The following is a 57,671-nucleotide window of genomic DNA, read 5'->3' as shown; positions in this document are numbered from 1 at the left end:
GTTAAGCTGGTTCTTTTTTAGCATCGGAATCGTTTTTTGGATAATTCTACTCACCGTATTGTTCTATCGCCTGTTTTTCCATGACCAACTTCCGCCAAAACTGTATCCAATGCTGTTTATCCTTTTAGCGCCGCCATCTATCGGTTTTATCTCTTATACACACATCATCGGTGGCATTGATAATTTCGCACGGATACTCTACTACACCGCCATATTTTTAAGCATTTTGCTTTCTATTAATATCATTAAATTTGCTCGTTTACCGTTCTACTTAACCTCTTGGGCGTATTCATTTCCAAGCGCGGCACTGGCTACGGCAACCGTTAAAATGGCGCATTTGATAAACAGCGATATATTAGCGATATTGGGTCAGTTGTTAACATTAGGCACAACGGTATTAATTACTTGGTTAGTAATCAACACGATAAAACTAGCCAAAACGGGCGGCATTTTCGTATCAGAATAAAAGTCTAAAAAAGGAATCAAAATTATGGCTAAAAGCTACAAAGAACTCAATCAATCGCTGCGCGAGCAGGGGATGGAATACAAAAATTCCAGTCCAGCGACACTCAATGCCTTTGTTGCATTGCGCAAAGCGGTCATGGTCAAAGGCGAGGTGAGCATTAAGAATAAAGAATTGATCGCCACAGGCATCGCCATTGCCGCCCGTTGTGATGGTTGTATTGCTTCGCATGTGTCCGCAGCGTTAAAGGCAGGAGCTACACGTCAAGAATTAGTCGAAACCATTGATGTCGCTGTATTAATGGGAGGCGGCCCCTCAGTTACATACGGAATCCAGGCACTTGCGGCTGTTGATGAATTGTCAGCATAGCTTGAATCACAATAGCGATAAATGATATAGCTATGATTTAACTACCTGACACTTCTTTATATCGCAAAATCTAGAGATGTGTTATCACTACGTTTATTAACATTATTAATGTTAATAAACGCGTTTTTCAAACATTCTCAAATGTAATATAGCGCTTCCTCTCAACTTCTAAATTCTTGCCTTACATAGTCCTGCATATATACTAAAAGGATATGTTTTTATTTAGTGTGTAATTTATGAATTTTAGATATGACATTAATGGGTTGAGAGCAATAGCTGTTATTGCTGTTGTTATTTTTCACTTTAATCCAACGTGGGTTCCTGGAGGCTTTGCTGGTGTAGATGTCTTCTTTGTTATTTCCGGTTTTTTAATGACTGGAATAATTTTTAAAGGACTAGAAAATAACGATTTCAAATTGTTTAACTTCTATACCGCTAGAGCTAACCGGATCATCCCAGCTCTTGCTGTTCTATGTTTAGTCCTTTTAACGGTTGGTTGGTTTTTCCTAACACCAATTGACTACAAACCGCTGATTAAACACGTTGCAAGCAGTATCAGTTTTGTATCTAATTTCATTTATTGGAAAGAAGCTGGGTACTTTGATGTATCATCTCACGAAAAATGGTTACTACACACTTGGTCACTTTCTGTAGAGTGGCAATTTTATATCCTATATCCAATAGTCCTATTAGTATTAAAGTCATTTTTATCAATTAGTAACCTAAAGCGCCTAGTCGTTATTGGTACAGTATTTGGTTTCATTGTAAGTGTTTACGCTACAACCAAATGGCCAACTGGAGCTTATTATTTATTTCCAACAAGAGCTTGGGAAATGATGTTGGGTGGCGTTGCTTTTCTTTACCCTTGGCATATCACTGACTCAAAACGAAAAATCACAGAATGGTTAGGGCTCGCTTTAATTATTTCAGCATATGCACTTATCTCTGGCGGAAATGCTTGGCCCGGTTATCTAGCTGCTATACCGGTAATTGGCGCATATTTGATGATTTCTGCAAATCAACAAAGCAGCATCGTTACTAACAACATCATATTTCAATATATAGGTAAATGGTCATACTCAATATATTTATGGCATTGGCCAGTAGTCGTTTTAGAACATTATCTAGGGTTTGAAAATTGGATTGTCTACGGAATATTTATATCCATTACACTTGGGTTTTTGAGTTTTAAGTTTATAGAGTCATTTAAATTTTCGAGTTTAAAGAAGCCGACTTTGATTATATTTATGATCTCTAAACCAATGATCATATTCTACTGTGTGTTTTTAACCTCTTTGGTACTCCAGTCCACATCAACGCAAAAATTAATGCCCACATATGGTAGTGAGGCACATTTATATATGGACAGATATCGCTCGGAAGAAGTTGAAACCTTAAGACATTCGTATGAATATTTTGCCGACGAATGTAACTTTTTTGATTATTTCTCCGGTACGTTTGAAGTAGTAAGAGATAGTGTCTCACCTAGGTGCTTAAATTTCGACCATAATAAACCCAATGTATTTATTTGGGGAGATTCACACGCGCAAGCTATTGGTCAAGCAATTAAAGAAGATGATTCATTAAATGTATCTCAAGTGGCATCTTCGAGTTGTAAAGCTGAATTTGGACATGAATACAACAAAGTATTACGAGGTGTAAGAGGTGAAGCATGTAAGGTCTCAAATAAATATGTTTTATCCAAATTAAAATTGATAAAGCCTGATATTGTGATAGTTGCTCAGCACGATAAACATGAAAAAAGCGATTTTGAACAACTTGCTATCAACCTAAAACAACTTGGGGTTGGCGCATTATTTGTTGTTGGACCAACACCTCAGTGGAGTGATTTACCTGTCGTAATATCGCGCACTTATATGGATAAGGCAATCACTATGCTACCAAAGAAAGGGATGGCACAATCAATTCTCGCTACAGATAAAATCATGTTATCTAAAGCACACAAAAATTATACATATGTATCTATTCTGGATAGGCTATGCAATAGCGACAAATGTTTAGGCAAAATTGATGATCAAAACTCAGCGTTGCTTTTTGATGATGGCCATCTAACGAAAGAAGGCTCTTATTACTTATATAACTTATTCTTAAAAGAAGAACTATATAAACTCATCGAAGAAAATCATTAGACAAAACTCTCACTCAATCGAATTTAATATCGTTAAGTGCGTATTGGATTCGATTGAGTAAAAACTTACAAATATAGGCTTCGAAGTTGATAAAAAAGTTCTAATCATGATGAGTCTTCAGATAGGGGAAATATTTTAGTTTACATAAACACTATTTAACATAACGTACATAATGCGTAATTTACAAATCGCTAATTTGACGTGTAATTCGATAGAAGATTTCCAAATTGTAGTTGATCGTGCTCTGAACTCTGCATTTATATTTCAGGCCATTACTCTAGATAAACGTCACCTATTAAGCTTATGCAATTAACAACTGCTTAACAATTTTCTTAATTAGAGCTAGACTGATATTCCTCATTAAGCTCATGACTAAGGATGGAATTATGATATCTAATCCCGTTGGATGGTTTGAAATTTATGTTGATGATATGCCTAGAGCTCGTAAATTTTACGAATCGGTATTAAATGTAAAATTGGAAAAATTAGAAAGTCCTGCAATGATAGAAATCGAGATGTGGTGTTTCCCAAGCAATATGGAACAGTATGGTGCGAGTGGCGCATTAGCCTATATGAGCAATGTTAAAGCCGGTGGTAATAGCACCCTAGTCTACTTTTCATGTGACGATTGTGCTGTCGAAGAATCTCGTGTGTTATCGAGCGGTGGTGAAATACTCGTTCCCAAAATGCAAATCGGTGAACATGGGTTTATTAGTGTGTTATGTGATACCGAGGGCAATACCATAGGCCTGCACTCAATGAAGTAACCAACTAAGACCTAATCAAAGCAAATTGGCTGCATCACTATCTTTCACTATGGCATTAGGTGATCAGCCATTCTACTTTTTACTCTTATTCTCGATATTAAACATTGCCACCTACTGCTAACTTACAATCAATTAAAGGTGTCATAAATTTTTCTCTCTGCTTAATTGCACTACTTAGCGCTCTTAATTTGACTCAATATCACCATTCAATAAACCGCTAAAAGAAATTTCTCACATAACTATACTTTTCTTTCAGCATTTACAGTTCCCCTTAAAAAAACGTATATCTCGTCCAATAAAACCGTAATTGTATTAGTCCTCCTGCCACAATACATTTAGTTATAGTGCTTTAGACAATACGATCTTATATTAGATTTTTTGACTATATTACATAGATTGTTAGATATGGGTTACAGTGTTTTATACTGCCAATAGATCCTAAATAGATCTAAATTCTTTACTTATTTCACGACAAACATTAAGCTGATGAGTGAATGTTTACTTACGCCAGAACTCCTAGTATTTCAGGCATAAAAATGCCCGCATATGCGGGCATTAAAATAAATTAGGCACTTTAGAAGTTAAAACGTACTTAAGAAATTGATATAAGCTCCTTTAGAATCAGGACCGGAGTAGCTCACCGCCAAATCAAGCTCCACTAAACCCAAGGGCGAAATTCCTACACCCGCTGTCCACGTCGGATCTGTACTATCATAAGCAAGGTTCTTGTTGTAGCCAGCTCTAAGCTTTAACTGGCGCAGCAAGTCAATCTCTCCTCCTACTCTGATCATCTGTGTATTATCATCAAACCCAACGTAGTGAGACTCTTCTTTTAGATCATAATCCACACTGAGTGTTGCATAGTCAGCCACTAACCCAAACCCGACAGTATATTGAGGTTCCAGGCTATAATAGTATTGGTTACCATTAACGGACTGAGTTTCTATATCCTTAGAAATTAAATTCATCGCCGATAAACCAACACGTAGAGGCCCATAAAACCATACCGCCCCCGCATCCACGTTAATCATCGACTCTTTTGTTGAGTTATCTCCGACATCCAGGATCGAGTAATCATCAAAGCTAGCGTTATAGACAAAGGTATAAATACGTTGAACTTTAGGCGTTATTCCAAGTGCAATATGCTGTCCAAGATAGTGAGAATACTTTGCTAGTGTCAAACCTGCTTCTGCAATCCCAACAGACACTGCATTTATAGAACTATTTTGAGCGTTATTAATGGTGTTTGAATCTGACGTATCAATATCCGAAGTGACATAAGTTTCTGCATATACTTTTCCATATGCCGTCATAGAGACAAATGAATTTGGAATCCCAATCGCGACTACTGCGCCTAATTCAGACTTAAGTTGCTTACCTTGCATATTTTCCAAGGCAGTTTCAAGCTCGCTTTCCAATGCTAAGCTGGGACTAGATTCCGCTTCTTCAATTAAATCGGCCAAATTTTCTATCGCATCAACGAATTGATCGGGATCTTCATAACTTCCACCGATACTCGGTAGGATCATACCAGCATCATCGTTACGTCGATAAATAGCCGTTAAAGCGGGATTATAAAATGGGGCTGTTAGATAGCTAGCTGATACGACCCCAACTCCGCCCATCGCATCACCGCGAGCTTCTATCGCATACGAGGCAGAGTGAGATGACATTGATACAAATGCCGTAGCTAAAGCCAAAGTTTTAAGTCGCAGTGCCATATTAGATAAATTCCTCTGTGGGTTTTTACCTATAACGGCAGGATGAACGGTTTCTTTACTGTTTTTTAATCGTCGGTAACATCATAAGTTTTACTAATTACTTGAGATTGCTCGATTAGAATCGGGCCTTGCCATCGTTGATAATTCATAGAAACCGCTAAAATATATCGGCTTGGCGCATTTACGTTACGCGGTAATGATAATGGGTAATCAGATTCATAAGCTTTATGCCAGATTTCAACGTACTTACCTTCATCAAAACTGTAGAGAGAAACATTCAGTTTCGGTAACGGACAATAGGAGTTCGGCAACGCTGATTTTACGACTTTCCATTCATCTTGGGACACCCAATGAACCGAATGATTTGCTTCTGGTTCTTCCAAAATGATCCACTGACTCCATTCTGATCCGTCGAGCCTAACAGCACTGACACGGTATAAACCAGGAGTAAGTTTCTGTGGTATATTGTAGCGGCGGATATAGTTTGTTACATCGTCACTTTGAATTTTTGATAACGTGCTTTCACCCGATGGCGCTTTATCTACCCAACGTCGAATATACACTTCTTGTATTTCTTCTGTTGATGAAACATCGAGGATAAATTGATAGGCGTCGCGACCAGGGCTTTGAATCTCAATTCGTCGAAGCGTTACCGACTTAATCCACTTCGGTAACGGTTGTGTGGTAAATCCCTTACCACAATCTAATTCCAATCCCTGTAAGGCTAATGCATTTAAATGCTCAGATACATCAGTCGAGTCTGCGTTCTGCCATACTTCAACCATAGAATCAAACATCCCCGATAATTCACCGGTTAATAGATGTTGATGAGCTTGGGCTAAAGGTGTCGTTCTCGCAAACCAATCATTTTCAGCATAAACCGTGGGTACCATCATAAGCGCACCCAACATAACAGCAATTTTGTTCATCAATTAAGCTTTCATTTTGTAACCAACGCCACGGAGAGTCTCAATTTCGAGTCCAGGCAATTTTTGACGTAGTTGCAATACATGAGTATCGACAGTACGGGTTGTTGGAAAATGATTATATCCCCACACATGATCTAGTAATTCATCTCGCGTAAATACTCGGCCTAAATTACTTGCTAAAAAGAGCAATAGATCAAATTCTGTTCGAGTTAAGGTAACAGCTTGGCCATCAAACAGCACCTCACGGGTAGCTTTATCAATCACTAAGTTTTCCGTAACCACTTGATTATCAGACATACCACTTTCTGGTGTACGCAACTGAGCACGGATACGCGCAAATAATTCAGCTTCGGCGAACGGCTTAGTTAAATAATCATCAGCTCCTGAATCCAAACCGGCGACTTTATCTTTCACCGTAACTAAAGCGGTTAACAAAATAACCGGCACATCTTTAATTCTTTTCCAATCAGGTAAATGCGAAACTGAATCACCATCTGGTAACTGACGATCTAGAATCACCAAATCCGCTTTATCCCAATGTTGTTTCACCTCTGAAATGCGTTCTGCATGTAATACGGTATAATCAGCTTGTTCTAAACTTACCAATAATCCATCCGCTAGGTTTTTATCGTCTTCAACTAGAAGCAACGTCTGTTTCACAGGGTATCTCCAAAATAAATGTTGAAGGCGGGCCGATTAGAGACATACTGCCACCCATTCTTCCCACCATCGATTCAACAATTGTCAATCCAAGTCCTAAGCCACTTTCACTCACGAATGCTTTACGCAATTTTCGCCAATGTTTTCGATTTAGACATCCTTGGTCAATAACTTTAAATATGACCGAGTCTCTTGAAGTAATGACTTCCAATTTTACGGGTGCAACGCCATATTTAAAAGCGTTGCGTAATAAGTTATCAATACACGTCCATAACCAATATACGTTCAGTTTTGCTGCAATATCTTGGTTAATAACAAGTTCAATATCTTCTTTAAATTCTTCAGCTACTTTAAATTCTAGCCATTCTTGAATAGACGGAACCCAATCAGCCGCAAGTGATTGATTATCTGACTGTAAATAATCTTTGCTCGCTTCAGCCAATTGGCGCAACCGCCTTGAATCTTCACATAATCGACGAAATTCTTCATACAACGATTCAGGAAGAACCTCGAACTCACGACGAAAACCTTCGACAGTTAAAGATAAACTAGCAATAGGGGTACGCAGCTCATGAGTCAATATTTGTAAGACCAACATACGACTCTTAAGTTCCTTACGCTTAGAATTCCCTCGATAGATGAACCAACTTATAATTAATAAGAAATTCACTACAACCAGCCCCACCATAATGTAGCGAAGTAGCTCTGATTGATCTTTTAAATTCCAACACAAGTTCCCACGTTGAACAAAGCAAGTCGTGTGATCTTTAGCAAACGAGTATGATAGACCAACGCTATCTGCCTTGTCGGTCCATAACTTTTCGTTAAAAATAAAATATCTATCGCCTTTTCTTAGCCAAAATTCATTGTTGGAGCTAAACATCGTCGCTCCGCCCAATAAAGCATTGATAGCGGTATATTCCATCCTCTGAAGTCGTCCTAAAAGTGTTGTAACAGGACGAGTTGGACGTTCTTGAATGTGTGTGTATTTTAATAGCTGTTCACGTGTATCTGGGTGAACGGCAATATAGCGCTCTGCGTATGAGCCTCCACCAGGGTGAATCATAGAGCTTCTCGCAAACCAACGCGCTGTAAGTTTTGTCCCATTACACATTGCCCGTGTAAAAACGAGAGGTTCGGTGATCAATGGGCTTAATGGAATTGAACCAGTACAGTTAACCGCCAGTTTATACAACTGTTGAATATCTTTAATTGGATAATTAGCCGTTTGCGGTAAGAGAGATTCTGGTGTTAAAAGACGTGTTGGATAATCGGCTTCGATTGTCCGAATATCATAAGTTACTGTAGCATTTTGATAGTCAAATAAACGAACAAATTCATCGATTCGTTCAGGCAAAGATTCTGCAAATACATTAGCCGATATAAACATCAGAAAAATCAGTCTTAACTTCATTCTATCGCTAACTCTGCCTTTATACTTCACCATTTCACTTCTAGCCATTATGTCGAGAAGTGCGTCCTAGATGTTATATTGTTGTCAAGAATAGGCTTAATGTACAACAAAATAGCCAGCGAGAATATCGCTGGCTAATTGTCTACTGATCTATCATTAAAAATCTATAACGCTTTTACAATATCATCAACGCTAGATTTTGCATCACCAAATAACATTTGAGTGTTTTCTTTAAAGAATAAAGGATTTTGAACTCCGGCATAACCAGTACTCATGGAACGCTTAAATACAATCACGTGTTGTGCATTCCATACTTCAAGTACAGGCATTCCAGCAATTGGACTATTTGGATCATCTAGTGCCGCTGGGTTAACCGTGTCATTCGCTCCAATTACTAATACTGTGTCAGTATCAGAGAAATCATCGTTGATTTCATCCATCTCTAATACAATATCATAAGGAACTTTCGCTTCAGCCAATAACACATTCATATGACCTGGCAAACGCCCAGCAACTGGGTGAATACCAAAGCGAACCGTTATTCCCATTGAACGTAGCTTTTCAGTCAGTTCATAAACAGGGTACTGAGCTTGCGCTACTGCCATACCGTATCCGGGAGTGATAATAACCGATCTAGAGTTTTTCAAAGTATCCGCGACTTCATCAACAAACACTTCTCGGTGTTCACCCTGCTCTTCATCACCTGAAATAACAACTTCTTGGCCAAATCCGCCGGCGATCACACTTACGAAAGAACGGTTCATTGCTTTACACATGATGTAAGACAAAATCGCTCCTGATGAACCAACCAATGCACCTGTTACAATCAGCAAGTCATTTGCCAACATAAAACCAGCAGCAGCAGCGGCCCAACCAGAGTATGAGTTAAGCATAGACACGACAACTGGCATATCTGCACCACCAATAGATGCAACCAAGTGGTAACCGAATGCAAATGCTATTAACGTCATCACGATCAGAGCAAATAGACTTCCATCTACATTCACAAAGTAAATTAATAGCAATGTAGATACGACTATCGCCGCCAAATTCATTTTGTGTTTATGTGGAAGGTTCAGTGCAGAAGAATTAATCACACCTCGTAATTTCCCAAAGGCGACTATCGAACCAGTAAAGGTTACCGCGCCAATGAAGATACCCAAGTATACTTCGACTAAATGAATTACGTGTTCAGCATGAGTCGCCATTTCGGGCGCTTCGATATAACTATTGTAACCAACTAAAACCGCCGCCATACCCACAAAGCTATGGAGTACAGCTACCAATTCTGGCATTTCAGTCATTTCGACTTTTTTCGCCAAATGCATACCGATTGCACCACCAATAACCATCGCAAGGATAATCCATGTAATCCCCGAAGTGCTTTGGCTAAATATGGTAGCGATCAACGCAATCGTCATCCCTGTAATACCGTAATAGTTACCTGCTTTTGCAGATTCCTGTTTCGATAACCCAGCGAGACTCATAATAAAAAATAAAGCAGCAACAATGTACGCTGCTTGTACTAATCCTGCAGACATTCGCTACTCCCTTAGTTCTTACGGAACATTTCAAGCATACGCTTGGTAACGGTGAAACCACCAAATATATTGATACTCGCAATTAATATCGCGATGAAAGACAAGAACGTGACAACGCCACTTCCTTGACCGATCTGCAACAATGCACCAATAACGATAATGCCTGAAATTGCGTTCGTTACTGACATTAAAGGCGTATGAAGAGAATGGCTCACATTCCACACCACGTAATATCCGACCACACATGCTAAAACAAATACGGTAAAATGACTTAAGAAGGCGGCTGGTGCTACGGAAGCTATCCACGCAAACACACCTAACCCAACGATTAACCCGCCAATTTTCTTCGCGGGTGAAACTGGCGCTTCTTCTTTAGGTTCGGCTTTAACAGGTTCTGGTTTCGCTTGAGGTTGAGCAGAAACTTGTATTGGTGGAGCAGGCCAAGTCACTTCGCCTTCTTTAACCACGGTGACACCACGAAGAACAACATCATCAAAATTGATATCGATATTACCGTCTTTTTCTTTACAAAGAAGTTTGGTTAAGTTGACAAGGTTAGTAGCGTAAAGTTGCGAAGATTGCGTTGGTAATCGCCCTACCATATCGGTATAGCCAATAACCTTAACACCGTTATCCGTAACCACCACTTCATCGGCAACTGTATATTCACAGTTACCACCATTGGCTGCTGCCAAATCGACAATTACACTGCCCGCCTTCATGTTATCAACCATTTCTTTGGTAATAAGCTTCGGAGCTGGACGACCTGGAATCAATGCCGTGGTAATAATGATATCAACATCTTGTGCTTGCGCTGCGTAGAGTTCTGCGGCTTTTTGGTTGAACTCGTCGGACATTTCTTTTGCGTAACCATCTCCCGATCCCGCAGCCTCTTCAAATTCAACTTCTAGAAACTCAGCACCCATTGACTGAACTTGTTCTTTTACTTCAGGACGAACATCAAAAGCTCTAACGATTGCCCCAAGGCTGCCAGCGGCACCAATAGCGGCTAACCCAGCAACGCCTGCTCCTGCAATAAAGACCTTAGCAGGTGGAACTTTACCTGCCGCAGTAATTTGCCCAGTAAAAAACCGACCAAACTCATGTGCTGCTTCTACAACTGCACGGTATCCGGCAATGTTTGCCATAGATGATAATGCATCTAATGCTTGAGCACGTGAAATACGAGGAACACAGTCCATCGCCATAACATTAATGTTTTTAGACGACAGCTTCTCCATTAATTCTGAATGTTGAGCTGGCCAAATGAAACTGACTAACGAAGCACCATCTTTAAGGTAAGAAATTTCGTCGTCCGAAGGGGCATTTACCTTAAAAATAATGTCTGCATTCCACGCTTCTGATGTAGACACCACTTTCGCCCCTGAGGCTTCGTATGCTGAATCATCAAAACTCGCTTTATCTCCTGAGGTAGATTCAATAATTACATCAAATCCAAGTTTAATTAACTGCTGTACCGAACTCGGTGATGCAGCCACTCGCGACTCTCCCGCTAGTGTTTCTTTAGGTACTCCAATCTGCATTTCAAATCCTTGACTATGGGCCCAAATAGATTATTTATTTATAATATAACGACATGGATAAGTATGATTTATTATAAATAATTTGACATTGTTCTTCGAAAAAACAACGATTTATAACGAATCAATTCTAAGATGTTACCTTGCCGGTCGCACATTAAATACTAGTTATACGCTTGTGTAAATATTCTATAAAAATAAAGCCACAAGTTTAGCTACTTGTGGCTTCTATCAATATGATATCTATCAATGATTTTGCTTTACTGGAAGATATTCTCGCCCATTTGATCAATAAATACTTTGGCTTTATTTATCATCAAATCATTTGCATCACCTTGTGACGCTAAAACATCGGAGCGAACGAATCTGTGAGATAGTAATTCGTTATCAACCATTTTCTCGATTTTCCCGGCAACTCGATATTGACTACCTTCCTTTATCGAACTGGCATATATCGAAAAACCATTGTGTTCCACCGGTTCAACTTTAGCGTACTCATCTTTCGGCGCCTGATCATCAGAGCCACCAAACAAACGGGATAAAAAGCCCACTTAACTCCCCTTACCTACTATTAGTTAATTTTATTCACGATCGGTTTTTCATACCATTCAAGTTCTAGATCTTCGCTGCGCTGGCTTGTAATAACAACCGGAATATCGGTATCTCTGCGTTTTCTTTGGTCATTAATAATCATTGATTCAGCAGCCAAGACGGCATCATTTGCATATTGCTTTAAAGTATCCATTTTCCCCAACGGGAGAGCCGCTAAAAAGTCGATATCGTGACGAATATACACAGGTCGCAATTGACTTAAGGCCAAACACGCCAGATCTGCCAATTGTTCGTCATTGTACTTATCAACGTAACTTGAACCGGCTAACAGCTGCCCAACAAGAACTTCCATATAATTATGAACATCTACACTGATTTGCATTGAATCTCCTAACTTTACAATTATGCTTATTGATTAAGAATAATACGTCAATCAACAAATTGACCATTTCTTTTACAAAAATTATTCAACTTAGTGCTCTAAATCGCAAAATCAAAGACTTAGACTAAACATAAAAATTAATTTTTCCCAAAAAACTTGGAAATTTGATAATTCAAAGTATGCTTAATAAATACTATCATCTAATTAGCACGTGTTCAGCGAATTATTAACTTATGTCTAGCTTACTGCTTAGCACACCTTGGGTTCGGTTTACTTTACCACTTCTGCTCGTAGTAGCGGGGTTGTATAGTAGTCAGCATCACCTGTTAGTTGATGCTAACAATCAAGATCTGATCCAACACCTACCCTATATTTTGTTTGTTATCTCGATTTTTGTCGCCCAGATCTTCAAGCAAAGTCGCATGGGTATGTTGTCGTCGGTCATGCTAGTCAGTTACTATATTATCCAAACACGTCTTCAAGTACCTCTGTCGTCGGGAACGACCTTGCTAGAGTTAACATTACTCAGCTTACTTTTACCGATTTCTATTATTCTGACGTATCTTTTCAAAAATACCGATTTGCTAAATAAAAGCTATTTCTTCTATTTACTATCCCTTGGTGCTTTTGTCCTTTGGGCAAAATTAATCGTGAGTTATGCAAAAGATACGAATTTTCTCGTCGAGCAAAGTACGCTGTTAACCGCGATACCTTCAATATCACATTTACCATTTCTATTAACTCTTTTTCTAGTCGCAATCATTGGCATTACAGCAATCTATGTATTAAACAAAAATCGAATTATCGATAGCTGTGTGTACACGACAATTCTTTTATCAAGTAGCACGTTTATTCTTTTCCATATTGATTTTATCTCTTCTATTTTGTTTAGCTTGGCTGGCGTTATGTCAATTATTTACCTCATTGTCGCAGGGCAGCAAATGGCCTTTAATGACCGTTTGACCAACCTTCCCGGTCGCCGAGCATTAGAAATAGACATGAAAAACCTTGGTCGTAACTTCTCTATCGCCATGTTAGATGTCGACCATTTTAAAAAGTTTAATGATACTTATGGTCATGATACGGGGGATGATGTACTCAAGTTAGTAGCAAGCCGAATTCAATCCGTACGAGGAAAAGCAAAAGCGTATCGTTATGGTGGAGAAGAGTTTACGATTATATTTAAAGGTAAAGATGCACAGTCCGCACAGCCCTTTCTAAATGATTTGCGTCAAGATATCGCTGACTATGAAATGGTATTACGTAATGAGGCATCTCGTCCTAAAAACGATAAAGTTGGTGCTCTTAAGCGTCGACGCAAAAATGAAGTTGAAAAAGTGAATGTAACGATAAGCATTGGGGTTAGCGACAATCAAACCAGTGGCAAGCCAAATGAAGTGTTAAAATTTGCCGACAACGCATTATATAAAGCCAAACAAGCTGGCCGTAATCGCGTTGAAATCAACCAAATCATCGCTTAATTATTTTTTGCTATTAGAGATTCGTTTTTCACATCTCTTGTAAGTTTTAACATCCAAAACTCACAGCCAGCCCGCATTGGTGTTGTCGGGTTTCCCCAAGCACCGCATATAGAAACGGGCTTATCCTTTGCCCGTTCAAATTGACGACAATTGCCACATACCATTTTCATATCTCTAATTCCTCATCATTACAATTAAGCGTCTTTCTCACGCTTATGTTTCGGAACATAATTAAGAATCGAAATAGGTACTTCTTTCCTTGGTTCAAAACCTTCAATAACTCGCCTCTCCAACAGGTGACCTAACCGACTTTCTATCATGCATAAGTTTTTGAAGTTATCTTTCGAAACTAAGGAGATTGCTTCACCCGAGTTACCAGCACGTCCAGTTCGACCGATACGGTGAATATATTCGTCGGCAGGATAAGGCAAATCGTAGTTAATAACACAAGGTAAGGACTCAATATCAATTCCTCGAGCCGCAACACCTGTTGCAATCAAATACTTAACCTTCCCTTGCTTAAATTCTTCCAATACACGTGTTCGTGACGCTTGATTACGTCCACTGTGTATAGCTTCCGATGTAATACCACGTTTTTCCAATTGTTGAACGAGTTTTGCAGCACCATGTTTGGTTTCAATGAAAATCAATGCTTGTGACCACTCTCCTTCATCCAATAAGTGGGCAAGCAGCGCTGATTTCTTATCTTTATCAACCGTGACCAACCACTGATTAATGGCCTCTTTAGATGCATCAAATTTCGCAAGGACTATTTCGTGAGCTTGAGATATGGCAGATTTGGCTAAATCTCGGATAGGATTAGAGAGGGTTGCTGAAAAGAGTAAAAATTGAATCTGTTCAGGTAATCGGTCAAGTACCTTATTGATATCTTCAATAAATCCCATATCGAGCATACGGTCAGCTTCATCGAGGACAAGGACTTCTACTTCTTCAAAATGAATAGCATGCTGACCATATAAATCGATTAAGCGTCCTGGAGTTGCCACCACAATGTCGACACCATCGATCAACGCTTGTTTCTGCTCTTTATAGTCAACACCACCATAGATGGCAAACGACTTCAAGTTACCGCCTTCTCCGTAATTCGAAATACTACGATTCACTTGAATCGCTAGCTCACGAGTAGGCGTAAGAATAATAGCTCTAACTCGCTTTTTACGTTGGGTTTCCGCGTGAGATAGTCTTTCCAAAATAGGTAAGACGAAACTGGCGGTTTTACCTGTCCCGGTTTGCGCAGCCGCGATTAGATTTTCACCTTTCAGAGCTATCGGAATCGCTTTTTCCTGAATTGGCGTCGGCTTACTATAGCCTTGCTTTTCCAATGCTAATACTAAATGCGTTGATAATTCCAATGATTTGAATGACATGTGATCTCTAACTTTTTGTTCAGGTAAATTCGCTACGCAGTGTACTCTTTTTATAACTTTACGCCTACGTAAAGATGACAGCGACGATAAACTCGTGGTAGTTTAGTGCTCACGGTTTCATAATTTTGAAATCGGTTTTTAAAAAAACTGGAATATCGGTATCCCACAGATATAATGTTGGTAACTAAAGTTATGAGTAAAGAGTGATGGAAAAATCAACCCAACCTGAAGCTGTCTCGTCAGTATTAAAAGTGTTCAATATTCTCCAAGCACTCGGCGAGCAAAAAGAGATCGGGGTTTCGGAATTATCGCAACGTCTGATGATGTCTAAGGCCACGACTTACCGCTTTTTGCAAACCATGAAATCACTTGGTTACATCGCTCAAGAAGGCGAAGCCGATAAGTATTCATTAACTCTGAAACTCTTTGAACTCGGTTCTAAATCCCTAGAATATGTCGATCTTATTGCCATTGCTCACAAAGAAATGAACCTCATCTCTGAACAGACGATGGAAGCTCTTCACTTGGGCACTCTCGATGAAAATGCGATTATCTATATTCATAAGATCGATTCAAAATATAACCTATGTATGCAATCTAGAATCGGGAGACGCAACCCACTCTACAGTACTGCCATAGGAAAAGTATTGTTAGCAGAAAAGGATGAACCATTCATTCGAGATACCTTAAAAGATATTGAATTTATTCAGCATACCGAGCGAACCATCAAAGATATCGACCAGTTACTCATAGAATTAAAGACCGTTAAGGGTAACCATTTCGCTCAAGACAATGAAGAACAAGAATCTGGCATTCGTTGTGTTGCTGCGCCAGTATATGATCGCTTTGGAACAGTGATTGCTGGTCTATCAATCTCTCTCCCGACCCTTAGGTTTAATGACGATAACTTGAGTCATTATGTCAATCTACTTCACAATGCATGCCGAAATATTTCACTGCAAATGGGATTTGATAACTATCCCGTTTAAGTGAACCTATGTCTTATCGGTCGTAATAACATTTTGTTTTTTACCTGGGAATTTAACTAATGGATATGTGGTTTGCGCAAGCCTTGGGGTTTGTGAGTTATGGCCTTGGAATGTGGGCTTTCTACCAAAAAGATGACCGCCGCCTAAAGATGATTATGTGTGCGTTTAACCTTAACCATATGATTCATTACTTGTTACTTGGTTCGACGGTATCAGCGCTTGCCTCCTTCATTTCTGCGTTAAGAACAGGAACTTCTATTTATACAAGCTCTAAATATATTGCCATCTTTTTCATCATTGTGACATTGTCACTTGGCCTATATCTGACTGAATCGTGGTGGCAAATATGGTCGGTTATGGGCGCGACAATTGGAACATTCACTGTCTTTATGTTGAAAGGGATTGCAATGAGAGTCGGATTTCTTCTCGCTTCATTTTGCTGGTTAACTAACAATATCTTAGTGGGATCGATTGGCGGAACACTGCTAGAAGCGACATTAACGGCGATGAATTTATTCACAATATACCGTTTATATCAGCAAAATAAATTATTGGCAGAAAACGCTACGATATAAAGCGTGATTAGAAAGCCTCCTAGCGACTTCTACACTCATTATTTTTCGTAATCCACTAACATCCTCTCTTTGATTCAGTTATTTCGTAAAGATTTTCATCTTTAAAGTTACAACGTCACCATGGCAATTGTATTGTTTACATACAATAATGGATTAAAGTAACCATTTGATTAAACGAATAAAATTAAAATGAAGTATGAATCTAATTATTAGAGGGAGAAGATTTCCAGCGGAGAATGAAGATAAACCTAACTGCAGTCAAACAATAACAAACAGTACTGTCTAACCACAGATAGGTTTTGATCGAATTACTTCTCTAGTTTAGTGAAGTAATCGAAAATTACAGGTACGTCATTTTGGCCAAGACCAGCATCAACACCAGCTTGTAGCGCTTTAGAAGTACCTTCAGCAATTGGAGACTCAGAACCTAAGTCTGAAACCATTTGCAGGAAGTAACCTAAATCTTTGTTTGCGTTTGCTACAGAGAAACCTAACTTCTCTTCACCATCTACAGCGTAGAATTTAGTGAACTGCATGAATGGTGAGTTAGATGGACCAGCAGACATGATGTCAAATAATTGCTGACCGTCAACACCAGCTGCTTTAGCAACTGCGAATGCTTGAGACATAGCAGTAACAGTTGTCATACCAATGAAGTTATTGATCAACTTAGTTGTATGACCAGCACCTAGTGCACCAAGATGGAATACGTTTTCACCTTGCTCTTCTAGAAGTGGTTTAACTTTATTGAAAGTTTCAATTTCACCGGCAGCCATGATGTTCAATAGACCATCTTTAGCGTGTGCAGGAGTACGACCTAGAGGAGCATCGATCATACCACAGCCTTTTTCGGCAAGAGCAGCACCAATTTTTTGAGTAGAAGCAGGGATAGAAGTACCAAAGTCGATTAAAGTTGAACCTTCTTTAATACCGGCTAGAACACCTTCTTCACCGTAAACAATCTTTTCAACAACAGCAGAAGTTGTAAGACAGAATTCAACAACGTCACTCGCTGCTGCTAATTCTTTAGCTGAAGTAAATTGAGTGGCATTCCCACGAGCAAGAACAGCATCAACTGCATCTTGGCTAAGGTCCATTACGTTTACTTGGTAGCCGCGTTTCTGTAGGTTTTCAACCATATTGCCGCCCATAAGGCCAAGGCCGATGAAACCGATGACTGGTTTAGTCATGTTTAACTCCTAAATGTATTATTATATGTCCAAAGTACCCGAGTAGAATATACCTGAACACAGGTTTTCGCAATCATTGAGTGCCCTAAAATGGCACTTACGTGTGCATTATGTGACTTGATCACAAATTAATATGCGTATTTATCATGCAAATACACCTCACTATATGCGCTTCGACCCATTTAAAGTGATAAAACATTGAAAATCGGGCTAGTCATAAACTTACTAAGCGAAAGTGTTCAAGCTGGAACGACAAACAATGTTTAATGATGCTATGAGACTTTACACTTATGTATTGTATTATAATAGAAGAGTAAGTCATGCTCAGACTTGACGCTTTCCATTTATCAAATATCGACGAATAGTCGTTGCTTTTAGAACACTTATACGACTCTATATATTCAAATTTAAGCCAAAAAAAAGACGCTTCATCGCACGATGATTTTCATGCGAGAAACGCCTAGTTTTTTCAGATCAAAAGTTAGCTTACGCTATCTGCTCTGGTTTTGTTTCGGCTTCGTCAGAGTCAGAATCAGAAAGAACTTCAGCAAGTGTACTTCTGTCCAATTCACCTTTCAGATTACCGTCTTCATCAACCACGGGTAATGAATAATCGCATTCTAGCGTATCAGAAATAACACTTTCCAATAATGCATCAGGTGCAATCGTCGATACTTCTTCATAAATATCATTATCAAACGCATCAGAGCCGACTTGACGTGAGGCTTCTTCTAGCGCCTCTTGTGTAATCAGACCTTGGAAACCGGCTTTCGTTACGTGGTAACCGTAGTCATCTTTAACACGTTTCATCTGCGCTAGAGCTTCATCAATACTGTCAGTTGTGATACGAAGTGCAGGTGGCTTCATCACAGTTTCAACTGTCAATGCACGAGCTCGGTTCACATCCTTAACAAACGCTTCTACATAATCATCTGCAGGGTTAAGCAATATGTCATCAGGTGTGCCCTGCTGAACCATTTCTCCATCTTTCAGAATCGCAATTCGATCACCTAGTCGCAGTGCTTCATCGAGATCATGTGTAATGAATATAATGGTTTTATGTAGTTTCTGCTGCAATTCAATTAGCTGATCTTGCATTTCAGAGCGAATCAATGGATCCAATGCTGAGAAAGCTTCATCCATCAAAAGGATTTCAGCATCAGTACACAAAGCTCGAGCTAAACCGACACGTTGTTGCTGGCCACCGGAAAGTTGAGCTGGAAACTGCTTACCATATCCACCTAAACCTACAGTTTCTAACCACTCATTGGCTTTCTCAAGACGTTGAGACTTAGGTATGCCTTGTACTGCAAAACCATAAGCAACGTTTTCAATAACATTGCGATGAGGTAATAATCCAAAACGTTGGAATACCATCGACATTTTTTTACGTCGAAAAGTTTCTAGTTCTTTTTCATTGAGCTTCATTACATCGGTGTCTTCAACCAGAATCACACCTTCTGTTGGATCAATTAGGCGATTGAAGTGACGAATCAGCGTTGATTTACCAGAGCCAGAAAGCCCCATAATGACAAAGATTTCGCCTTTATTGATATCTAAGTTGATATCTTTCAATCCCAATGTATGACCAGTCTTTGCTAGAATATCATCCTTGCTCATACCTTCATGAACCAACGGCATATATTTCCGAGGGTTACTTCCAAACAGCTTATAAAGCCCTTTAATTTGAATAAGTGGCTTAGTCATGTTGGTTTCCTCCCAAATGAGCTTGGGTACGTTTAGCATACGCTTGTGACGTTCGATCAAAAATAATAGCTAAAACCACAATAGCCAAACCATTTAAAAGTCCGAGAGTAAAGTATTGGTTAGTAATAGACTTCAGAACGGGTTGCCCTAACCCTTTGACTCCGATCATCGAAGCAATAACGACCATAGACAAAGCCATCATAATCGTTTGGTTGATACCCGCCATGATATTTGGCATTGCTAGAGGCAATTGAACGCCAAGTAGTCTTTGTGTCGGACTCGCACCAAATGCTGTAGCCGCTTCCAATACCTCTCGGTCTACAAGTCGAATACCAAGGTTAGTCAAACGAATTACAGGTGGTATGGCATAAATAACTACCGCAATTAAACCAGGGATTTTACCGATTCCAAGCAACATTACGACCGGGATAAGGTAAACAAAGGCTGGCATCGTTTGCATTAAATCAAGAACAGGTGTGATTAACGAACGCATTCTGTCAGAACGAGCCATCACAATACCAATAGGAATACCAAAAACGATCGCCATCAAAGTACTGACGGTAATAATACTCATGGTTCTCATCGTGTCTTCCCACATACCGAAGTAACCTATCAGCATTAAGGAAACCACCACACCCACACATAATTTCCATGAGCGACTTGCCAAATATACAAGACCGGTGACACAAGCAATGACTAACCACCAAGGTGAACTAAGCAACAGTTTCTCGAACCAAATCAAAAAACTTAACATAGGGTCAAAAATTGATTCAATCGCTTCTCCATACTCTCTAGAAAAGCTACGATAAGCTCCATCTAGAGTCTTACGGATTGTGATCAAATCAGAGCGATCCATCTCCGGAATCTGACTTAACCAGGACGCATCCGCCATAATAAATTACCTCTTTTAATTTACTTTATGATCATCGTTTTATAACCAAAACAATGATTTTTCAGAACTTTTATGTAGCTAGAATAATTAACTTAAGATCTTCACTGTTTAATACAATGAATAACTCAATAAAAATCAAATCGAATAAACTAAGAAATTGATGACAGCAATGAAATAGGCCAGCAAATGCTGGCCATTCTTATCATCTATAGCGCTGCTGCGACTTTATCAGCAACTTCTGGTGCCAACCATGGGCGCCAGATTTCTGGGAATTCAGAAAGGAAGTGTTCCATTGCTACTTCGCCATCAGCTTGGTTGTCTTCCATCCAAGCTAAAAGACTGTTCATTTGTGGGTTTGTAAATGAACGCTTATTTAGGTAATCCATAATCATTGGATCTCTAACAGCAAATGACTCAGTTACAACAGTGCTAACGATCGAAGGTGGGTACATCGTCACTTTAGGTGACTCACAATCTATGCTTGATGTACAAGTAAGGAATTCTTCCTTATCAACACCCGTGCCGAAATCGACTTTAACCATTTCATACTTACCAAGGATCGCTGTTGGTGCCCAGTAGTAACCAAACCAACCTTGGCCACGTTCGTAAGCTTTAGCGATAGCACCAGCAAGACCAGCACCTGAACCTGGATCAAGAAGTTCAAAACCGGCTTCTTCCAATTTCAGCGCACCGAATAAGTTTTCTGATGAAATTTGACAGTTCCAACCAGCAGGGCAACCATAAAATGCAGAAAGCTCTGGATCTTCTGGGTGTTTAAATAGGTCGGCGTGTTTGATAACACCTTCGATAGTGCTCATCTCTGGGTATTTATCGACAAGATATTTAGGAACCCAAAAACCTTCTTCACCACCATCGCTCAGAGACTGACCAGCAAAGCGGATACGTTTATCAGCAACGCCTTGATTAAGTAAATCTGTAACCGCATTTGCCCACATTTCTGGAACTAAATCTGGTTCATTTTTTTCGATCATAGAAGTACTAGTTGGCATTGTGTCACCAGGAACCAGTTCAGCGTCGCAACCAAAGCCATTTTCTAGAATGAAGAGGTCGACATTTGCGATAAGTGTTGCAGACGTCCAGTTCATGTCTGCGATAGTCACTTTTCCACATTCCTCAGCGGCATAGGCCGACTGACTGGCTACAGCAAGTAGCGCTAAAAACTTCAATTTCATTTTCGTCTCCGTTTCTCTCATTAGATATCAAACGGAATGATCATTTGAAAACACAATTAACATCGACAAGCTACAACGGTCGCACAACAAAACCGACTGCCTATAGTTTACCTTCGTTGTTAACCCACTGACGCGAATTAACGACAAAACCTGTCCAAACCACCTACTAAGTGACTTTTATGGCTTTGACTTTTCTGTTCAAACCTAATTGAACACATTGCGTTTGTTCGCAACTATCCCGACAAGTCAAAGCGATGAAAATCTCTGTTTAGTTCAAATAATTACTCCATAGCACTTATTTTTAACTTTATTGAATCACTTACCTTACGTGAAATAACGAATAAGGTCAAATTCCTCGTCCCTTGTCCAATAAAAGTAAAAACATTTAAGTAACTGAAATTTAAATAAAATAACTAAAATAAAGAGCCAAATAGCTATCGTCCTAGAATATCTAAATTTAAATTATGTATCCAAATATTGCCGTAGCTTATGATCAATAGTCCTTTGCAATGGATATGGATTAATCATTTAAACAAATAGAATGCTTCCAAATACCAATATCAAAGAACTCTTGAGTAAATTAATAATGCAAACAGTGGCAATAAAACTGCCTACACTATCGTATTTCACCATTCATGTTATTCGTTCAAAATGAAGATCCGATACTATATATGAAACAATAACATGATTAATTAGCCCAATTTGGATTACACCCAAAAATGTAGGGAGTTCGCTGACATTCATCATTTCAATTATATTAGTTGCAATGATGATACTTAATCGAAACTGAAGATCGTAATCCAATAAAGTAATTAATGATTAATTGAACCAAATCGTAATTTTGCGGCATCTTGTAAATCGGCGATAATTCTAAATGCGTCTTTTAAGTGTTGTCGCTCAAAACTGCCAAAGGTATTTGGATCAATATAATTATTTGCAATCTCTCCCTGTTTCAACTGTTCTACTTGTTGGCTATAGCGAAATTGTGCAATAAATTGATATGCCCCAATAATATTTTTATAAGCATCATTACTTAAAATCCCAGCATCCATTGCTGAATGGAAACGCTCTTGAGTACTTGACGATGGACATTCAATTGCCAAGCCGTAAATACGGGCTAGATCAATAATTAAATTAATCGCATATTTTTTAATATTAAGTACTTTGCTTTGCTCGCCATTTTTTTCCAAAACAAAGCTATTAAATATTCCAAGTGGTGGGTGTGTATTTACTGCATCACGAACTAACGCAGGTAAGAAGCTTTCATTTAGTTTAATATTTTGGTGAAGTTCATCACGCAATATCACAGTATATTCAGAGTTACCATATACCGACCTTATTTCTAAAAAGACACTTATATTTAGTAGGCACTCATATTCTGGGTTATTCACCCACTTTTTATAATACTCTTTCCAAACGGAAACGGTCTGACACCATTTAGGTGTTGCCGCCATATATTTACCACTACACAGTGGATAACCACATTGGTCAAGTCCATTAGAAACATAAGATGCTAATTGACCAAAATATACTTTATCACCTTTTGTCGCATCATCGGATAATACTAAAGCGGTGTCCTGATCCGACGTAATATTCAACTCATTCCGAGCATGAGATCCTGCTGTAATCCAGTTAAAATCGCAAGGTGGCTCACCAAAGCGGTCAATCGCCATCTGAATTAATCGACGCGTGTAAGCATCCATAATCATAGACATGACTTTACCAATAATATCCGGTGCGACTTTCCCCTCAACTAAAGCCTCAAAGATAACTTGGCGCTCAGAAGTTAATTCCGCTAATTCTGCAACACTATCGGTATACTTAATTTTTTCGATCAAGAAAATGGCCTGCATTCTGTGATTTTGCACAAGATGCGATGTTGTTAGTAATCCAATAGCATGCCCGTCTTTTACCACCGGAATATTACGAATATTGTGCTCCATCATCATAGAAGCCGCTTCCAAGATTAATGCGTCTGGACTTACAATAAATGGATTTGGAGTCATCACTGAACTAATAGGGTCAGAAAACGGTGCCTCATTGGCAATCACTCGTTTTGTCATATCTCTATCTGTAATCAAGCCGACAATTTGGTTATTTTCATAAATAACGGCGCACGATGAGCGCTTAACGACTCGCATTTCATGAGCGACATCTTTTATCGACATATCTGAGGTAACCACCGCGATAACACTACTGGCTACTTCCCCCACTCGCTTTATAAATAAGCCTTTCTCTTTATTCGACCACACAACGTCATAGGCTGTTTTCAAACGGATTTGTGCTCTAGAGGCAAAGAATTCTGCATACTCGGGTTTACGTTCAAATAATAGAACTAAAGCAGTTTGAGGAATCAGATACAGTAGGGTGTTTTCGATTGCAATCGCAGTATAACGTCGATCTTCCGTCGTATCTCCATCTAAGAATGTGAACCCAAAGATATCATCTCGACCCAACCTTGCACGCAATTGCCCATCTAATTTTCGCTGCTCCATTGCGCCGGTTCTGACAATGTATAAATACATCTCTGAATCATCGCAAGGATCAATAATTTCACCACGGCGAAGGTAGGTGATTTTAACAATAGCGGCTAATTCCTTGATTACTTCTGGCGGTAAATTATTAAATGGCTCAACAGCAGAGATATACTGTTCGATATTGACAAGCAATGAGTCGTCCATAAACCCTCATAAATAATATTGTAATATGATAGCCAGTATATCGTAATTAATGTTTAGGGCAAAAAAAAAGCAGCTGAGTCAAACTCAACTGCTGAATATTACAAAATTTGAATTCGCGCGATATTAGCTTAGAGGAGGAAGACGATGCTTCACTTCTTGTAAATGACTTGCAGAACATTCACGTGCTTTATCAGAATTACCAGCCATGATTGCTTCATAGATATCACGATGTTCTTGTAAACATAGGCCACCATCTTGTGATGAATGAACAATGAAATTTTTGTACATCGTCATTAAAATATTACCAAAAGGAAGGTAGAAATCATTGCCAGTTGAGTTAAAGATCAAGTTATGGAATTTCATATCAACAGAAGTCCACTCATCTTGGTCAAAGCCATTAATTTTAGAATCTTCGGCAACTTCACACATTTTGTGGAAGGTTTCCGTTAGTTCAATACGTTGCTCTACAGTCGCCGATTTTGCCGCCAATGCGCAAGCTTCTGGTTCAATAGCTCGACGTAACCCTAAGAATTGATGGTAAAATTCGGCACTATCAATAATACCGTCCATCCACTCGATTAATTGTGGGTCTAAGAAATTCCAGTTAGAGCGGTGAACCACACGGGTTCCGATCTTTGGTCGAGACTCAAGCAAACATTTTGAAGTAAGCAGTTTTACTGCTTCACGTAGTGCGGTACGACTTACTCCAAACTGCTCACATAATGCCATTTCACATGGGATAATAGACCCTTGAGGCAATTTCCCAGATAAGATGCCACGTGCAATCTCGCGTGCAACTTGCACATGCAAACTTCGTTTCGAACCGCCGATTAAATTAAATTCACTGTCTTTCATAAGGTTATTATTCTTCAAATTTGATTTTTGTAATATTTAACTACATTGTACCATTATTATGCCAATCCTCCACTTATTTCGGATTAACAACTATTTATATAGGAGAAAGGCATTATCCTCGCTATATTTATTGGTAATAAATGCAGCGCTCTTACTTAGATTAGAGGTCGATCACATAATTATAGATTCTTATCAATTCACATCACTCCTTTGATTGACGAATATAGGTATTATTGTATTATTTACCTACATTTATAATTCTATTTAACATTAAATAATTATAATTTTAGTTATTTATCTCACCCTTGTGTTAATACCACGATATGCATGATACCTGTCAAGCTTTTATATATCTATATCGAGTAATTACACAATATGAGATGTTTTTGCCAGTCATTTAACGGCCTTCTTATGAGTACATAACAATGAGCGACGATACATTCTCTTTTACTCCGATGACCTATAGGCTCAATGTCTATATCGCCCAGCAAATCGCCACTCAAATTATCAATGGGCAGTTACCAGTTGGCTCTAAACTTCCCAATGAACTCGAGCTTTGTAAAACATTTGGTGTCAGTCGCACTGCGCTAAGGGAATCAATCAAGCTACTGGCTTCTAAAGGCCTCATTAGCTCCAAGCCTAAAGTTGGCACCTTTATTCAGCCTCGTAAACATTGGCAGTTTTTGGATAGGCAGTTACTTGAATGGCTAAAAGATGGTGAAGATCCACAACACTTTTTGGAACAATTTTTAGGGTTACGTAAATCAATAGAACCTGAAGCATGCGCATTTAGTGCATTGCATGCATCCGAAGAGCAACGCGAACGTTTAACGCTTCACTTTAACAGTATGGAGAGTGCAAGCAAAACTCAAGATGCGGATGCATGGACCGACGCTGACCTTAACTTTCATTGCCTCATTTTCCAATCAACGGCTAATGATTTCTTTACCCCTTTTGGTAACGTGCTCACTACGGTTTACCGTAGTTTCTTCGATCATACCTCTGTTCGTGGTCACTTCTGCATAAAAGAACATCGCGCTGTATATCAAGCAATCATGAATAAAGATGCGGATGCAGCCCGATTAGCCTCAAATATCTTATTGAAAAATAACCACGAGTTATTATCTCTCAATCCTGCTTAATGCTATATATTTTCTCGTAATAAAGTTTAAATATATCCAGATAAATTAGGAGCCTATTTCGCTTATCGAAAAATAGACTCCTAATTTATGTTATCGTAATCATGTTAATATCATCAATAAATAATTTTCTAAATAAATTGATTGATAAATAAAAGCCGAATTACTAAATTAGTAACTCGGCTTTTTATATGAAATCAATTTACAAACAATTGCTAGTTAAATTATAACTGTGCCGTTGCGCCTATCCATTGGTATTTAACACCGTCAAATTCAACACAATGTTCACCTACTGGGTTATTCTGATTCGAAATACCAAATACATATTTTTTACCCGATATTAATGATATTTCAACCACACTACCAACGTTATTGTGGCCGATAACACTAACACTTGTTACCAACCCACGAGCATCAAGCGAAGCTTCAATAGATTCATTAAAGTAACCATGAGTTTCCAATACCGATGCGAACACATGATCTTTCGCATTCTGACGCAATATCAGAGCAGGTTCACTTCGTAGATTAAAATCAGGATCGTTTGCGCCAGTACGAGTAAAAATAACTTCGCCAGATGAGTTAGCAGGTACACTTGATACCAATGTGTAATAGCTGGAATCATGAAGCCATGTCACGAGAGAGCTATTCTCAACCGTGGCGGAACCCAAATTCCACAGATGTTGGTAACCGTTACCCTCACCGAGTGGGCGTAGCTTACTTTCCACTTTATAATCAAAGTCGGTACGAATAATTTGCCCTTTATAGTGATAAGGCAAATCGTATTGATGTTCAGCATCTGCGGTAATTCGATAGACATCTATAACCAACGGTTTTTCAAACTCAGCTAATTCAACCAATAAAACACTTCGTTGCATATCGATGCCATCGTAGTATTCCGAAACCGTACCACTCATCGCCTGAAGCGATGGGTCATCGGTCAAGAAGAAATGTTTCTGACCAAATTTCGACTCTGCCAATGCAGTATTGAAATTGTTCTGAGTTTTCTGATCAACCACCACAGTGTTGTGGGCAACGGTCTGCTTACAGTAGGACTTGTTTTCAGGAATATAACGGCCACCAAATTTTGGCTCAACGTTAACCCAACGACCATATCCATAATCATGCAGCACTTCGTGACCACGGTTAAATACACTAAGATGTAGACCGTCATAATGACCATGATCCAAAGCAGAGTGATATTGATGATCCGATCCATGCTGACCAAACCAAATCAATGCCATCGTGTCATCATCTTTTGCATCACGGTGACGCAGAATACTCACCCCACCCTTTTCACCTTGTGGACCGTCTGTCATGAACAGACTGCCCCAACTAAATGGCTTAATTTCATCTGCTTCTTCGACGGCTTTAGACAAAGTTAAGCCTGCAGTATGCACCCATACATTCTGTTGGTGATTAGCCATACCTAATAAAGTTTCAGACTGTTCATAACGGTGATAACACACCGACGTTGCCATGATGACACCTTCATCATTAATGCTGATGGTTTTCGATGAATCATTCAACGCTGGCAAGGTGCCGTCTGGGAAAGCAGTTTTGAACACAGCGTAAGAAGTTGTCTTGATCACTGAATCGTTAAATTCATAAATCTTAAGCTCTGGCTGACGACGCTCAATGGATTCTGCAAACAGGTAGATCGGGCGTAACGAAAAACGGTGATAATACGGACCTTCCATATAGTAACCGTCAGGCGAGAATAACTGATCGAGCTGCGCAAGGAAGCCACCGCTCACTTTATCCATTTTCAGCCCATATAATGCTTTATCTACCGACTCTTGGTCGTTGATAGCGTAACCACAGATACCTACTGCAGCAACAGCCCAAAGTCCATGGTTATGAACGATGTCAAAATCGTGACCATACGTAACGACAAACATTTCGATCATATGTTTGAAGAGATCATCTTCAATCTGGCGTTTTTGGGATTCCTCAAGCGTATGGTAAATACAACTATACGCACACGAAGAGTACAACATCCACATGTTCTCGTTCAGTGTTTGGTGAAAGAGTTTTCCTGGAGGGTTAGTATCACGACTCACATTGCTTTCAAGCGTTGGATAAACGGTTGCGTATGCCGTCAACATATCAACGATATAATCACGATACTTCTGCTCACCAGTCACCAAGAACAAACGTCCTGCGAGATCCATATGAATATAGTTTTGCTTATGGCGGTTGTGTTCATAACCACCACCTTCGCCGTGCCCAGGTACTTCAATACCGACTTGAGTCATGTATGAATCGGTAGCCAAAATATCACGCGCGAGTGCTTTACCAAGTAGGCTATCTTTTCCCAATTCCTTGGCCAGCTCAGCGGCTTCATCAAAGTTCATTAACAGTGGTTGGTAACTCATTATTTATTTCTCCTGATAGCCTTAACTTATTTTGCCTGAACGTCTAGCGAATATACGCCTGTCCACTGATAATCTTTGCCGTTTGCTTTTACTAGGTGATTCGTACTTTCGACGACACCTTCCTGGTTACTCACCATGAACGTCACTGTCGAATCTAGAGTCTCTATCTCTACTACTGAACCCGCCTCAGAGTGAGCAATAACACGAATATCTTGAACTTTGCCACGCGCATTCACAGATTGCTCAAACTCTTCATTGAAATAACCGTGAGTCTCAAGTGCAGAAGCAAACAAAGTAGATTGGCCTTTAGCTCGTAAAATAAACGACGTTTGACTGCGTAAGTTAAAGCTAGGATCGTTCGCCCCAGTACGAGTGAAGAAAAGTTCACTCTCTGTATTTGAGTTTGTACCAAGCCACGTGTAGTAACTGTTGTTTTGTAACCAACTCACCAATGCAGAACCCGATACTTTGCCGCTCGCTTCATTCCAAAGGTGTTCGTAGCCGTAGTCATCACCTAATGTGTCTAGTTCCTGATGCGCACTATATTCAAAATTTGTGCGAATCACTTGACCATCGAACTGATGTGAATAATCAAATTGGTGCTCGTTATCGTCTTCGACATTTAAACGATAGAGATCAAGCAGTAATGGTGCTTCTAGTTCGGCTAGCTTGAGCATAAAGACACTGCGTTGCATGCCTAAGTCATCATAATGACCATTTGCAAAAGCACTCATTCCATTAACCGTAGCATCCTTCACTTCAAAGAAATGTGGGATTCCATGAACACTATCGGCACGCTCAACACTAAAGTAATTTTGACAGGTTTCATCAACGGTTATCGCATTGTGAGCAATGGTCTGGCGAGCATAGGATTTGTTTTCATCTAAATAGCGGCCACCAAATTTAGGTTCAACGTTCACCCAGCGACCGAATCCGTATTCACGTAATACTTCTTGTCCACGGTTAAAATAGCTAATACCTAGGGTGTCAAAGTGACCGTGTCCCATACCATGCTGACCGTAATTCATCACTAATTGGAAAACATCTTTGCTGTCGTCTTGCATGCGGACAAAGCCTTGAGCGCCTTTATCACCTTCTGGGCCTTCATTTAGCTCAACGCTTGGCCAAAATGGCATACCGATCGCTTCACCACGATCGTTTTCGGCTTGTTCCAATGCGCTAGACAGTTCCAATCCACAAGCGTGCATCCAAACACGATTTTGAATCTTAGCCATCCCAAGAAGATTGTCATCAAGACCGTAATGTTTGCTGTATAAGCTTACTGCTACCTGAACACCCATATCGGTGATACCCATAGTGTGAGAAGCGTCGTTTAACGCAGGAAATTCTCCATTTGGATAGGCGGTAGCCAATAATGCTTGGACGGTATTGCCAATGACTTTATCTTTAAAGTTGTAGATATCTAACTCAGGCATGTGACGATGCAAAACTTCGGCAAACACACACAATGGTCGAATAGCAAAACGGTGGTAGTAAGGACCTTCAATATAATAGCCAGATGGAGCAAACAGTTTTGAAATTTGTGCTAAGAAACCACCTACACCCATTTCTTTTTTGCCAGCACGGTAATTATCTAGACCGAATACTGACATTTCTAAATATTCACGCTTTCCAATAGCTAAACCACACACACCAACTGCGGCAACTGCCCAGATCCCGTGATTATGAATACGATCAAAGTCATGACCATATTTTTCAGTAAACATATCCAACATTGGTTGGAAAAGGTTATTGACCACGTGTTCACGTTCGGTCACTGACATAAATGATTCTACACATGAATACGCCAAGCTTGCGTATAACAACCACATATGTTCATTTAAAATTTGGTGAAATAGACGCCCTGTCGGGTTGGTGTTTTTTTGAACATGAAAATCGAACTGAAGATATTTATCAGCATACATGGCTAATAATTCTGCGACAAAACGAGCATATTTTTTATCGTTCGTCACCAAGTACATCCGACCAGCAAGATTCATATAATTATAATTTTGCTTATGACGGTTATGCTCATAGCCTCCCGCTTCACCATGACCAGGTACGTCGTACTCTAAAGCCATAAACGCATCAACATCTTTCTTAATAGCCGCAATGGTTTTACCCATTAAGCTGTCACGCCCTACTTCTTTTTGCAGTTGAGCGATCTCTGCTCCATTCAGTAAAATAGCGGATATTTCATTCTTCATCTAACAAACCTCAGCGACAAAACAAATTTCAACTGAGTATAAAGTAATACAATATGGCTTGAGTTTCATCCTTCTTATGACCAAACGCAGAACTAAATCACATAAAAGATTGTTCAATAAAGCAATCAAACGCACTGAACCATGACAAAATTCGCAGTAGACGCTCCATTTTTAATCACTTTGAGTAAGATTATTTTTGACTTACATCACGAACAATTGGAACTATTGTATTACAAAATGAATTTTCAGTTATTATTGTGATAGAATCAGGGTTATCGCATGGAGCGACTGTGATTGAGTAAGATATGTTCATCACTGTCCCTATATTTTTTAAAACTATGCCCTATCAATTAGGTGATCAAATGACGACATTTAACATTGCAGTGATTGGCGAATGCATGATTGAGCTTCAACAATCTGGCGACTTTCTAACCCAGCGCTTCGGTGGTGATACTCTCAATACTGCATTGTATCTTTCCCGACTAACACAAAACACCGCAATCAAGACCAATTACATCACCGCTCTTGGTCAAGATGGTTTTAGTCAAAACATGCTCGATGCATGGTCAAAAGAAGGCATTAACACCCAACATATTTTACGCTTAGATAACAAGCAACCAGGAATGTACTACATTGAAACCGATGACACCGGAGAGCGCTGTTTCTATTATTGGAGAAACGACGCCGCTGCGAAATATCTGTTTGATCAAGATGAAAGTACAAAATTAATCGAAACATTATCAGGCTTTGATGCTGTATACCTAAGCGGTATTACCCTTGCTATTCTTACTGAAAATGGCCGAAAGCAACTGTTTTCCGTATTAGAAAAAATTAAAGCTAACGGTGGCAAAGTTATTTTTGATAATAATTACCGCCCTAAGTTATGGACTTCACTTGAAGAAGCTCAGAAAACTTACTTGCAGGCGTTATCCTTGACCGATATTGCACTACTCACGTTTGACGATGAGCAAGATCTTTACGGTGACGACAATATCGAACAATGTATTGAACGCACTCAAGGACAAGGTGTGCAAGAAATTGCCATCAAACGTGGCAGTAAAGAATGTGTAATTATTGAAGCCGACAATATTCAATACGTCCCGACTAAAGCAGTTGAAAATGTAGTCGATACAACAGCAGCTGGTGATTCATTTAGCGCGGGCTATTTAGCTCGCCGCTTAAACGGATACAGTGCGAAAGATTCTGCATTATCGGGACACATAGTCGCAGGCACAGTGATTCAATATCAAGGTGCAATTATTCCAACTGAAGCGATGCCAGACATCGGATTATAATTTTTTAAGGACTAAATATGTCAACACTAGATCAACAACTTGCTGACTTAAAGGTAATCCCAGTAATTGCTCTCAACAAACTTGAGCATGCTCTTCCACTAGCAAAAGCGCTGATGGACAATGGCATGCCGTGTGCTGAAGTAACTTTTCGTACTGAAGCTGCAGTAGGTGCAATTAAAATTATGCGTGAAGCATACCCAGATATGCTAATCGGCGCGGGTACTGTTTTAACGCCTGAGCAAGTTGATCAAGCTATCGACGCTGGCGTTGATTTCATTGTGAGCCCTGGGCTTAATCCAACAACGGTTAAATACTGTCAGCAAAAAGATATGCCAATTGTACCTGGCGTAAATAACCCTAGCCTTGTTGAACAAGCAATGGAACTTGGTCTTAAAACCGTTAAATTCTTCCCTGCGGAACCATCAGGTGGCGTAGGTATGTTGAAAGCTCTTACCGCTGTTTATCCAGTGAAATTTATGCCTACTGGTGGTGTAAGTCTTTCAAACATCGACAACTACCTTTCTATCCCTGCTGTCTTAGCTTGTGGTGGTACTTGGATGGTACCAACCAATCTTATTGATAATGAACAGTGGGAAGAGCTTGGCGTATTGATCAAAGATGCAGTTGCGAAAGTAAGCTAATTTTCATTCTACGCTCTCCAGCTTAATAGCCCCGACATTCGTGTTGGGGCTTTTTTGTTAAACTGAAAACACTTTTCTCATGCAGTATGAGAATCTTATGCACCGCACATAAAAAAACCACCTAGCTCTATTTGGGGGAAATATGCGAACTAAGTGGCTTTGTTTTGCAAAAAATTGTTAATTCAGTTCAAACTAAAGGGATTAGATACCCAATGCTTGACCACCACCAATTTGAAGTGTTTCAGCAGTGATGAATGAAGCATCTTTACTTACTAGGAATGAGATAACAGAAGCGACCTCTTCTGGCTCGCCAAGACGACCTAACATAATGCTGTCTTTCCAAGAAGCAAAGACTTCTGGTTTAGTCGCTTTAATTTGAGCGTGGAAAGGCGTATCGATTGTACCAGGAGAAACTGCATTTACGCGAATACCAGCTGGTGCCAACTCTTTTGCTAAAGCGCGAGTTAGAGTATGGACTGCACCTTTAGAAACACCGTAAATACCAGCGCCAGGGCCACCCGCATTCCAACCTGCGTTAGACGTAAAGTTAACGATTGAGCCACCTTCCGCTTTTTTCAAGAATGGAATTGCAGCACGTGATACGAAGAATGCGCTGTCTAAATTTAGCGCCATGACAAAACGGTAGAACTCAGTCGTCATCTCTTCCATTGGGCTACGACCACCAAGACCACCAGCGTTGTTTACCACAACATCAATTTTTCCGTATTTTTCGCCGATAGCATTAATGTTTTCGGTCACAGCTTTATCGTCAGTTACATCGAAACCGTAGTATTCCGCTTCAATTCCTTCAGCACTAAGCTCAGCAATACGCTCTGCGCCTTTTTCATCTTCAATTCCGTTTAATACGACTGTGTAACCGTCTTGGCCAAGGCGCTTAGCGACTTGGAAGCCAATTCCACCAGTAGCACCAGAAATAAATGCAACTTTATTACTCATTTTCTTACTCTCTTTTGGTTAGTTAGCCTCTACTAAGAAGTAAAAGCGATACTCTTAGCTCTCACATCTAATAGTATTGTATTATAATAGCATAATAAATAAAACCATTTAGCATTTGCCAACAAGTTAAAATGAGATCTGTAACTCATTACATATATATTCAATCACGCACTTATCGATTTTCTCTCCATAACAATCTTAGATTTCTTCATAACCTATTGAAATGATCATCAACAATAATTTCACCACATTGATGTGTTTATACTTCAAGTTGCACATGTTAAATCGTAAAATCGTTAAATTCCACACAGTTATCAACAAATTTATTGGCATAAGCAAATAAATAAAGTGCATCTACCAAAATAGGGTCTATATTTAGCATATAATGATATACAGCTAAAAAACCTTCAATAGAGCAAGTCAGCGAGAAGGCATTCAATATAGGAAGTCAAAGATGGCTATTTCGAGAAGAACCATACTAAAAGCAGGTCTTGGTATAGGAGCATTGGGCGCATCCGGAATTGGTTATTCACATATAAGTAAAATACCGACCAAAGCAAATATTGTCATTACCGGTGGTGGGGCTGGTGGTATTGGACTGGCGAACATGCTAATGCGTCATCTCGACGGGGCAAAAATTACCATCGTTGAGCCTAGAGATTTCCATTGGTACCAGCCTGGTCAAACTCTTCTGCTTGCTGGCTCATACCAACAACGCTCCGATGTTATCAGCCCTATCGAAAAATACCTTGATGCTAACATCATCCATAAAAAAGCGACTGTCGAAGAGTTTTTACCCGATACGAATACGGTGATAACTAGTAAAGGTGAGCGTCTGCATTACGATTACCTAATCGTGTCGACAGGAATCGAATTGCGCTATGACATGATAGAAGGTATGGATACAAATCTAATTGGCAAACAAGGTGTTACGAGTATCTATCACAGCCCTGAAGCGGGTATGGCAAGCTATCAACAGGCGCACCAATTTCTTAGCCAGCCCGGCGAAAAACGGGCAGTATTTACTCGACCGCAAGGCGCGATGAAATGTGCGGGTGCACCGATGAAAGCAACAAACTTAGTTGAGTATTTCGCTAGAGAATCCGGACGACGAGGTGACGTTACATTCGATTACTATACATCGGAAGAGAAGCTATTCGCGGTAAAATCATTCGACCAAAAATTAAAAGATGTCTGGCAACGTCGCAATATTACGCCAAATTATGAGCAAACCTTAAGTTCGATTGATATCGCTAGAAATGAAGCAACGTTCACATTGTCAGATGGAAGCAGTAACACCGTTGGTTGGGATTTTATTCACGTAGTTCCTCCAATGACCCCACCAAAGGTTATCAGCGAATCAAGCTTAGCAGACAAAGAGAAGTACAAAGGCTATTTAGAAGTAGACAAATACACTATGCAACATAGACGCTACAATAATGTATTTGGCTTGGGAGATTGTGTTGGCACACCGATAGGTAAAACGGCCGCATCTGTGAAATCCCAACTTCCGGTAATTACCAGCAACCTCCGTTCGATTATTGAAGGTAAAGAGCCAGTGGCGAAATGGGATGGCTATACTTCTTGCCCAATGATTCTTGATGTCGGTCATGCGATGTTATGGGAGTTCAACTATTCACTTGAACCTGTTACTGCGCTACCGTTCCAAGTTGTTGATCCATTATCAGAAAGTGCATTAGCGTGGACCATGGAAGAGACCTTCTTACGGCCAGTTTATGACGTCATGCTCAATGGGTATACGCCTATCTAATCGATTGATTCAATTCATTTTGCGCCCGACTACATATTTGATTATTGCTAGGGCGTTTGCTTCACTACTTACAAGTTACATCTTCTCAAGCGGTGAGTTGCAGGAATCTCGAATCACCAATTCACATGGCACAATAACTTTTTTGACCGCTTCCGTCTTAGCCTTGTCCGCCAACTCCTTTAATAGCATGTTTGCCGACTCGTACCCAATACGATAAGAATCTTGCTGAATCACGGTTATAGGAACTTTAAACATATCTACCATGGGAATATCGTCAAACCCAACAATAGAAACACGCTGAGGTACGTCAATACGATGCTGATTACACAGCTTCAGTAAGTCTGTTGTAATGGCTAAGTGTTGGGTAAAAAAAGCGGTCGGAGAATTATCGCTATCTAAAAGTTCTACAGGCGAAGACTCAAACCCTTGGTCACGATCCCAATACTGAATCAACTCGTCATCATAAGAAATATTGTTAACACTCAATGCATCAAGATACCCTTGATAACGCTCTTTACGCGAGCGACTGCCTCCAAAGTGCTGTGTCATAAAGCCGATTCGTTTGTGTCCAAGCGAAATCAAATACTCCGTCGCCTTTTTCGCCGCCGTGCGGTAATCGGACAACACCATATTGGTTGGACAGTCGTTGTACTCTAATTGAAACTGCACCACCGGATAACCTGAATGATGATATTGATTAATAACATCGGCATTTTTCCCTGACGACGTAATAATAATGCCATCAATACACATCTGTTTTAAGGTTTCGAGAGAACGGCGCTCTACATCTGCATCAAAATCCGTGTTGTAGATTAATACGTTATACCCTGCCTTCTTACAGCAATCATCGATCCCTCGCAAAACTCGGCTAGTATTAAACCCTGTAATATCACGAACAATCACGCCAACGGTTTTGGTCTTATCACTTTTTAAGCTACGTGCAATTGGATTTGGCACGTAATTCAACTCTTCCACTGCACAACGAATGCGCTCTTTCGTAGCCGAAGACATATGCCCAAATCGGCCATTTAGGTACTGAGATACGGTACTTTTAGATACACCAGCAAGAGTTGCTACATCGACAATTTTGATTTTAGTCATCTAAATATTATTTTTGTTAAACCGATCAATTAGTGGATTTGACATTCTATCTTGATCGTTTAACCTAAACAAGTAAATCGATTTACTAAACCGTTTTACTGGCTTGGTAAACATCGTATATTTCACTGGAGTAAACAATGAAAATCACTGACATCCAGGTATTTGTCACCAACCCCGGTAGAAACTTTGTTACCGTAAAAGTGACGACCGAAAACGGAATTTATGGTTTAGGCGATGCCACGGTAAATGGACGCGAACTCGCCGTTGTAACTTACCTTGAAGAACATGTTACCCCGTGTCTTATTGGACGAGATGCCCATAATATTGAAGACATATGGCAATATTTATATAAAGGTGTCTATTGGCGTCGAGGCCCAATCACTATGGCTGCGATTGCGGCGATTGATATGGCATTATGGGATATTAAGGGAAAAGTGACAGGGTTACCAGTTTATCAACTTTTAGGTGGAAAATGCCGAACCGGTGTCAGCCTATATGCTCATGCGAATGGTGAGAATATTGAAGACACATTAGATAAAGTGCAAGAGTCAATCGACCAAGGTTTTAAGGCCGTTAGACTTCAGACCGCTATCCCCGGTTTATCTGAAACCTACGGCGTGCTAGGTGACAAAAAAGACTACTTTGAGCTTCAGGGAAACCGCCCACTTCCACCAGAACAAGATTGGTCGACGCCGAAGTACTTCAAATTAGTGCCGGAGTTATTTAAACAAGCCCGAGAGCGTTTTGGAGATCAAGTTGAGTTTCTTCACGATGTTCATAGTCGTTTGACTCCAATTGAATCAGCAAAGCTTGGCAAGATGCTCGAAGAATACAATCTACTCTTTTTAGAGGATGCCTCTATTGCCGAGAACCAAGAAAACTATAAATTAATCCGTCACCATACGACGACCCCACTAGCAATTGGTGAAACCTATAACACAATTTGGGATTGTAAAGATCTGATGCAAAACCAATTAATTGACTATATCCGAGTAGCCGCGACTCATGCTGGTGGGATTACTGGTGTGAAAAAAATCTCCGATTACGCTGACGTACACAATATTCGCACCGCACCACACGGTGCTCCTGATTTGTCTCCTATCTGTTTTGCCGCACACATGCACTTAAACATCTCAACGCATAACTTTGGTATTCAAGAGTTTGTCGGGTTTGGGAATGATGAATGTCGTTCGATTTTTAAACATGATATGCGTCTAGAAAATGGCATGATCATGGTGAGCGATGCCCCGGGTTTAGGTGTTGAATTTGACGAAGAAACCGCAGCGAAATACTCATACAAACGTTCTTACCTTCCGGTAAGTCGGTTGGAAGATGGCACTCTTTGGCACTGGTAACCGCACAGTCGTATCAACATTCCAGATAAAAACATCAAATTTAAGAAAGGAATAACAATGAAAAAAACAGTATTAGTTTTCGGAACTGGTTTTGCTGGTCAAGGGCACGCACTCGCGTTTCGTGACGCTGGTGCAGAGGTTGTTGGCATCGTTGGGCGTAACCCAGATGTGGTTAAAAGTGTCGCTGAAAAGCTTAATATTCCCTATTTCGGCACCGATTGGCAAACAGCATTAGAAACATGTAAGCCTGATATTGTTTCGATTGCGACGCCGGGTGGTGCTCACGTTGAACCCATTACTCAAGCAATCAACTTTGGTTGTCATGTCTTTTGCGATAAACCGATGACAGAAAGCGGCCAAACAGCGACTGAATTGTATCAATTGGCTCAACAGAAGGAAGTAAAAACGGCATTTGCTTCTAGCTTCCGTTATATGCCTCATATCATGCAAGCGAAGGAACTTGTCGCTCAAGGATGCATTGGTGAGCCTACAGAAGTTGAGTGTATTTCTCATTTCAATCTCGATAGACATATTCCATTTGGTTGGTCGCACACCAAAGAAAATGGTGGTGGTCGCTTAAACAATAACTTCACTCACCTTCTTTCTATCGTGACTTCTGTTATTGGCGAGAACGTGTTATCGGTTCAGGGCGAAGTTCGAAACGATATGCCGAAAGCCCCTGTCGTCGATGGCGTACACAACTTCATGGAACGACGTAACTTCATTCCAAAAGACATAGAAGATCCAAAACTAGAATGGAAAGAGTGCGACGTTGAATGGTCTTATACGGTTCTGATGAAACTGGAAAGTCGTTTACCTGCAAAACAACCCGTTTCAGTTCTGTTTAAGCATGGTGGACTCGTTCCTCGTTTCAATGAAGACCATATTGTATTCCATGGAAGCAAAGGATCGATTTATATCAAAGGTCATTATGGAAGTGGGCCGTTGTATTTGTGGGATGAGAAAAAAGTTTGGACTGAAATCGATCTACCTTCTGAAATTGCCACATCGCTACCAGATATCGCCGATGATACTCAACGCAGTTGGACCCACCTTGCCACTGAATTTGTTAAGGATATCGAAGGTAAATCGGTGGAACCCTATCAAACCTTCAAAGAAGGGTCGCAGTATCAAAATATAATCGACATTATTCGTAAAGATGACCGTTGGGTCGATTTATCAGTTCTCTAAACATCAACATTGGTTTCTCCGATTTAAACCGAAGACTAAAATGCCCCTAGATGTATGATCACTAAGGGCATTTTTAAACGCGTTCTCATATTTCCTACCCGCTCTAATCGACGAGTAACACGTTTACACTTCACTTGCAGTCATCGAACCTTTAACTCGAGTTACAGGGTTCGAAAAAATAATGTACCCATTTTGTAGGTCTTTTGATTGGTACATTGCATTATCAGCCGCGGTCATCACTTTTTCAGCGTTTTGACATTCAGGATCAATAATATGAATGCCAATGCTGCCAGTAATATTAATGGTACCCTCTGCAAATTCGAACGGCTTTTTAATCAATTCTTGCAAACGAGAAGCTAATGCCTTGGCTTGTAATTTCATATTAATTTCACTACTACTACCAAATGACAGCAACAATGCAAATTCATCTCCACCAAGTCGAGCCGCTAACTCATCTTCACGAGTAAATGTTTGGATACGACTCCCCAACTCACTTAACAAGAGGTCGCCAACATGGTGACCGTATTCATCATTCACTGGTTTGAATCGGTCTAAATCCAAATAAATTACCGCGCCATATTGATTAGTACGTTTAAAGTGAGCCAACGAACTGGATAGCGCCATTTCAAACATACGTCGATTCGCGAGCCCAGTTAAATGGTCGGTATTAGATTCTTTCTTTAAGCGAAGTTGGGCTTCTTCGGTATAACTTAGCAATGAAAACACCCCAATAACCGCGCAAAATGCCGGCCATATAATTTGAGTATATATACTTGATTTAGCGAATAACTCTGGTGATGTTTCCAATAATATTGAACGGCCTAAAATAACAACCGCCATAAAAATAAATGCGTACCCCAATAATACATCTGAAGGGTGTCGTTCGGCTTTTAATTTAAGAAACATATAAGAAATGGTAAAGAATGCAATCGGTAAAAATACAGCGCTAACATGAAGATAAGCAGTCAAATCAGCTTGTAAAATGGCATAGATTTGAGCTGAGCATTGAAGCGTAAAAAATATTGCTAGTACCGACATTGGAAACGAGACAAAACATCGCTTAGAAGCGAAAGCAACCATCCCCCAAACAAAAATCGAGGCTGACATAGCCCCAACTATTTCGAGTGCCTTATTCATTTCAAATATATAGACAAACCAACTCACAAAGTAAGCAAAAAATGAAACCATGAAGAACAATATAGAGTTCGAGTTTCCTTTATGTTCTTTTACTCGAGTTCCAGCAAGCGCAAAAACCAAATTGATCAAAGCAACACTAAAAAAATAGGCTTGTTCTACGCTCATTTCACTCTCCATGTGTAGTAGATAGTGCGAAGTATCACACGTAATAGATATCTAATTCAACTCAATGTCTAACCGTACTCGATGCGGAAAGCTCTGACATTTGTACTGAAACATAATTTATCAAATAATCGAGCAACAAACGCAGTTTCTTTGAGCTTGCAGTACCGGGGGGATAAACCGCATACACATCTATCTGGTCGGTTTCATAATCATCCAGTAATGACTCTAGTGTGCCACTTTTAATTTTTGGAAGTGCATCGTAAAGCGGAATTCTTCCCACGCCATGCCCTCCTTCGATAAACGCTGTTCGAGCGGCGGAATTATTGGTGCTAACACTTCCTTTCATTTTAAAACTAAACGTTTTAGTTCCCTTTTTTAAAGTTAATGTGGACGGTCCGGTTGTGTATATTACCCATTCGTGAGTCGTTAACTCGTCCGGTGTCCGTGGTCGACCATATTGATTTAAGTATTCACGTGATGCGCATAAACAAGTCTGTAATGTTGCCAGCTTAGTCGCTTGCAATCCAGAGTCTTTCAACGACGCGCCGCGAATAGCAAGATCATAACCGTCTTGAATAATATTAACGACTTCATCAGTGAGCACAATATCCAGCTTTATCTTTGGGTACAGTCGCTTAAATTGGTTTAGTGCGGGGACAATCGAGGTTAATCCTGCATTAACCGGGCAAGATATTTTTAATGTCCCTTGTGGTTCTTGATTCAGATTTTCCATCTGTAATTGTGCGGCGGTTGCTTGCTGAGAGATATTTCGACAGTGTTGATAATACTGTTCTCCAGCTTCTGTGAGGTGTAGGCTTCTGGTTGATCGATTAAGTAATTTAACGCCCAACTTCTGTTCTAACTTCTTTACGTGATAGCTAATCACCGCCCGAGAAAGCTCCAACTGCTTCGCTGCAGCACTTAGGCTACCCTGCTCAACAACTTGAGCAAACACCACCATACTTTTCAACTGTTCAAAAATAACCGTCACTTACGACCTCTTCAGTCTAAACCGATACTATCTTCGCTGTTATTGTATCAATAAATTAAACATTGTTTTCATTTTTATCTGCATTGTCTTATTTAGCTGTACACATTAGACTGCAAATATTCAACTTATGCTCAAGGTACTTACCATGCTTAATTTTAGTTTCCAAAACAGTACAAAAATCAATTTCGGCACAGAACAAATAGCGTCTATTGCCAAAGAGATTCCAACCAGTGCCCGTGTACTCATTACGTATGGTGGTGGATCAATAAAACAAAACGGTGTCTATCAACAAGTTGAGCAGGCGTTGGCGAGTCACACATGGCAAGAATTCTCAGGTATTGAACCAAATCCAAAGTACGATACTTTGATGAAAGCTGTGGAACTCGTCAAAGCAGAAAAAATCGATTACCTTCTCGCGATTGGTGGTGGCTCTGTCATTGATGGTACTAAATTTATCGCTGCAGCAGCTTTATATGAAGGCGAAGATCCATGGGATATCATCACCCAGCGTCTTCCTGTCAAACACGCACTTCCAATTGGTGCAGTTCTTACGCTGCCCGCAACTGGATCAGAAAGTAATATTGGCTCAGTCGTCACTCGCGATGGTCACAAACTGCCATTTTTAGCCGAAGCAGTTCGCCCTAAATTTGCCGTACTAGATCCAACAGTGACATTGAGTTTATCTCCTAGGCAGATTAGTAATGGTGTTGCCGACGCATTTGTTCACGTAGTAGAGCAATACTTAACTTATCCTGTAAACGCCAAAGTACAAGATAGATTTGCGGAAGGTTTGCTACTAACGCTGAAAGAAGAAGGCCCAAAAGCCATAAGCGAAGAACAACGCAATGACCTTGATGTTCGATCAAATATAATGTGGGCAGCAAGCCTAGCGTTGAATGGTTTAATTGGTTCAGGCGTCCCACAAGATTGGTCAACGCACATGATAGGCCATGAGCTTACTGGCACTTATGGTATTGACCACGCTCGAAGCCTAACCGTCGTACTTCCTGCATTGCTTAGAAATCGAACTGATGCGAAACGCGCTAAATTACTTCAATATGGTGAACGTATCTGGGGAATCACCGAAGGCTGCGAAGATGAACGAATCGAACAAGCCATTTCAGCAACTGAAACTTTTTTCCGTCAAATGAAGATGCCCGTTCGCTTATCAGAAATCAATATTAGCAAAAGTGATATCGACATCTTAGTTAATAACTTAGAAGTACATCAAATGACAGCACTCGGAGAAGATCAGCAAGTTACGCTCGAGGTGAGTCGTAAAATCCTAACTGAATCTCTTTAAGTATTTATAATAAAAAAAATAATATAATCAATGCAATATAAGGATCATTATGATTACTGTTCATCACCTAAACCGTTCACGATCTAAGCGCGTTATATGGTTACTCAAAGAGCTTAACCTACCGTACGAAATCGTACATCATCAACGTGATGCAACAACGCAACTCGCCCCTCAAAGCCTTAAAAAGGTACATGCGCTGGGTAAGGCCCCTGTCATTGCCGACGGTGACATTATCTTATGTGAATCTGGAGCGATTACTGAATACTTACTTGATCAAGCCAGCGATGCGAATTCACTTCGACCATCACAAGGTACGCCGGCATATTATCAATATTTACAATGGCTGCATTTTGCGGAGGGTTCACTAGCAATGCCTGTGATCGCTAATATGATGCTGGCAGGCGAGCAGCGAGAAGAACCGAAATTGATCGATCGGTACATGAATAAAGAAATACAGCTAGATATGGACTATATCGAAGCGACGCTTTCTCACCAAGCCTATTTCGCTGGTGATGAATTTACTGCCGCGGATATCATGATGGCGATAACACTTGAGTTCGCCGCAATGCAAAACCTTCTGGCAGGTTACAACGCAACCCTAGCCTATCTAGCTAAAATACAACAACGTAAAGCGTATCAAGCAGCATCTGAACTTGGATAGCGACATATCATTCTTAACACGATTCATTGTTTTAGACTCGTTATTTGACCTACCAACACCACGATGGTGGTAGGTCAAAAAACACGCGAATATTACAAAATACCAAAAAGTAATCCATTACATTTCATCATTATATCAACAAGTTGTAAAAAATAGGTTTTTTGCTCGAATTATTGAATTCCGGGGCGTATATTATTTTGCTCAGGTCAGAACTAATGACCATCAACCATGACGGTATCACACAGGAGTGACACATGCCGATGACAAAACTACGTTCTCTAGCGCTAACAACACTAGTATTGGGTTGTGTAGCGACACCTTTTAGCTGGGCAGATACGGCCGAATATGATACGAAAGCATTAAATGAACAATTGGTAATGTCCAGTTTATGGATGCAAGTTTCTGGCGAATACAAAGCATTGTCATATCAAGCCTTCAACCTAGCAAAAATGCGCCTAGACACTTATCTTGAAAGCTACACTGGTGACAAGAAAGTTGCTATCGTTGTGGATGCAGATGAAGCCGTTCTTGATAACGGTGCCTATGAAGCATGGTTAATTGGTCGAAATGAAGGCTACTCTTCTAAAACGTGGGCAAAATGGATGGATGCCGCCGAAGCAAAAGCAATGCCTGGTGCAGTTGAGTTTCTTCAATATGCAGACAGCAAAGATGTCGCGGTATTTTATATTACCAACCGTAGAGAAGTAGGACGTGCTGGAACACTTAAAAACATGCAAGAACTCGCATTTCCTCAAGTAAACGACTCTCAACTTCTAATGAAAACCGATACCAGCAACAAAGAGCCTCGTCGCCAACAAGTCGTTAAAGATCATGATATTGCTTTGTTTATGGGTGATAACTTAAACGATTTTTCTGTCGATTTTAGAGTGGAAACCTTAGAAGAGTCCTATGCCGCTGTTGAGAAAAACAAGGCACTTTTTGGTAGCCAATTTATAGTATTACCAAATCCAAGTTATGGTGACTGGGAAGGGAAAGTTTACAAAAACAATTGGAAAGCCTCAGCTGCTGAAAAAGACCAAATGCGTAAAGCGCACCTAACGTCTTGGCAACCAAAAGCGGAGTAATTATTCGCTAATTAACCTAATTAGGCATAAAAAATACTCTTTTTATGCCTAATTTCATATCACTCGGTTCTCATTGATTCTTAGCTTTGGCGCTTGCTTCCCAACCATATATCTCCAGAGAAGAGCTTTTAACCACCTAACTATAACGTATTTAGCAATGAACATGATAACCTAGGTTCATAAGTAAGTGGTTTCAACAGAGAGATTTACCTTTGAAAGATTACACCGACAATTGTCCCGCCTTTCTTACCAATATCGTAGGAAACTATCTTCACCAAGATCTCACCAATAAGCTTGCAGAATCGAGCTACAACTTGTCAAAGCAACAGTTACGAATTCTATTTTATCTGTATGATGAAGATGGCTTGAGCCAAAAGCAACTCATGGAGTTAATCAAACTCAGTAAAATTTCATTAGTTAAGATTATTAACGATCTTGAAGAAGCTAACGTCGTTGTTCGGGTTCAGAGTGAAAGCGACATGAGAGTCAATCGAATTTTTCTAACGCCACTCGGTAAAAAACTTAAGTCTCCCCTTCTTGGCCTCATTGACCAGCACAAAGCGGATATTTTCGAAGGGTTCACTGAAGAAGAAATCGGACTTTACGTCTCACTGTTACAAAAAGTGATTGTTAATATAACCAAACGCGCAAAATAGGTTAATTGCTTATCCTTTATTTATAATAATGTGTTTTTCAGCACAGAATAAAAAAAGGAATTCGTTTATTTCTTAGTAATTAGGTTAAGTGGTTTAACTAAAATTCCACTCATCTTGTGTACTAATAAAAGTTGTTTATATGCCTTCTCATTGCATATTTTCACTTTACTCCGAGGATAAACGATGAAAAATGTCGATGTGTGCCAACTCGACCGCCGAACATTTATTAAAAGTGCTGCGATTGGTGCAGTGACCATTTCCGCCACTTCCGCAGGCCTTCTGGGTTCAATGAACGAAGCAAATGCCGCTCCTCCCAAACCAAAGCTGCATAATCATACTCATTCGTTCAGTGTCGTCACAGTGGGGACCGGTAACCCTATTCCCGATAAAAACCGAGCCTCATCGTGCACGATGATTCAATTCAATAACAAATATTATCTGCTCGATACCGGTAATGGTGTTAATGATGTCATGGATCAACATGGATTTGCTCACAATAAAATCAGCGCCATTCTTTTTACTCACCTCCACGCAGATCACACCACTGACTTTATCGATTTAATGATCAATCGCTGGATGACTGGCGGCAAAGAAATGTCCATTATGGGGCCGCCGCGATGTGGTGGGTACTATAACTTTATGCTCGACTTTTTTGCCGATGACCTCACCTATCGTCAATACCGTGGTTATAAAGGCGGTATTACCGAACTTGGCATGTTCACTGGCATTGACGTAACAGAACTCAAAGGCCGAAACAACTTTGAACTTGATGGTATGCAGGTACGTACCGAAGCATTAACCCACACCATGTATAACCTTGGTTATCGTTTTGACGTTGATGGTAAATCAATTGTGGTTTCAGGTGATACATCTTTTGATCCGAAATTAATCGAGTTAGCCAAAGGAGCGGATGTCCTAGTCATCGATGCAAACATTACCACTGCCACCGCTCAGAAAGGTGCTGATGAACAAACCTTCACCGATGAGAACATTGTCAAACCTAAACCCAAATACGAGTACGCAGGAAACTTTGATGTCGCGCCTCACATGGGCATCGATGACGTGGCAAAAACAGCTACCGAAGCCCAAGTTAAAACCGTCGTACTCACACACTTACCGCCCGCACCTTTTAATATTGACACAATACAACCTTACTTCGACAAGGCAGGCTTTAAAGGTCAAGTATTAGAAGCAACCGATGGTCTTGAAATTAATCCTTAATGCATGAAACATAGAACAGAAGGCAGAAAGATGTCTAATAATAACGAACACAACAATTCATCCCGCAGAGAGTTTTTAACTTCAGCAGGGAAAATGGCTGGAGCAGCCGCGCTAATCTCAACGGGAATTTCTCCTGTAGTCGCAGCAACACAAGCAGCACCGGAGAGGCCAAAACCAAATGCTGAACCGATACCTGAAGGTTTTCAGGTCATCACCATTGGTATTGCGGGTCCGCCGATGGAGACTCTAAATAGAGATCGCACATGGCCAGCTACTCTGGTGCAATTCAAAGATAAATACTTTTTAGTTGACTGCGGAGGTGGTGCGACACATGGCTTACTTAAAGCGGGAATTGTCCCATCAAAAGTGAAAAACTTACTATTTACTCACCATCACGCCGATCATAACTCAGACTTTTCAACCTTCTTTATCGGGGGTTGGAATGGACCAATGGGACGGCGAGAGCTTAACATCGTTGGTCCGCGACAGACTCAGCAGCTATACGACATGACGATGACCTTCTATAAAGAAGATCTTGACTACCGTATGCACTACGGGTTCCCCGCTGAAGGCTTAGCGAAGAATGTGACCATCAAAGAAGTCAGTAAACCTGAAACATTTGAGCTTGATGGGATAACAGTCAAGACCGTTGAAGGAATCCACACCATAACGAACTTTGCTTATCGTTTTGAAGCCGAAGGCCAATCCGTTGTCGTCACTGGCGATACGGCCTACTCGGAAGATATCGTAGAGCTATCTCAAAATGCCGATATCTTGGTCATTGATGCTCATATGGCAGAAGGTGACTTTGCAAAAAATGTGCTAAGCAACGCAGAACAAAGAGACAATATGCGAAAAGCTCATATGTCAAATGAAGACATAGCGATGACCGCATCAAAAGCCAAAGTGAAGAAGGTAATATTGACACATTTACCACCCCTTCACGTAGATACCAGCGCAACGGTTAAATCACTAAGGGATGCTGGCTATTCTGGTGAGATTGAAATCGCAGAAACTGGTGCTCGATATCTAGCATAAGTTATGCAAGTCGTTTAGAGAATGACCACAAAGCATTGGTTGAATTGACTTCATCTAATGCTTTAATAATGATTAAAATTCAATTCCATTATTATCTAACACCTCCCATTACATACAAAAAATAAATGAATCCAAAATACGTTGATTCCTATAGCCTCTATTTAGACACATTAATAATAAGCCTAACATAAGCGAAATTTTATATTAAACAATGCTAATTTTTTGCAAAGACAAATATATTAGCTATCAATAAATTAGACTAGAGATTAAAAACATTTGAGTTTTTAATCTCTTTTACTTTGATAATCATATTTTAGTATATATACTGTCTTAGTTATGATACGAAACATTTAGACTGGTTATATAATCATTAATTCAAAAGGTTAAGGACTGAAATAGACATAATCGAACGCTATTGACTATATTAACGATAGAAGTTCGCTCTTGTAAGTTATACATTTGCGTATTTCTAGTTTTAAAACGGGTAAACTATTTATGAATGAAATATCTGGTATAAAGCATTTCAAACATTATTTTTTTACATTTTTGTTTTTTACCATCATTGCTAGCATTTTTTCTTTCATTTTTCCTACCCTAACTTCTAATCTATCTAAATTTACCTGTTTAATTATAGTTTGGGTTACTTTACTTAGTTTCTTTTGTCTCCACATTTACATTGTAAAATTTGAACTAGGGAAACAACGTCAAATCACAAATTATCTTTTCAACAAGGTCCCTAGCTCCGTCTACTTTAAAGATTCATCTGATACAATTATCCACTGCAACACAATCTCAGCTCAGAAATATGGCCATTCAATCGACGAAATCATTGGTCTTAATGAAGATAGTTTGAATCAAAAAATTCAACAAAAACCATTGACCTGCGACCAGGATGACTCAAGCCCATTCTCTAATCCAACAAAAGAATGTCATATAACCTATATCGACCCTCGAACCAGTGAAAAGCGACATATGCAATCTCTGCAAATCCCATATGTCGATATATCTGACACACAAAAAACCCTCGTTATAGAACAAGATATCACCGAACTTATTTCTCAAAGAGAGGACGCACACCTCAGCAAGTCTCGGCTCGAACATGTCTTAGAGGTATCTAAGGAAGGTATATGGGAATGGCACATACAAACCGATATTGCTGTATGTGATGATAACTGGCATAAACTCTGTGGTACGGACCCCGGTAGTCAAACCATCTTTTCTGAATATGAAGACTGCATCTTACCCGAAGACAAAGGTCGAGTTTACCAAGCAATTGTTCAAGCACTTAATCACAACCAGGTATTTGACATAGAATACCGTATACAGCGACCTGACGGTGAGGTTATATGGGTGTGGGATAGAGGTAAAATAGCCGATGTCGATGCTGACGGAAACCCAACATTGATGGTCGGAATCGCTCTCGAAATCACACGACGAAAAAATACGGAACTCGAAATCACAAAACTGGCGTATTTTGATCATTTAACAGGGCTAATCAATCGAAGTCAGATATTAAAAAAATTAAACCAAGCCGTCAAAGCTGAAAACCCAGCTCATTCCTATAGCGCTGTACTGCAATTAGATATTGATAAATTCAAACTTTTAAATGATTGCTATGGCAACAAAGAAGGAGATAACATTCTTGTTGAAGTCGCGAACCGTATCCAAAACACCATCGAGGATATGGCAACGATCGCGCGCTACGAACGTGACGAATATATTATCTTATTTGAAGATATCGATACTTCTGAAGCCGCGGCACAGGCTAAGATCGATTCAACGATTACGCGACTGTTTGAGCAGCTAAGTCAAAGCTACATCATTAGCCACAACAATATGAATATCGACTACCGCATAACATGCAGTGTCGGAGGTATTTTATTTAATGACAGTAGCCATTCCTGTGAAGAGCTACTTAGCCTTGTTAAATACGCACTGATTGAAGCCAAAAATACGACGGGAAATAGCTTACAGTTTATAAACAATCGAATCATTCAAGAATTAACTAATATCGCTACGCTTCAAAAAGATATGATCGAATCACTGACGAGAGATGATTTTACGATCCATCTACAGCCCCAATACAACACGGCTAAAAAAATAATAGGAGCAGAAGCACTAGTTCGATGGCAGCACCCTACTCGTGGGCTTCTATTACCTTGGGCTTTTCTTCATATTGCCGAAGACAGTAATTTAATCATTCCAATCGGCAACCGCGTACTTGAACTTGCTTGTAAACAACTCTCGCAGTGGCATGCGTCTGATAATACTCGTCACCTAACTCTATCAGTGAATATCAGTGCAAAACAGATTTGGCAAGAGAGCTTTGTCAATGAAGTCATTCAAATCATTGATAAATATGAATTTAAACGCTCTCAATTAACTTTAGAAATCACCGAGTCACTATTAATTGAAGCTATCGACGATGCCCATCATAAGGTTACTCAACTAAAAGACTACGGTTTGTCGATCTCATTGGATGATTTTGGTACTGGATTTTCTTCATTGAGCCACCTGCGTACCTTTCCTGTCGATGAGATTAAAATAGATAAAAGCTTCGTAGACAACTTAAACACAGACCCTGCATCGCTAGTACTTGTTAAGTCGATTGTCGATTTGGCGAAAAACTTCAATCTTAGAGTAGTTTGTGAAGGCATCGAACAACAAGAGCAGTTGGATATTCTAATGTCGATAGATGCGATGGTGTTTCAAGGGTATTTGTTCAGTAAGCCCATTACGATTACTGAGTTTGAACATAAACTCATTCAATAAAGACATCGAATGCACAAGCAGTATTCCGTTCTATCAAGCTATTTACATTCGAGAGCAAAGCACTTTATTTATCTTGGTAACTGCGTAAAATACTTATCATCATAGTAAAATCGAGAACACCATGGCAAAACTTACCCTTCAAGAGCAAATGCTTAAAGCTGGTTTAGTGAATGAGAAAAAACTAAAAAAAGCCAAAAAAGGCGCAAAAAAATCACGAGTCCAAGCTCGTGAAGTAAAAGCGGCAGTAGAGGAACAAAAACAGCAACAATTAGAACGAGATAAAGAGCTGAATAATCAAAATAACCAGCAACGAATCAAGCGAGAAATTCAAGCTCAAATCGTTCAACTGATCTCGATGAATAAAGTTGATCGCAAAGATGGCGAGATTAAATACAACTTTACAGACGGCACACTGGTTAAGTCCCTCTACGTCGACGAACTCATTCGTAATCAACTGATTAAGGGCATACTAGCGATTGCTCGAGACGGTGAAAATTACGCTGTAATTCCAAGCAGCGTTGCCAACAAAATTGGTCAACGAGATAATGACTATATTATTGACCAGAAAGTACAAGAGCCCGACACCATTGCAGAAGATGATCCATATGCCGATTTCGTCGTACCTGACGATCTAATGTGGTAATTTAGCTCAGTAATAAAGCCTTGAAATAATCAAGGCTTTATTGCAACTTAATGGTTATTCACCTTCAATCGAGTTTCTTAAAATACCCAGCCCTTCAGCTTCAACTTCAACAACATCACCGGGCTTCATAAATACCGGTGGCTTTCTTACATAACCCACACCAGATGGTGTACCTGTAATAATGACGTCACCTGGCATCAAGGTCATACACTCACTCAATATCTCAATCAATTTTGCCATTGGGAATATAAAATCTGATGTATTGGCATTTTGCATCACTTGTCCATTAAGCCGAGTGACTAATTGAACCCCTTCCATTCCAGCTGGGAGTTCATTGGAAGTAACAAATTCTGGACCAAACGCCCCAGTACCATCAAAATTTTTGCCGATTGTCCATTGCGAGCTCTTACGCTGATAATCTCGAATGGTTGCATCATTAAACAATGCGTAGCCTGCAATATACTCTAACCCATTCTCTGCTTTTATATGGCGAGCCTTTTTACCAATGACTGCGGCTATCTCGCCTTCATAATCTAACTTATCAGAACATCGAGGACGAATAATTGGGGCTTCATGGCCAATTAATGATTCTCCTCCACGAAAGAAAATCTCTGGGTATGATGGCGGCTCTACACCACCTTCTACCGCATGGGCAGCATAGTTTCGTCCAATACAAATAATTTTCGGTGGGTTTGATACAAGTGGTGTAAAACGTAAACCTTCACTTGAAACTTTCGCATTTTGAGGGCAGTTATCAACAATCGAACTGAGCTCCTGTTCAATATCAATATCTGATTGAATCAAACTTAATAGATCGGTGGGTAAATGAGCTGCTGCCACACTTAGATCTATGACCTGATCATCGGTTTTTATACCGATACGGCTTTTTCCTTCACATTCAAATGAGACAATTCTCATGCTGATCCCCTTTTTCTGTTATCAATTTGTTAACGTTAATATACCCATTAATATTGATAATATCCATAAATTATAAAAAATATCGTTATTATTTAAAAAATAAATTAAATTTAGATATTTTATAGCTTAATACAGAATTGCAACTCAATATTCACTAGAGCTAATTTGATTCATCACCGCTAAGGGTGACCACTTGAGCCGATAATCTGATATCAATTTGCATACTCCCTTCATTGATCAACCAACGCCTAATCTTGAACACTCTAGCGCCACTACTGTGCATCGGATCGGCTTCAGCCAGTTGCGTCGCTTTTTCTAAGGTCGATGCTCGATATACAATCAACCCAGCCCCTTCCAATGATTCACCAGTCGAGTCGGACATTGGTCCCGCTAACATAAGTGAACCTGATGCTTCGAGTTCAGCTTGATATGCCAGATGGGAAGGTAAATAGTGCTTGATCACTTCGAGATCGGTATTGGGTTTACTCTCAACAACAAATACTTCCAATGCCAGAGCACCACGTTCTTTCGCTTCGGTTTTGTAGTCTTGCCACGAAATCATTTTTATCTCCTTTTTGCCTTGACGCAATTCTAAAATAAAAATATCGATATTAATTGACATCACATTAAAACATCGTTAAAAATTGTGCAAGTGTTAAATATTTGTGAAAGCAAGTAAGTAAAAACCGTTAATTCTAGACATTAAATTGACACCTAGATATCAATCAAATGGGTAATCACACCGTATGTGAATACAGCAAAAAAGGAAGAAGGAATGGCAGATTCGAGTGACTATAAATCATCTGAAACCAACCTAGAACAAGTGAGAGCAAGAGCTCAGGAAAGTGTTCGGGCGTTGCGAATTCGAAAACCAAGGCTAGATTCTGATTCTATTGACGTGATATTAAATGATGCTCGCTCACATTATGCGTGGCAAGACAAACCCATTCCTGAATCATTGCTCAAAGAGCTCTATCAAATAGTTGCCAATGGTGCGACGAGTATGAACTGCAGTCCAGCAAGGTTCTTCTTTGTTACCTCGCAAGAAGGTAAAGATAAACTTGCAGCATCACTAAAAGAAAAAAATATCGATAAAATGCGCGCGGCTCCCGTGACGGTAATTATTGCTCACGATCTAGATTTCTGGGAAAAGCTTCCGTTTCTCTTTCCACATGAAGATAGAACGCCTCTTTTTCGAGGGAAAACGGAGTACTGCGATAGAACCGCTTTTCTAAACGGTACGCTTCAAGGTGCTTACTTAATGATCGCAGCACGAGCATTAGGATTAGATGTAGGCCCCATGTCTGGATTTTCAAATCAGATTGTAGATGAAACCTTCTTCGCGGGCACTCGTTTACGATCCAACTTCTTATGTAATTTAGGTTATGCCGATGAAACGGCACTCTTTCAAAAATTACCTCGATTTGAATTTGAAGAAGTGTGTACATTTCTCTAAATAGCACGTTTACAGTTTCAATAAAGCACTTAAGAAATACCAAGAAGAACAATAAAAAAACAACAATTTATAAAATTTACGCCAAAGAAATATATAGAGCACAAGAGTGAAACATTAAGTACAAATATATTTTAAAGGACGATGAACGATGAAAACTTCTAACAGACTACACGTAAAAGGATGGGGAATGGCGGTGGCCATTTTGATGTCTCTACCAGCAAGCGCGACGGAAACCATCAAAGCCACAGTCATTGATGGCTACCCAGCAAAATCAATGTGGGTTCATGAATTTTCAAACTTTTTCATACCTGAGGTAGATAAGAAACTCGCTGAAACGGGCAACTACGCCATAAAATGGCAAGAGTCCTACGGTGGCTCTATCGTTAAACCCAAAGGCGTATTAGAAGGGGTAAAACTGGGTTTAGGCGATATTGGTATCGTAACAACGATTTTTCACAGTTCTAAGTTACCTAGCCAATCACTCGCTGCAGTTACCCCTTTTGTGTCCAATGATGCTCGCGTTGTTGCTAAAGCCGTCGATGAAATTGCAAAAGAATATCCGACAATGCAAAAAGAGTTTGCTAAACAAAAACAAGTCTACCTTGCAACGGGCGTCGTTCTAAATACTTATCAACTCTATAGTAAGAACCCAATAACCGATGCGACGCAACTGAAAGGTACTAAGGTTGCTGGTGCAGGAACAAACTTACGCTATCTCGAAGGTATTGGAGATGTTGCTGGAGTTAGAGGTGGATTAACCGACTTTTATAATATGCTAGCAACTGGCTTAGTTGATCACGCAATGCTTTGGCCTGAAGCAGCGAAGACATTCAAGATAGCGGAAGTCGCGCCCTACATGACTCAGGCTAATTTTGGCGCAGTCAATACCAAAACAGTCACGGCCAATGAACGATTCTGGAAAAAACTGCCTGATGAAGTTAAAGCCGCGATTCAAGAAGTCGCTATCGAGTATCGTGATCACTTGGCAAATATCGCAATGGATCGTGCTCAAGAAAGTCGAGAGGCATATGTCGCATCTGGTGGAACCATTATCACAATGACATCGGAAGCACAGCGAGCATGGGCAGAATCAATGCCAAACCTGGCGAAAGAACTGGCCGACACCCTTGAAAAATCCGGTGAGCCGGGAACAGAAATCATTCAAGCATATATCAACAAATTAACGACACAAGGCGCTACCCCTATCCGTGATTGGGCAACCGAACTTAATTAAACATTCTGTTAAGTCTACGGATTAATAATTGGAGTCTCGTTATGTCAAGTTTATTGATTAAAGTGATAACGCCTTTCTCGCGCATAACCGACGGCATAGCAATGATCGCAAACACAGTAGGAACACTCGTCGTGTTGCTACTTGTGTTAGCGGTAGATTATGACGTGATAGCGAGAGGCTTATTTAACAAGCCTTTTATGGGGGCAGTAGAAGTTGTTCAATTTTCGATGGTGCTTATCGTATTTTTGCAACTGCCTGATGTGATTCGTGTTAATCGATTAACTCGATCAGATGGATTTTTGGTTCTTATGGAGCCAAGGTTCCCCAAATTTATAAGTTTTATTCGAAAGTTAATTAATGCTATTTCCGCATGCTTAATGGTTATGATCGCGGTGGCTATCTGGCCGGAATTTATCGAAATGTTTGAAACCAAAGACTATTTTGGTGTGCCAGGCATATTTGTTGCGCCGTGGTGGCCAATCAAGCTCACAATATTTCTGAGCGCCGTACTTTGCACATTTATCTTTGCTTTCAAAGTGATCTTGGGTGAGCAAGCAAAAACCTTATCAACGCCAGGAGATAAATCATGAGCCCAATCGAGATTGGATACCTCTCTGTCCTTGCGATTATAGTCAGTGTCTACATTGGTTTTTACATTCCAGTTGCATTAAGTGTCGTGTCGATCGTCGCGATATGGCTACTACGAGACAATCTAGAGCTTTCTATCAACCTGCTAAAAGTTGCCGTTTCGGACAGTGTGATGGAATACACTTTTGCAACTGTTCCATTATTTACATTTATGGGCCTAGTAGTTTCAAAAGCGGGTATGGGATCGGATATCTATCAAGTGATGAACTCGGGGTTCAAAAACTTGAAAGGTGGAATAGGCATGGCAACAGTTGGTGCCAACGGTATTTTCGCAGCAGTGACTGGTTCTTCAATTGCATCGGCTTCGGTTTTTGCAAAAGTATCGGTCCCGCAAATGTTGAAATATGGTTACAACCCAAGATTTGCGGTTGGTGTGGTTGCGGGCTCTTCTGTTTTAGGCATGATCATTCCACCGTCGGCCATGCTCATTATCTATTCATTCGTCGCTGAGCAATCCGTGGGTGATATGTTCTTAGCCGGTGTTGTACCGGGCTTAATACTGACATTTGCTTATATTGTTTCGATTTGGTTTATGGGTCATTTTTTCAGTAGCTTCATTGGCGGAGCAAGAAAAATTGACACCGAGTGGATGTCATTTCGTGAAATTGCCGAAAAGACCCTGCCGCTTATTGGCTTGATCTCAATTGTTTTAGGCGGAATTTATACGGGTTGGCTAACGCCAGTCGAAGCGGGAGCAGCGGGTGCAGCTTGCGGGCTTTTGATTGCCTTTGCACGACGAAAAATGACCCTAAAAATATTCTGGGAAGCGTTAATAGAAACCGGACACATTACTGCGTCTATTTTATTTTTAATCACAGCAGCGTCGATCTATAGCCGGATGTTAGGCATCGCAGGCTTACCAAATGAACTTGCGGAAATATTAGAACAAAATGAGATGAGCATTTTTATGACAATGTTTATCTATGTATGTTTGATGCTTTTTTTAGGCACGTTACTCGATACAGCATCAATTATTTTAATTGTTGTTCCTCTATTTTTGCCACTCATTGAACCTATGGGATTAAGCCTAGTTTGGTTTGGCATTATTACCGTAGTTGGCGCTGAAATAGGCTTACTTACTCCACCGCTGGGTATTAGCTGTTTTGTTATTAAATCCAGTTTAGACGACGACCGGATCAGCCTCAAAGATGTATTTATGGGTGCTCTTCCATTCACATTTATCATGCTAATGGTACTAATCGTATTAATTAAATACCCAGTATTAAGCATAGGAATATTAAATTAAGGGGATAAATTATGAGAACCGTTACCGCAGAGAATATTACCGATACGTTCATTGGGTATTTTGGTGATGACACCGATCCACGTACAAAAGAACTAATGTCTAGCCTCGCTCGTCATTTACATAGTTTTGTTAAAGAGACACAGTTAACGCACGACGAATGGCGACATTCTCTTGAACTTTTAAAGTGGACTGGTGATATCACGACCGAAGAACGAAATGAGTTTGTGCTTCTCTCTGATGTATTAGGTGTTTCATCTCTGGTGGATATGATTAATTCTGACCCTAAAGCGACGAGTTCAAGTGTACTTGGTCCGTTTCATGTCACTGGTGCACCACCAATGGACAAAGGCGCAGATTTTAAACGCCACTATGAAGGCGAAGTCATTCTCGTCGAAGGTACGGTCAAAGATACCGATGGAAATCCTATTGCTGGTGCAAGTGTCGACATTTGGCAAACCGCTCCAAATGGGATGTATTCATCTCAAGATGATGAACAAGATATCAATAGTTTTCACGGCATGTTTACTACCGATGAAAATGGTCGATACGCGTTCACTACTGTTCGTCCGGTTTCTTACACCGTCCCGAGTGATGGTCCTGTTGGCAAGCTATTGGATGCAACTGGTCGCCACCCATGGAGACCATCTCATTTGCATTACATTGTAAGTGCACAGGGGTTTCGTTCATTAGTCACTGAGGTATTCCCAGATGATGACCCGTATTTAGATCAGGATACTGTATTTGGCGTACGTGAAGATCTCGTTACGACCTATATCCCTCAAGAAGCGGGCACATTCCCTGAACAAGGATTTGAACTATCCGGGAAAGTAGAAGGCAGTTATTCACGAATTGATTTTGATCCGATCTTAATCAAAGCGTAGTGTGAACCTAACTCATGCTACATACATCATCGCCCGCTTCTATAGTGGGCAATGATCTTACTTGGAAGTTGAACGCTGCACTATCACAATGAGTAAACCACCTAACACTAAACCACTCGCTATAACTAGCCTTGAACTTAGCGC

At 40.0% G+C, this 57,671-nt stretch carries 51 protein-coding genes (2 of these 51 running past the window's edge); 26 read left to right on the top strand and 25 right to left on the bottom strand.

Going from position 1 to position 57,671, the window contains the following annotated elements; all coding sequences use genetic code 11:
- The 4 genes from ACWU4D_RS05645 to ACWU4D_RS05630 form a co-directional block, all read left to right on the top strand.
- Window positions 1-466, top strand: the 3' portion of a protein-coding gene (locus tag ACWU4D_RS05645; protein WP_456050421.1) for an SLAC1 anion channel family protein. 509 nt of this gene lie to the left of the window's left edge; 466 of the gene's 975 nt are visible here — the last part of the coding sequence; its start codon lies beyond the left edge, outside the window; the stop codon is at window positions 464-466.
- A gap of 24 nt (window positions 467-490) precedes the next feature.
- The gene (locus ACWU4D_RS05640; RefSeq protein ID WP_456050420.1) at window positions 491-832 is read left to right on the top strand and encodes a carboxymuconolactone decarboxylase family protein; all 342 of its coding nucleotides are present in this window, start codon (window positions 491-493) and stop codon (window positions 830-832) included.
- Window positions 833-1,068: 236 nt separating this feature from the next.
- Window positions 1,069-2,982 (top strand): acyltransferase family protein, encoded by a 1,914-nt coding sequence (locus ACWU4D_RS05635; RefSeq protein WP_456050419.1) that lies wholly within the window; start codon window positions 1,069-1,071, stop codon window positions 2,980-2,982.
- A gap of 386 nt (window positions 2,983-3,368) precedes the next feature.
- Entirely contained in the window at window positions 3,369-3,749 is a 381-nt protein-coding gene (locus ACWU4D_RS05630) for a VOC family protein (protein WP_456050418.1), read from the top strand.
- 581 nt (window positions 3,750-4,330) lie between these two features.
- On the opposite strand, the gene ACWU4D_RS05625 is transcribed toward ACWU4D_RS05630, so the two are convergent.
- From ACWU4D_RS05625 to ACWU4D_RS05590, 8 genes are all read right to left on the bottom strand, one after another.
- On the bottom strand, window positions 4,331-5,470 hold the full coding sequence (locus ACWU4D_RS05625) for a conjugal transfer protein TraF (protein ID WP_456050417.1): 1,140 nt from the start codon (window positions 5,468-5,470) through the stop codon (window positions 4,331-4,333).
- 65 nt (window positions 5,471-5,535) lie between these two features.
- Window positions 5,536-6,399 carry a DUF2861 family protein gene (locus tag ACWU4D_RS05620; protein ID WP_456050416.1) on the bottom strand — a complete coding sequence of 288 codons (864 nt, stop codon included), beginning with the start codon at window positions 6,397-6,399 and terminating at the stop codon, window positions 5,536-5,538.
- Window positions 6,400-6,402: 3 nt separating this feature from the next.
- A complete protein-coding gene (vxrB, locus tag ACWU4D_RS05615; protein WP_456050415.1) occupies window positions 6,403-7,059 on the bottom strand; it encodes a response regulator transcription factor VxrB in 657 nt (218 codons plus the stop codon).
- Entirely contained in the window at window positions 7,034-8,473 is a 1,440-nt protein-coding gene (vxrA, locus tag ACWU4D_RS05610) for a sensor histidine kinase VxrA (RefSeq protein WP_456050414.1), read from the bottom strand. The genes vxrB and vxrA overlap by 26 nt, the downstream gene beginning before the upstream one ends.
- Before the next feature lie 164 nt (window positions 8,474-8,637).
- On the bottom strand, window positions 8,638-10,014 hold the full coding sequence (pntB, locus tag ACWU4D_RS05605) for a Re/Si-specific NAD(P)(+) transhydrogenase subunit beta (protein WP_456050413.1): 1,377 nt from the start codon (window positions 10,012-10,014) through the stop codon (window positions 8,638-8,640).
- 11 nt (window positions 10,015-10,025) lie between these two features.
- Window positions 10,026-11,558 (bottom strand): Re/Si-specific NAD(P)(+) transhydrogenase subunit alpha, encoded by a 1,533-nt coding sequence (locus ACWU4D_RS05600; protein WP_456050412.1) that lies wholly within the window; start codon window positions 11,556-11,558, stop codon window positions 10,026-10,028.
- 257 nt (window positions 11,559-11,815) lie between these two features.
- Complete coding sequence (locus ACWU4D_RS05595) at window positions 11,816-12,106, bottom strand: HlyU family transcriptional regulator (protein ID WP_456050411.1); 291 nt, start codon at window positions 12,104-12,106, stop codon at window positions 11,816-11,818.
- Window positions 12,107-12,126: 20 nt separating this feature from the next.
- Complete coding sequence (locus tag ACWU4D_RS05590) at window positions 12,127-12,489, bottom strand: late competence development ComFB family protein (RefSeq protein WP_456050410.1); 363 nt, start codon at window positions 12,487-12,489, stop codon at window positions 12,127-12,129.
- A gap of 233 nt (window positions 12,490-12,722) precedes the next feature.
- Between ACWU4D_RS05590 and ACWU4D_RS05585 the strand changes: the two genes are divergently transcribed.
- Window positions 12,723-13,970: a GGDEF domain-containing protein gene (locus tag ACWU4D_RS05585; RefSeq protein WP_456050409.1), complete on the top strand. Its 1,248-nt coding sequence runs from the start codon at window positions 12,723-12,725 to the stop codon at window positions 13,968-13,970.
- Here the strand turns inward: ACWU4D_RS05585 and ACWU4D_RS05580 are convergent.
- Both ACWU4D_RS05580 and ACWU4D_RS05575 read right to left on the bottom strand, forming a co-directional pair.
- A complete protein-coding gene (locus ACWU4D_RS05580) occupies window positions 13,967-14,140 on the bottom strand; it encodes a hypothetical protein (RefSeq protein ID WP_456050408.1) in 174 nt (57 codons plus the stop codon). The two genes, ACWU4D_RS05585 and ACWU4D_RS05580, sit on opposite strands and share 4 nt — an antisense overlap.
- A gap of 24 nt (window positions 14,141-14,164) precedes the next feature.
- Complete coding sequence (locus tag ACWU4D_RS05575; RefSeq protein ID WP_456050407.1) at window positions 14,165-15,358, bottom strand: DEAD/DEAH box helicase; 1,194 nt, start codon at window positions 15,356-15,358, stop codon at window positions 14,165-14,167.
- Between the two features lie 206 nt (window positions 15,359-15,564).
- Here ACWU4D_RS05575 and kdgR point away from each other — a divergent pair, with 206 nt between their 5' ends.
- A complete protein-coding gene (gene kdgR, locus ACWU4D_RS05570; RefSeq protein ID WP_456050406.1) occupies window positions 15,565-16,347 on the top strand; it encodes a DNA-binding transcriptional regulator KdgR in 783 nt (260 codons plus the stop codon).
- A gap of 59 nt (window positions 16,348-16,406) precedes the next feature.
- Window positions 16,407-16,922 carry a YgjV family protein gene (locus tag ACWU4D_RS05565; RefSeq protein ID WP_456050405.1) on the top strand — a complete coding sequence of 172 codons (516 nt, stop codon included), beginning with the start codon at window positions 16,407-16,409 and terminating at the stop codon, window positions 16,920-16,922.
- 308 nt (window positions 16,923-17,230) lie between these two features.
- Here ACWU4D_RS05565 and ACWU4D_RS05560 read toward each other — a convergent pair whose 3' ends face one another.
- From ACWU4D_RS05560 to ACWU4D_RS05535, 6 genes are all read right to left on the bottom strand, one after another.
- Window positions 17,231-18,112: an NAD(P)-dependent oxidoreductase gene (locus ACWU4D_RS05560; RefSeq protein WP_456050404.1), complete on the bottom strand. Its 882-nt coding sequence runs from the start codon at window positions 18,110-18,112 to the stop codon at window positions 17,231-17,233.
- A 486-nt stretch (window positions 18,113-18,598) separates the two neighbouring features.
- Window positions 18,599-19,819, bottom strand: coding sequence for a quaternary amine ABC transporter ATP-binding protein (locus ACWU4D_RS05555; protein WP_456050403.1), 1,221 nt, complete (start codon window positions 19,817-19,819; stop codon window positions 18,599-18,601).
- Window positions 19,812-20,711: an ABC transporter permease gene (locus ACWU4D_RS05550; RefSeq protein WP_456050402.1), complete on the bottom strand. Its 900-nt coding sequence runs from the start codon at window positions 20,709-20,711 to the stop codon at window positions 19,812-19,814. Before ACWU4D_RS05550 ends, ACWU4D_RS05555 begins: the two co-directional genes overlap by 8 nt.
- Before the next feature lie 206 nt (window positions 20,712-20,917).
- A complete protein-coding gene (locus ACWU4D_RS05545; RefSeq protein WP_456050401.1) occupies window positions 20,918-21,904 on the bottom strand; it encodes an ABC transporter substrate-binding protein in 987 nt (328 codons plus the stop codon).
- 812 nt (window positions 21,905-22,716) lie between these two features.
- Window positions 22,717-24,585, bottom strand: coding sequence for a putative nucleotidyltransferase substrate binding domain-containing protein (locus ACWU4D_RS05540; protein ID WP_456050400.1), 1,869 nt, complete (start codon window positions 24,583-24,585; stop codon window positions 22,717-22,719).
- A 123-nt stretch (window positions 24,586-24,708) separates the two neighbouring features.
- A complete protein-coding gene (locus ACWU4D_RS05535) occupies window positions 24,709-25,440 on the bottom strand; it encodes a FadR/GntR family transcriptional regulator (RefSeq protein ID WP_456050399.1) in 732 nt (243 codons plus the stop codon).
- A gap of 425 nt (window positions 25,441-25,865) precedes the next feature.
- On the opposite strand from ACWU4D_RS05535, the gene ACWU4D_RS05530 reads away from it, so the two are divergent.
- Window positions 25,866-26,582 carry a FadR/GntR family transcriptional regulator gene (locus tag ACWU4D_RS05530; protein ID WP_456050398.1) on the top strand — a complete coding sequence of 239 codons (717 nt, stop codon included), beginning with the start codon at window positions 25,866-25,868 and terminating at the stop codon, window positions 26,580-26,582.
- 221 nt (window positions 26,583-26,803) lie between these two features.
- Here the strand turns inward: ACWU4D_RS05530 and ACWU4D_RS05525 are convergent, their stop codons facing one another.
- On the bottom strand, window positions 26,804-28,954 hold the full coding sequence (locus ACWU4D_RS05525) for a heparinase II/III domain-containing protein (RefSeq protein ID WP_456050397.1): 2,151 nt from the start codon (window positions 28,952-28,954) through the stop codon (window positions 26,804-26,806).
- Window positions 28,955-28,980: 26 nt separating this feature from the next.
- Complete coding sequence (locus ACWU4D_RS05520; RefSeq protein ID WP_456050396.1) at window positions 28,981-31,161, bottom strand: heparinase II/III domain-containing protein; 2,181 nt, start codon at window positions 31,159-31,161, stop codon at window positions 28,981-28,983.
- 362 nt (window positions 31,162-31,523) lie between these two features.
- Here ACWU4D_RS05520 and kdgK point away from each other — a divergent pair, with 362 nt between their 5' ends.
- Both kdgK and ACWU4D_RS05510 read left to right on the top strand, forming a co-directional pair.
- Complete coding sequence (gene kdgK / locus ACWU4D_RS05515) at window positions 31,524-32,456, top strand: 2-dehydro-3-deoxygluconokinase (RefSeq protein WP_456050395.1); 933 nt, start codon at window positions 31,524-31,526, stop codon at window positions 32,454-32,456.
- A 17-nt stretch (window positions 32,457-32,473) separates the two neighbouring features.
- Window positions 32,474-33,097, top strand: coding sequence for a bifunctional 4-hydroxy-2-oxoglutarate aldolase/2-dehydro-3-deoxy-phosphogluconate aldolase (locus ACWU4D_RS05510; RefSeq protein ID WP_456050394.1), 624 nt, complete (start codon window positions 32,474-32,476; stop codon window positions 33,095-33,097).
- 201 nt (window positions 33,098-33,298) lie between these two features.
- On the opposite strand, the gene ACWU4D_RS05505 is transcribed toward ACWU4D_RS05510, so the two are convergent.
- Window positions 33,299-34,054, bottom strand: a complete 756-nt coding sequence (locus tag ACWU4D_RS05505; RefSeq protein WP_456050393.1) for an SDR family NAD(P)-dependent oxidoreductase — start codon at window positions 34,052-34,054, stop codon at window positions 33,299-33,301.
- 454 nt (window positions 34,055-34,508) lie between these two features.
- On the opposite strand from ACWU4D_RS05505, the gene ACWU4D_RS05500 reads away from it, so the two are divergent.
- Window positions 34,509-35,825: an NAD(P)/FAD-dependent oxidoreductase gene (locus ACWU4D_RS05500; protein ID WP_456050392.1), complete on the top strand. Its 1,317-nt coding sequence runs from the start codon at window positions 34,509-34,511 to the stop codon at window positions 35,823-35,825.
- A gap of 75 nt (window positions 35,826-35,900) precedes the next feature.
- On the opposite strand, the gene ACWU4D_RS05495 is transcribed toward ACWU4D_RS05500, so the two are convergent.
- On the bottom strand, window positions 35,901-36,926 hold the full coding sequence (locus ACWU4D_RS05495; protein WP_456050391.1) for a LacI family DNA-binding transcriptional regulator: 1,026 nt from the start codon (window positions 36,924-36,926) through the stop codon (window positions 35,901-35,903).
- A 137-nt stretch (window positions 36,927-37,063) separates the two neighbouring features.
- Between ACWU4D_RS05495 and manD the strand changes: the two genes are divergently transcribed.
- Both manD and ACWU4D_RS05485 read left to right on the top strand, forming a co-directional pair.
- Window positions 37,064-38,281 carry a D-mannonate dehydratase ManD gene (gene manD, locus ACWU4D_RS05490; RefSeq protein WP_456050390.1) on the top strand — a complete coding sequence of 406 codons (1,218 nt, stop codon included), beginning with the start codon at window positions 37,064-37,066 and terminating at the stop codon, window positions 38,279-38,281.
- Between the two features lie 57 nt (window positions 38,282-38,338).
- Window positions 38,339-39,472, top strand: a complete 1,134-nt coding sequence (locus tag ACWU4D_RS05485) for a Gfo/Idh/MocA family protein (protein WP_456050389.1) — start codon at window positions 38,339-38,341, stop codon at window positions 39,470-39,472.
- A gap of 123 nt (window positions 39,473-39,595) precedes the next feature.
- Here the strand turns inward: ACWU4D_RS05485 and ACWU4D_RS05480 are convergent, their stop codons facing one another.
- A complete protein-coding gene (locus ACWU4D_RS05480) occupies window positions 39,596-40,774 on the bottom strand; it encodes a GGDEF domain-containing protein (protein WP_456050388.1) in 1,179 nt (392 codons plus the stop codon).
- 61 nt (window positions 40,775-40,835) lie between these two features.
- A complete protein-coding gene (locus tag ACWU4D_RS05475; RefSeq protein WP_456050387.1) occupies window positions 40,836-41,765 on the bottom strand; it encodes a LysR family transcriptional regulator in 930 nt (309 codons plus the stop codon).
- Window positions 41,766-41,910: 145 nt separating this feature from the next.
- Here ACWU4D_RS05475 and ACWU4D_RS05470 point away from each other — a divergent pair, with 145 nt between their 5' ends.
- The 8 genes from ACWU4D_RS05470 (at window position 41,911) to ACWU4D_RS05435 (ending at window position 51,144) form a co-directional block, all read left to right on the top strand.
- Window positions 41,911-43,068, top strand: a complete 1,158-nt coding sequence (locus ACWU4D_RS05470; RefSeq protein ID WP_456050386.1) for an iron-containing alcohol dehydrogenase — start codon at window positions 41,911-41,913, stop codon at window positions 43,066-43,068.
- Window positions 43,069-43,117: 49 nt separating this feature from the next.
- The gene (locus tag ACWU4D_RS05465; RefSeq protein ID WP_456050385.1) at window positions 43,118-43,729 is read left to right on the top strand and encodes a glutathione S-transferase family protein; all 612 of its coding nucleotides are present in this window, start codon (window positions 43,118-43,120) and stop codon (window positions 43,727-43,729) included.
- A gap of 254 nt (window positions 43,730-43,983) precedes the next feature.
- Window positions 43,984-44,814 (top strand): 5'-nucleotidase, lipoprotein e(P4) family, encoded by an 831-nt coding sequence (locus ACWU4D_RS05460; RefSeq protein ID WP_456050384.1) that lies wholly within the window; start codon window positions 43,984-43,986, stop codon window positions 44,812-44,814.
- Window positions 44,815-45,026: 212 nt separating this feature from the next.
- Entirely contained in the window at window positions 45,027-45,470 is a 444-nt protein-coding gene (locus ACWU4D_RS05455) for a MarR family winged helix-turn-helix transcriptional regulator (protein ID WP_456050383.1), read from the top strand.
- A 183-nt stretch (window positions 45,471-45,653) separates the two neighbouring features.
- A complete protein-coding gene (locus tag ACWU4D_RS05450) occupies window positions 45,654-46,691 on the top strand; it encodes an MBL fold metallo-hydrolase (RefSeq protein WP_456050382.1) in 1,038 nt (345 codons plus the stop codon).
- A gap of 30 nt (window positions 46,692-46,721) precedes the next feature.
- Entirely contained in the window at window positions 46,722-47,729 is a 1,008-nt protein-coding gene (locus tag ACWU4D_RS05445) for an MBL fold metallo-hydrolase (protein WP_456050381.1), read from the top strand.
- 849 nt (window positions 47,730-48,578) lie between these two features.
- Complete coding sequence (locus tag ACWU4D_RS05440) at window positions 48,579-50,501, top strand: putative bifunctional diguanylate cyclase/phosphodiesterase (RefSeq protein WP_456050380.1); 1,923 nt, start codon at window positions 48,579-48,581, stop codon at window positions 50,499-50,501.
- Between the two features lie 121 nt (window positions 50,502-50,622).
- Window positions 50,623-51,144 carry a DUF2058 domain-containing protein gene (locus ACWU4D_RS05435; protein WP_456050379.1) on the top strand — a complete coding sequence of 174 codons (522 nt, stop codon included), beginning with the start codon at window positions 50,623-50,625 and terminating at the stop codon, window positions 51,142-51,144.
- Between the two features lie 54 nt (window positions 51,145-51,198).
- Here the strand turns inward: ACWU4D_RS05435 and ACWU4D_RS05430 are convergent, their stop codons facing one another.
- Together ACWU4D_RS05430 and ACWU4D_RS05425 are read right to left on the bottom strand one after the other, a co-directional pair.
- Complete coding sequence (locus tag ACWU4D_RS05430; protein WP_456050378.1) at window positions 51,199-52,062, bottom strand: fumarylacetoacetate hydrolase family protein; 864 nt, start codon at window positions 52,060-52,062, stop codon at window positions 51,199-51,201.
- Between the two features lie 160 nt (window positions 52,063-52,222).
- Window positions 52,223-52,624, bottom strand: coding sequence for a YciI family protein (locus ACWU4D_RS05425; protein WP_456050377.1), 402 nt, complete (start codon window positions 52,622-52,624; stop codon window positions 52,223-52,225).
- A gap of 213 nt (window positions 52,625-52,837) precedes the next feature.
- Between ACWU4D_RS05425 and ACWU4D_RS05420 the strand changes: the two genes are divergently transcribed.
- The 5 genes from ACWU4D_RS05420 (at window position 52,838) to ACWU4D_RS05400 (ending at window position 57,527) form a co-directional block, all read left to right on the top strand.
- Entirely contained in the window at window positions 52,838-53,518 is a 681-nt protein-coding gene (locus tag ACWU4D_RS05420) for a malonic semialdehyde reductase (protein WP_456050376.1), read from the top strand.
- A 148-nt stretch (window positions 53,519-53,666) separates the two neighbouring features.
- The gene (locus ACWU4D_RS05415) at window positions 53,667-54,752 is read left to right on the top strand and encodes a C4-dicarboxylate TRAP transporter substrate-binding protein (RefSeq protein WP_456050375.1); all 1,086 of its coding nucleotides are present in this window, start codon (window positions 53,667-53,669) and stop codon (window positions 54,750-54,752) included.
- A gap of 41 nt (window positions 54,753-54,793) precedes the next feature.
- A complete protein-coding gene (locus ACWU4D_RS05410) occupies window positions 54,794-55,342 on the top strand; it encodes a TRAP transporter small permease subunit (RefSeq protein WP_456050374.1) in 549 nt (182 codons plus the stop codon).
- Window positions 55,339-56,646 (top strand): TRAP transporter large permease, encoded by a 1,308-nt coding sequence (locus ACWU4D_RS05405; protein WP_456050373.1) that lies wholly within the window; start codon window positions 55,339-55,341, stop codon window positions 56,644-56,646. Before ACWU4D_RS05410 ends, ACWU4D_RS05405 begins: the two co-directional genes overlap by 4 nt.
- Before the next feature lie 11 nt (window positions 56,647-56,657).
- Complete coding sequence (locus tag ACWU4D_RS05400; protein ID WP_456050372.1) at window positions 56,658-57,527, top strand: dioxygenase family protein; 870 nt, start codon at window positions 56,658-56,660, stop codon at window positions 57,525-57,527.
- Window positions 57,528-57,584: 57 nt separating this feature from the next.
- Here ACWU4D_RS05400 and ACWU4D_RS05395 read toward each other — a convergent pair whose 3' ends face one another.
- Window positions 57,585-57,671, bottom strand: partial view of a DMT family transporter gene (locus ACWU4D_RS05395; protein ID WP_456050371.1) — the 3' end only. Its footprint extends 774 nt past the window's final position; the window shows 87 of its 861 coding nt (coding positions 775-861); its start codon lies off the right edge, out of view; its stop codon occupies window positions 57,585-57,587.

This window comes from Vibrio phycocola (genome assembly GCF_053850235.1).
This window is presented reverse-complemented; position numbering and strand designations above follow the sequence as displayed.

Bases quoted from the DNA above. Each gene is read 5' to 3' on its own strand.
- ACWU4D_RS05575 (WP_456050407.1), bottom strand. From the start codon at position 15,358: ATGTCATTCAAATCATTGGAATTATCAACGCATTTAGTATTAGCATTG.
- ACWU4D_RS05545 (WP_456050401.1), bottom strand. From the start codon at position 21,904: ATGAAATTGAAGTTTTTAGCGCTACTTGCTGTAGCCAGTCAGTCGGCC.
- ACWU4D_RS05590 (WP_456050410.1), bottom strand. From the start codon at position 12,489: ATGCAAATCAGTGTAGATGTTCATAATTATATGGAAGTTCTTGTTGGG.
- manD (WP_456050390.1), top strand. From the start codon at position 37,064: ATGAAAATCACTGACATCCAGGTATTTGTCACCAACCCCGGTAGAAAC.
- ACWU4D_RS05585 (WP_456050409.1), top strand. From the start codon at position 12,723: ATGTCTAGCTTACTGCTTAGCACACCTTGGGTTCGGTTTACTTTACCA.
- ACWU4D_RS05565 (WP_456050405.1), top strand. From the start codon at position 16,407: ATGGATATGTGGTTTGCGCAAGCCTTGGGGTTTGTGAGTTATGGCCTT.
- ACWU4D_RS05415 (WP_456050375.1), top strand. From the start codon at position 53,667: ATGAAAACTTCTAACAGACTACACGTAAAAGGATGGGGAATGGCGGTG.
- ACWU4D_RS05425 (WP_456050377.1), bottom strand. From the start codon at position 52,624: ATGATTTCGTGGCAAGACTACAAAACCGAAGCGAAAGAACGTGGTGCT.
- ACWU4D_RS05500 (WP_456050392.1), top strand. From the start codon at position 34,509: ATGGCTATTTCGAGAAGAACCATACTAAAAGCAGGTCTTGGTATAGGA.
- ACWU4D_RS05510 (WP_456050394.1), top strand. From the start codon at position 32,474: ATGTCAACACTAGATCAACAACTTGCTGACTTAAAGGTAATCCCAGTA.
- ACWU4D_RS05480 (WP_456050388.1), bottom strand. From the start codon at position 40,774: ATGAGCGTAGAACAAGCCTATTTTTTTAGTGTTGCTTTGATCAATTTG.
- ACWU4D_RS05555 (WP_456050403.1), bottom strand. From the start codon at position 19,819: ATGACTAAGCCACTTATTCAAATTAAAGGGCTTTATAAGCTGTTTGGA.
- ACWU4D_RS05495 (WP_456050391.1), bottom strand. From the start codon at position 36,926: ATGACTAAAATCAAAATTGTCGATGTAGCAACTCTTGCTGGTGTATCT.
- ACWU4D_RS05410 (WP_456050374.1), top strand. From the start codon at position 54,794: ATGTCAAGTTTATTGATTAAAGTGATAACGCCTTTCTCGCGCATAACC.
- ACWU4D_RS05435 (WP_456050379.1), top strand. From the start codon at position 50,623: ATGGCAAAACTTACCCTTCAAGAGCAAATGCTTAAAGCTGGTTTAGTG.
- ACWU4D_RS05635 (WP_456050419.1), top strand. From the start codon at position 1,069: ATGAATTTTAGATATGACATTAATGGGTTGAGAGCAATAGCTGTTATT.
- ACWU4D_RS05400 (WP_456050372.1), top strand. From the start codon at position 56,658: ATGAGAACCGTTACCGCAGAGAATATTACCGATACGTTCATTGGGTAT.
- kdgR (WP_456050406.1), top strand. From the start codon at position 15,565: ATGGAAAAATCAACCCAACCTGAAGCTGTCTCGTCAGTATTAAAAGTG.
- ACWU4D_RS05460 (WP_456050384.1), top strand. From the start codon at position 43,984: ATGCCGATGACAAAACTACGTTCTCTAGCGCTAACAACACTAGTATTG.
- ACWU4D_RS05625 (WP_456050417.1), bottom strand. From the start codon at position 5,470: ATGGCACTGCGACTTAAAACTTTGGCTTTAGCTACGGCATTTGTATCA.
- ACWU4D_RS05470 (WP_456050386.1), top strand. From the start codon at position 41,911: ATGCTTAATTTTAGTTTCCAAAACAGTACAAAAATCAATTTCGGCACA.
- vxrA (WP_456050414.1), bottom strand. From the start codon at position 8,473: ATGAAGTTAAGACTGATTTTTCTGATGTTTATATCGGCTAATGTATTT.
- ACWU4D_RS05535 (WP_456050399.1), bottom strand. From the start codon at position 25,440: ATGAAAGACAGTGAATTTAATTTAATCGGCGGTTCGAAACGAAGTTTG.
- ACWU4D_RS05525 (WP_456050397.1), bottom strand. From the start codon at position 28,954: ATGAGTTACCAACCACTGTTAATGAACTTTGATGAAGCCGCTGAGCTG.
- ACWU4D_RS05630 (WP_456050418.1), top strand. From the start codon at position 3,369: ATGATATCTAATCCCGTTGGATGGTTTGAAATTTATGTTGATGATATG.
- ACWU4D_RS05445 (WP_456050381.1), top strand. From the start codon at position 46,722: ATGTCTAATAATAACGAACACAACAATTCATCCCGCAGAGAGTTTTTA.
- ACWU4D_RS05405 (WP_456050373.1), top strand. From the start codon at position 55,339: ATGAGCCCAATCGAGATTGGATACCTCTCTGTCCTTGCGATTATAGTC.
- ACWU4D_RS05540 (WP_456050400.1), bottom strand. From the start codon at position 24,585: ATGGACGACTCATTGCTTGTCAATATCGAACAGTATATCTCTGCTGTT.
- ACWU4D_RS05465 (WP_456050385.1), top strand. From the start codon at position 43,118: ATGATTACTGTTCATCACCTAAACCGTTCACGATCTAAGCGCGTTATA.
- ACWU4D_RS05520 (WP_456050396.1), bottom strand. From the start codon at position 31,161: ATGAAGAATGAAATATCCGCTATTTTACTGAATGGAGCAGAGATCGCT.
- pntB (WP_456050413.1), bottom strand. From the start codon at position 10,014: ATGTCTGCAGGATTAGTACAAGCAGCGTACATTGTTGCTGCTTTATTT.
- ACWU4D_RS05530 (WP_456050398.1), top strand. From the start codon at position 25,866: ATGAGCGACGATACATTCTCTTTTACTCCGATGACCTATAGGCTCAAT.
- ACWU4D_RS05580 (WP_456050408.1), bottom strand. From the start codon at position 14,140: ATGAAAATGGTATGTGGCAATTGTCGTCAATTTGAACGGGCAAAGGAT.
- ACWU4D_RS05620 (WP_456050416.1), bottom strand. From the start codon at position 6,399: ATGAACAAAATTGCTGTTATGTTGGGTGCGCTTATGATGGTACCCACG.
- ACWU4D_RS05560 (WP_456050404.1), bottom strand. From the start codon at position 18,112: ATGACTAAACCAGTCATCGGTTTCATCGGCCTTGGCCTTATGGGCGGC.
- ACWU4D_RS05450 (WP_456050382.1), top strand. From the start codon at position 45,654: ATGAAAAATGTCGATGTGTGCCAACTCGACCGCCGAACATTTATTAAA.
- ACWU4D_RS05430 (WP_456050378.1), bottom strand. From the start codon at position 52,062: ATGAGAATTGTCTCATTTGAATGTGAAGGAAAAAGCCGTATCGGTATA.
- ACWU4D_RS05505 (WP_456050393.1), bottom strand. From the start codon at position 34,054: ATGAGTAATAAAGTTGCATTTATTTCTGGTGCTACTGGTGGAATTGGC.
- ACWU4D_RS05485 (WP_456050389.1), top strand. From the start codon at position 38,339: ATGAAAAAAACAGTATTAGTTTTCGGAACTGGTTTTGCTGGTCAAGGG.
- ACWU4D_RS05420 (WP_456050376.1), top strand. From the start codon at position 52,838: ATGGCAGATTCGAGTGACTATAAATCATCTGAAACCAACCTAGAACAA.
- kdgK (WP_456050395.1), top strand. From the start codon at position 31,524: ATGACGACATTTAACATTGCAGTGATTGGCGAATGCATGATTGAGCTT.
- ACWU4D_RS05640 (WP_456050420.1), top strand. From the start codon at position 491: ATGGCTAAAAGCTACAAAGAACTCAATCAATCGCTGCGCGAGCAGGGG.
- ACWU4D_RS05550 (WP_456050402.1), bottom strand. From the start codon at position 20,711: ATGGCGGATGCGTCCTGGTTAAGTCAGATTCCGGAGATGGATCGCTCT.
- ACWU4D_RS05600 (WP_456050412.1), bottom strand. From the start codon at position 11,558: ATGCAGATTGGAGTACCTAAAGAAACACTAGCGGGAGAGTCGCGAGTG.